At 73.0% G+C, this 57,671-nt stretch carries 32 protein-coding genes and 1 pseudogene (2 of these 33 only partly in view); 8 read left to right on the top strand and 25 right to left on the bottom strand.

The window, feature by feature from the left end:
- Positions 1-2,372, top strand: the 3' portion of a protein-coding gene (locus ACZ4SV_RS15550; protein WP_468004814.1) for an nSTAND1 domain-containing NTPase. It extends 1,633 nt beyond the left edge of the window; 2,372 of the gene's 4,005 nt are visible here — the last part of the coding sequence; the start codon falls outside the window, past its left edge; its stop codon occupies positions 2,370-2,372.
- Between the two features lie 405 nt (positions 2,373-2,777).
- Positions 2,778-3,788 carry a metallophosphoesterase family protein gene (locus tag ACZ4SV_RS15545; RefSeq protein WP_468004682.1) on the top strand — a complete coding sequence of 337 codons (1,011 nt, stop codon included), beginning with the start codon at positions 2,778-2,780 and terminating at the stop codon, positions 3,786-3,788.
- 85 nt (positions 3,789-3,873) lie between these two features.
- Here ACZ4SV_RS15545 and ACZ4SV_RS15540 read toward each other — a convergent pair whose 3' ends face one another.
- From ACZ4SV_RS15540 to ACZ4SV_RS15500, 9 genes and pseudogenes are all read right to left on the bottom strand, one after another.
- Complete coding sequence (locus tag ACZ4SV_RS15540; protein WP_468004812.1) at positions 3,874-5,184, bottom strand: ricin-type beta-trefoil lectin domain protein; 1,311 nt, start codon at positions 5,182-5,184, stop codon at positions 3,874-3,876.
- Between the two features lie 114 nt (positions 5,185-5,298).
- Positions 5,299-7,707: a ricin-type beta-trefoil lectin domain protein gene (locus ACZ4SV_RS15535; RefSeq protein WP_468004680.1), complete on the bottom strand. Its 2,409-nt coding sequence runs from the start codon at positions 7,705-7,707 to the stop codon at positions 5,299-5,301.
- A gap of 222 nt (positions 7,708-7,929) precedes the next feature.
- Positions 7,930-9,510, bottom strand: coding sequence for a glycoside hydrolase family 27 protein (locus ACZ4SV_RS15530; protein ID WP_468004678.1), 1,581 nt, complete (start codon positions 9,508-9,510; stop codon positions 7,930-7,932).
- 258 nt (positions 9,511-9,768) lie between these two features.
- Positions 9,769-11,232: pseudogene (locus ACZ4SV_RS15525) on the bottom strand (glycoside hydrolase family 10 protein); the annotation flags it as partial.
- Positions 11,233-11,550: 318 nt separating this feature from the next.
- Positions 11,551-13,293, bottom strand: coding sequence for an RICIN domain-containing protein (locus ACZ4SV_RS15520; protein ID WP_468004677.1), 1,743 nt, complete (start codon positions 13,291-13,293; stop codon positions 11,551-11,553).
- 128 nt (positions 13,294-13,421) lie between these two features.
- Positions 13,422-14,243, bottom strand: coding sequence for a carbohydrate ABC transporter permease (locus tag ACZ4SV_RS15515; protein WP_468004675.1), 822 nt, complete (start codon positions 14,241-14,243; stop codon positions 13,422-13,424).
- Positions 14,240-15,223 (bottom strand): carbohydrate ABC transporter permease, encoded by a 984-nt coding sequence (locus tag ACZ4SV_RS15510; RefSeq protein ID WP_468004673.1) that lies wholly within the window; start codon positions 15,221-15,223, stop codon positions 14,240-14,242. The genes ACZ4SV_RS15515 and ACZ4SV_RS15510 overlap by 4 nt, the downstream gene beginning before the upstream one ends.
- A 114-nt stretch (positions 15,224-15,337) precedes the next feature.
- Positions 15,338-16,585 carry a sugar ABC transporter substrate-binding protein gene (locus ACZ4SV_RS15505; RefSeq protein WP_468004671.1) on the bottom strand — a complete coding sequence of 416 codons (1,248 nt, stop codon included), beginning with the start codon at positions 16,583-16,585 and terminating at the stop codon, positions 15,338-15,340.
- A 73-nt stretch (positions 16,586-16,658) separates the two neighbouring features.
- Complete coding sequence (locus ACZ4SV_RS15500) at positions 16,659-18,632, bottom strand: glycoside hydrolase family 127 protein (protein WP_468004669.1); 1,974 nt, start codon at positions 18,630-18,632, stop codon at positions 16,659-16,661.
- A gap of 267 nt (positions 18,633-18,899) precedes the next feature.
- On the opposite strand from ACZ4SV_RS15500, the gene ACZ4SV_RS15495 reads away from it, so the two are divergent.
- On the top strand, positions 18,900-19,919 hold the full coding sequence (locus ACZ4SV_RS15495; protein WP_468004668.1) for a LacI family DNA-binding transcriptional regulator: 1,020 nt from the start codon (positions 18,900-18,902) through the stop codon (positions 19,917-19,919).
- A 375-nt stretch (positions 19,920-20,294) separates the two neighbouring features.
- Here the strand turns inward: ACZ4SV_RS15495 and ACZ4SV_RS15490 are convergent, their stop codons facing one another.
- Positions 20,295-20,762: a hypothetical protein gene (locus ACZ4SV_RS15490; RefSeq protein ID WP_468004666.1), complete on the bottom strand. Its 468-nt coding sequence runs from the start codon at positions 20,760-20,762 to the stop codon at positions 20,295-20,297.
- A 436-nt stretch (positions 20,763-21,198) separates the two neighbouring features.
- Between ACZ4SV_RS15490 and ACZ4SV_RS15485 the strand changes: the two genes are divergently transcribed.
- The 3 genes from ACZ4SV_RS15485 (at position 21,199) to ACZ4SV_RS15475 (ending at position 24,894) form a co-directional block, all read left to right on the top strand.
- On the top strand, positions 21,199-23,130 hold the full coding sequence (locus tag ACZ4SV_RS15485; protein WP_468004810.1) for an ATP-binding cassette domain-containing protein: 1,932 nt from the start codon (positions 21,199-21,201) through the stop codon (positions 23,128-23,130).
- Positions 23,131-23,185: 55 nt separating this feature from the next.
- Positions 23,186-23,740 carry an NUDIX domain-containing protein gene (locus tag ACZ4SV_RS15480; RefSeq protein WP_468004664.1) on the top strand — a complete coding sequence of 185 codons (555 nt, stop codon included), beginning with the start codon at positions 23,186-23,188 and terminating at the stop codon, positions 23,738-23,740.
- A 101-nt stretch (positions 23,741-23,841) separates the two neighbouring features.
- Positions 23,842-24,894 carry an NUDIX hydrolase gene (locus ACZ4SV_RS15475; RefSeq protein WP_468004662.1) on the top strand — a complete coding sequence of 351 codons (1,053 nt, stop codon included), beginning with the start codon at positions 23,842-23,844 and terminating at the stop codon, positions 24,892-24,894.
- Between the two features lie 551 nt (positions 24,895-25,445).
- On the opposite strand, the gene ACZ4SV_RS15470 is transcribed toward ACZ4SV_RS15475, so the two are convergent.
- Positions 25,446-25,676 carry a hypothetical protein gene (locus tag ACZ4SV_RS15470; protein WP_468004808.1) on the bottom strand — a complete coding sequence of 77 codons (231 nt, stop codon included), beginning with the start codon at positions 25,674-25,676 and terminating at the stop codon, positions 25,446-25,448.
- A gap of 217 nt (positions 25,677-25,893) precedes the next feature.
- Positions 25,894-26,217, bottom strand: coding sequence for a transposase (locus ACZ4SV_RS15465; protein WP_468004660.1), 324 nt, complete (start codon positions 26,215-26,217; stop codon positions 25,894-25,896).
- Positions 26,218-27,003: 786 nt separating this feature from the next.
- Here ACZ4SV_RS15465 and ACZ4SV_RS15460 point away from each other — a divergent pair.
- The gene (locus ACZ4SV_RS15460; RefSeq protein WP_468004658.1) at positions 27,004-27,627 is read left to right on the top strand and encodes a hypothetical protein; all 624 of its coding nucleotides are present in this window, start codon (positions 27,004-27,006) and stop codon (positions 27,625-27,627) included.
- 926 nt (positions 27,628-28,553) lie between these two features.
- Here ACZ4SV_RS15460 and ACZ4SV_RS15455 read toward each other — a convergent pair.
- The 6 genes from ACZ4SV_RS15455 to ACZ4SV_RS15430 all read right to left on the bottom strand — a co-directional run bounded on the left by ACZ4SV_RS15455 (position 28,554) and on the right by ACZ4SV_RS15430 (position 33,884).
- The gene (locus tag ACZ4SV_RS15455; protein WP_365878957.1) at positions 28,554-28,739 is read right to left on the bottom strand and encodes a 2-hydroxymuconate tautomerase; all 186 of its coding nucleotides are present in this window, start codon (positions 28,737-28,739) and stop codon (positions 28,554-28,556) included.
- A gap of 34 nt (positions 28,740-28,773) precedes the next feature.
- Positions 28,774-29,130, bottom strand: coding sequence for a hypothetical protein (locus ACZ4SV_RS15450; RefSeq protein ID WP_468004656.1), 357 nt, complete (start codon positions 29,128-29,130; stop codon positions 28,774-28,776).
- The gene (solA, locus tag ACZ4SV_RS15445; RefSeq protein WP_468004654.1) at positions 29,127-30,278 is read right to left on the bottom strand and encodes an N-methyl-L-tryptophan oxidase; all 1,152 of its coding nucleotides are present in this window, start codon (positions 30,276-30,278) and stop codon (positions 29,127-29,129) included. Before solA ends, ACZ4SV_RS15450 begins: the two co-directional genes overlap by 4 nt.
- Positions 30,279-30,286: 8 nt before the next feature.
- Positions 30,287-30,943, bottom strand: a complete 657-nt coding sequence (locus tag ACZ4SV_RS15440; protein ID WP_468004652.1) for an FMN-binding negative transcriptional regulator — start codon at positions 30,941-30,943, stop codon at positions 30,287-30,289.
- Positions 30,944-31,004: 61 nt separating this feature from the next.
- Positions 31,005-32,303, bottom strand: coding sequence for a lysine N(6)-hydroxylase/L-ornithine N(5)-oxygenase family protein (locus tag ACZ4SV_RS15435; RefSeq protein ID WP_468004650.1), 1,299 nt, complete (start codon positions 32,301-32,303; stop codon positions 31,005-31,007).
- Between the two features lie 1,065 nt (positions 32,304-33,368).
- A complete protein-coding gene (locus ACZ4SV_RS15430; protein ID WP_468004648.1) occupies positions 33,369-33,884 on the bottom strand; it encodes an EF-hand domain-containing protein in 516 nt (171 codons plus the stop codon).
- A gap of 254 nt (positions 33,885-34,138) precedes the next feature.
- On the opposite strand from ACZ4SV_RS15430, the gene ACZ4SV_RS15425 reads away from it, so the two are divergent.
- The gene (locus tag ACZ4SV_RS15425) at positions 34,139-34,801 is read left to right on the top strand and encodes an O-methyltransferase (RefSeq protein WP_468004646.1); all 663 of its coding nucleotides are present in this window, start codon (positions 34,139-34,141) and stop codon (positions 34,799-34,801) included.
- Positions 34,802-34,865: 64 nt separating this feature from the next.
- Here ACZ4SV_RS15425 and ACZ4SV_RS15420 read toward each other — a convergent pair whose 3' ends face one another.
- The 7 genes from ACZ4SV_RS15420 to ACZ4SV_RS15390 form a co-directional block, all read right to left on the bottom strand.
- Entirely contained in the window at positions 34,866-35,939 is a 1,074-nt protein-coding gene (locus ACZ4SV_RS15420) for an HAD-IIIC family phosphatase (protein WP_468004644.1), read from the bottom strand.
- A gap of 11 nt (positions 35,940-35,950) precedes the next feature.
- The gene (locus ACZ4SV_RS15415) at positions 35,951-37,075 is read right to left on the bottom strand and encodes an acyl-CoA dehydrogenase family protein (RefSeq protein WP_468004806.1); all 1,125 of its coding nucleotides are present in this window, start codon (positions 37,073-37,075) and stop codon (positions 35,951-35,953) included.
- 133 nt (positions 37,076-37,208) lie between these two features.
- Entirely contained in the window at positions 37,209-37,481 is a 273-nt protein-coding gene (locus ACZ4SV_RS15410; RefSeq protein WP_468004642.1) for an acyl carrier protein, read from the bottom strand.
- The gene (locus ACZ4SV_RS15405; protein ID WP_468004640.1) at positions 37,478-38,374 is read right to left on the bottom strand and encodes a 3-hydroxyacyl-CoA dehydrogenase family protein; all 897 of its coding nucleotides are present in this window, start codon (positions 38,372-38,374) and stop codon (positions 37,478-37,480) included. Before ACZ4SV_RS15405 ends, ACZ4SV_RS15410 begins: the two co-directional genes overlap by 4 nt.
- A gap of 26 nt (positions 38,375-38,400) precedes the next feature.
- Positions 38,401-44,544 carry an SDR family NAD(P)-dependent oxidoreductase gene (locus tag ACZ4SV_RS15400; protein WP_468004638.1) on the bottom strand — a complete coding sequence of 2,048 codons (6,144 nt, stop codon included), beginning with the start codon at positions 44,542-44,544 and terminating at the stop codon, positions 38,401-38,403.
- 25 nt (positions 44,545-44,569) lie between these two features.
- Entirely contained in the window at positions 44,570-55,171 is a 10,602-nt protein-coding gene (locus tag ACZ4SV_RS15395) for an SDR family NAD(P)-dependent oxidoreductase (RefSeq protein WP_468004636.1), read from the bottom strand.
- Positions 55,172-55,217: 46 nt separating this feature from the next.
- On the bottom strand, positions 55,218-57,671 hold the final stretch of the coding sequence (locus tag ACZ4SV_RS15390; protein ID WP_468004634.1) for an SDR family NAD(P)-dependent oxidoreductase. Its footprint extends 9,303 nt past the window's final position; only the last 2,454 of its 11,757 coding nucleotides appear in the window; the start codon falls outside the window, past its right edge; it ends in the stop codon at positions 55,218-55,220.

Here is a 57,671-nt window from a genome sequence, read left to right as displayed (position 1 = left end):
TCAACGCCTCGGAAAGCGCTCGGCGACAGGAGGCACGGCGGCGGCGCGCCTGGATCGCCACCCTGGCCGCCGTCGTGGCGTTGGCCCTGGTGGCCGCAGGCGCGGCCTGGCAGCAGAGCCGAGTCGCCGAACGCCGCCAAACGGAGGCGGCGGCCCGGCGGGCCGCCGCGGTCGCGGACAACATGCGGTACTCCGACCCGGTCACCGCCATGCGGCTCGGCCTGGCCGCCTGGCGGACCGCGCCCGGCCTCGTCGAAACGCGCTCGGCCCTGCTCGGGTCGTGGATGCAGCGCGAGGAGGACCGCTTCCGGCCCGCCGGGGCCACCTCGGACGGTGAGTTCCGGCTCGGCGCCGACGGGCGGACCCTGGTGCAGGTCGCGGTCGGCCACGTCACCACCTGGGACGTGGCCGGGCACCGCCGTACGGGCAGGTTCCGCGGACCGGGCGAGGACTGGTACGGCCTGCTGGCGGTCGGCGGGGATGCCCGGCGACTGGCGCTCGACATGGGCGGCGGGCTCGCCGTGTGGGATGTCCGGCAGGGCCGGACGGTGTGGAAACCCGGCGGCCCCCACTCCGGGACCGTGGCGGTCTTCGACAAGGCCGGCCGTTCGCTCCTGCTGGCCGACGAGGGGGGCGGTACGGTCGGCGGTCCCGTCACCACACGGCTGTGGGACCTGCGCACCCGCCGCACGCTGTTCCAGCGCCGGACCCCGGAGATCACCGGCGCTCGGATCAGCGACGACGACCGGTACGTCGCCCTGTGTCCCGCCTCGGGACCGGTCCAGCTCTGGCGGGTCGCGGGGCAGCGGCGGGTGCCGCTTCAGCATGCTCCCGCCGTCGGCGACGACGACCAGTGCGCCGTGGCAGTCAGCGGCGACGGGCGCCGGGTGACCTTCTCCGTGGGCCGTTCGCTGACGACGTGGGACACCGCTTCCGGCCGCCGGACCCACCAGGTCCTCGGTCACGGCTACGACGCCTTGCGCTACGGCTCCGGCGGACGGTTGCTGATCGCCTCGGGGCAGGAGGGTATCGAGGTGTGGCGGCCGGGCGCGGACGAGGCGCTCTTCGCCTACCCGACCACCGCCGACTCGAACGCCGCGGTGAGTCTCGACGCGGACAGCCGGTACGTCCGTTATTTGGTGGGCGAACAGGGCGAGGCCGGGAACGGGGTGGCGGTCCGCACGGTCCGGCTGGCAGACCTCGCCCGCCTGCCGCGGCAGGCGGGCGAGGCTCCGGCGACCTGGTACAGCCCGGACGGCCGACGGCTGCTGTCGGCGTGGCCGGCGGGCGACGGCTCACGATTCGGGTTCGCCGATCCCGACGGCGGCCGGCTGGTGCGCCGGTTGCCGGATCCCGGACGGCCCGGCACCGGGCCCGTGCGGGACGGCGAGGACGACAAGGGCGAAGAAGGCGAAGAGGGCGTCGCGTGCCTCCCGCAGGCCGCGTTCAGCGCCGACGGCGACAGCGCTGCCTACGCGTTGGTGCCCGTGGACGAGAAGGTCACCCGGCAACCGGTGGTGGTCTGGCGCGCGGACGGGAAGCCCGTCACCCTCTCACTGCGGCTGTCCCGCGACGAGGGCGTCCGGGGGATCGCGCTCACCCCCGGGGGACGCTGGCTGGTGACCTCCTCGAAGGAAGGAGGGGTGAACGGGCGGCTGGTGGTCTGGGACGCGAGGACCGGAGCCAGGCACAGGACGATCCGCGGCATCGGCGGCGGAAGTCCCGCGGTGACCGCCGACGGGCGCCGGGTCGCGGCCGGCGACGGCCGGTACGCCGACCTGTCCACCGGACGGGTGGGACGGATGCCCCTGGACGTCGACACGGGCGGCGGCCCCACCGCCGCCGGCGGGACGGCGGGCTCGGGGCCCGGCGGCAGCGTCTCCGAGCTGGCACTCAGCCGTGACGGCCGGTCCGTGGCCGTCGGTGACGGGTCGGGGCGGGTGGTCCTGCTGGACGGCACGCTGACGCGCCGACGCGGTGAGATATCCGGCCTCTTCACCAGCCACCAGCAGGACTCGGCGGAACCGGTCACCGCGCTCGCCTTCTCCGCGGATGGCACCACCTTGGCGGTGGGCGGGCTGGACGGCACCGTACGGCTGTGGGACGTCAGGTCCAACCAGGCACTCGGCACAACGCTCCCCGCGCCGGCCGGCCAAGTGCTGGGCCTGGTGTTCCGGGGTGGCGGCGCCGGGGACAGCCTGTACGTGGCGAACGACAGCGTGCCCTCACGCGCCTATCCGGTGGCGCCCGCCTCCGTCGCGGCGGCGGTGTGCGCACGGGCCGGCGGCGGCCTCTCCCGGGCGGCGTGGGCGGACTTCCTGGCCGAGGTGCCCTACCGGAGGGTGTGCGAAGAGAACCTCGGCAGCGGATGAGCGTGGCGTCCCGGAGCGGGGCCTGGTTCGATCGGGCCGGCCGTCGGCGGGGCGTGCCGGGTGCTACGGGAAACCCCGCTTGGCCAGACAGCGGCCGGCAAGGACTCCGCACGTCCAGCATGCCGGTCTGTGGCGTGACCAGTGCCCTGCAACCGTAGCCGAAGCCCTACCAGACCGTCGCCGGACCGGCGAGCGCACTGAGGTCCCTTCGGCGGACGCGCCACAACACGTGCCCGGCCATGCCGCGGCGGAGCACATCAGGCGCACCACCCGCGCCCGCGGACCGCCCGGGATGTTCGCCGGTGTTCACCTGACGGCAGTCGGAGTCGCGTAAAGGTAACGGGTCTGGACCATCGTGCAGCAGGCGCCGGCGCTCCAGCCCGTGCCGACACCGGAAGGATCCCCGTGGAACGCAGAGCTCTGATCGCCACCACAGCCGGCGCCGTCGCGCTGGGCGCGCTCGCCCCCGCACCGGCCGAAGCCCGCACCGAACGCGGTGAAGGGCCGCTGACCACCTTCAACGTCATCAGCGACATCCAGGGCGACCTCGGTGATCTGGCCACCGCGCTCGACGACATGCACGCCACCAACCCGTACAGCTCGGGGCTCGCCGTGGCCGGCGACATCACCCCGCGCGGTTACGACGCCGAGTACGCCGAGGTGCGCCGGGTCCTCGACCGAGGCCCGCATCCGCGCGAGATCGCCTGGGCCATCGGCAACCACGAGTTCTACGTCCCGAAGTGGGCCGACCCCGGCACCCTGGCCCAGGCCACCTGGCCCAACGGCGCCACCGAGGACTCGCTGTTCCGCAGTTTCCACCGGTTCGCGCAACGCGGCACGGTGTACGCGGAGACGACGTTCGCGGGCATACCCGTCCTCACGATCGGGACGGAACGCTACATGCACTACCACGACCCGAAACTGTGGGACGAGGTGTGGCTGAGCGAGGCCCAGTTCCGGTGGCTGGCGGACCGGCTGGCCCACTGGACGCGCCGGCGCAAGCCCGTCATGGTGATCACTCACCATCCGCTGCCCGACACCGTCTCCGGCACCCGCAACAAGCTCTACATGAGCGACTACCTCCAGGCCGACCGCCTGCTCTCTCTCCTCGGCCGCCACCGTGACGTGTTCCTCTTCAGCGGGCACACGCACTGGGACCTCGGCTTGTCCGACTGGTACGTGCGCCGCGTGGTGCCGGGCACCGGCAATCTCGACGGCTTCTCGGTCGTCAACACCGGTGCCGTACAGACCGGTTACACGGACAACGGGCAGGGTGGCGAGAACGCGGTCGGCGGCGCCTTCAACCAGGGCCTCCAGGTCGAGGTGCACCGCGACCGCGTGGTCCTCAAAGCCCGCGACTTCGCCGCCGGCACCTGGCTGAAGCAGGTCACGGTACCGCTGTCCACCCGGATTTGAGCGGAGCCCGGACCCACGGCGGCCGGTCCTTGAGCGCCGGCCGCCGCGGTCCCCGCCACATCAGCCCCGCGGCCGATCCCGGTTGTCAGTTCGCCAGGCGCCAGCGCTGGTTCGTTCCGCCCGTGCAGCTCCACAGCTGGGTTTTCGTTCCGTTGGCCGTCCCCTGGCCGTTGGCGTCCAGGCAGAGCCCCGATCGTGCCGCTGTGATCGTGCCGTCGGAGTTGATGTTCCATTGCTGGTCGGTCTGTCCGCCGCAGTCCCAGATCACCGCCGGGGTGCCGTTGCCCGCTGTCTGGCCGGGGGCACCCGCGCTCAGGCACTTGTTCCCGTAGACGACCAGTTGCTTCCCCGAGGTGTGACTCCACCGTTGGTTGGAGCCACCGTTGCAGTCCCACAGTTGTGCCTGCGTGCCGTTGGCCGTGGTGGAGTTGGTGATGTCGAGGCAGCGCCCCGACTGCTGGCCGACGAGCTCCTGGTCGCCGGTGGACGGTGGCGAGGCCGAGTCGAACTGTGTGAAGAACTGCCACACCGCTGCCGATGTCCAGGTGCGCCAGCCGCCGCCGGTGGAACCGTCTATGGGACCGGGGTCGTGGCCCCCGTCGAACGCGGCCCAGACGACCGGGTATCCCGGCCTGCATCCGGAGTAGGCGGTGATGAGGTGCGTCAGGCTGCCATAGGCCGGTTCGGGCGGGTTCTGCGGGGTGCAGCCGTTGTTGCGGACGAAGGTGTCGCGCAGTTCCCGTCCCGCCGAGACGGGCAGCACGTCGTCCCTGATGCCGTGCAGGCCCATGTAGGCGACGGGCTGGGTGCCGCCGGCGCATCCGCTGAGGTTCGCGCCGGAGTAGACCGCGACCGCGCGGAAGACCGTGGCCCGGGAGCAGGCGAGGGCGTACGACATCGCGGCGCCGTAGCTGAAGCCCGCGGAGAACAACCGCGTGGTGTCGACGCACAGACCTGCTTCGAGCTGGCTGACCATGGCGTCGACGAAGGCCACGTCCTGGCCGCCCGGGTTGGCCCAGCCGTTGCCGTTGCCCTGGGGGGCCACGAAGATCGTGCTGTTGTCCGCGTCCGCCAGACGCCGTAGACCGTAGTAGGACCAGTTGTACCCGTCCGTTCCGCCTGAGTCGACGTCGTTGGCCGTGCCGCCCCGCCAGTGGAAACCGAAGATCAGCCGGTAGGGGTGGTTGTTGTCGTAGGCGGCAGGGACGCGCAGTAGGTAACTGCGGGTCTGGCCGCCGCTTTGCAGGGTGTGGGTACCGCTCGTCAGCGCCGGGGCCTTGCCACAGCCGGCGCTCGCCTGGACGGTGCCGGTGGTGGGCGCGGGTGCGCCGCGGCCGCTGCTGAACGAGGTGCCCGCGGCCGACAGGACGAGGAGGAGCGCAGCCGCGATCGACATCCAGAGTGGTTTGTGTTTCATACACTCCTTCTTTCGTGGGTGGGGACGGACAGGGAACGGGGGCAGCCGGGGCGTTTCAGGTGCCGGCGCGGTAGTCGGTGGCCGTGCGCCGGGTCAGCCGTGTGTCCACCTCTGGTTGGCGCCGCCGGTGCAGGTCCACAACTGGAGCAGGGTGCCGTTGGCCGTTCCCGCGCTGGTGGCGTCCAGGCACAGGCCGGACTGGTCACCGGTGATCGTGCCGTCGGAGTGGAGCGTCCATTTCTGGTTGCCGCCGCCGTTGCAGTCCCAGATGTCCACCTTGGTCCCGGGGCTGGTGCCCTGGCCCGAGGCGTCCAGGCAGTGGCTTCCGTAGACCCGCAGTTCACCGGCCGAGGTGTTCGTCCACTGCTGGTTGGCGCCGCCGTTGCAGTCCCACAGCTCCACCTGGGTGCCGGCCGTCTGCGACTGGTTCGGCACGTCCACGCACCGGCCGGACGCGGTCCCGACGATCGTGCCCGTCGTGCCGCCGTCGTTGCCGCCGCTGCCGGGGGTGATGGACAGGTTGTCGAACTGTGCCGTCTCCCCCTGGCTGGTCGCGTAGCCGATCTGCCCGCCGGCCCAGGTGTGGTCGCTCACCGAACCGACCGTGGCGCCGTCGATGACGGCGGTGACGGTGGATCCGGCGAAGGTGAGGGCCAGGGTGTGCCAACGGTTGGTGCCCAGCGCCGTGGTCGTCCCGCGTGCCAGGGTGGAGACGCTGCCGCCGGTGTTCGAGTTCAGGATCGACCAGGCCCCGGTGTCGCTCACCCGCAGGTGGTAGGCGTTCAGTCCGCCGGTGCTGCTGTAGTCCTGGGCGTTGGCCCGGCCGATCAACTCGGCGTATCCGGGCTGTTCGAGCATGATGTCCGAGGAGAGGGTGTAGTCGCTCCAGCTCACGTCACCGAGCAGGGCGTGCGGATCGGACAGCGCGTCCCAGGTGATCGGCTTCTGCGGGCTCATCTGGCGCACGCACTTCCCGCCGCGGCCGCCGCCGCAGCCGGCCTCCTCGAAGGCGCCCTGCCAGTCCATGAGGTACCTGGCCTCGGTGCCGGTGTCATAGCTGTCGAAGGAGTCGCCGTACGGCAGTTTCAGCGTGCCCTGGGCGGGGCCGGTGGCGGTGCCCTTGCCCTGACCGGTGGTGGTGGTCAGGGTGTAGACGCGGCCGGGCTGGACGGTGAGGCTGAAGCCGCTGCCGGACGGGGTGATGTCCGTGGTGTGCGTAAAATAGTCGGCCGGGTTGGCGGAGGTGACATCGGTCGACCAGACGTGGACGGTCTTGGTGGACAGTCCCCCGGTGACGGTGAAGTTCAGCGTCTGTGCGCCGCCGGCGTCCATCGTCTCGACGACCGTGGAGTAGTCGGAGTTGTTCGTCGACTTCAGTGAGACGTAGCTGCCGTTGTTCCGGTTGCCGCCGATGTAGCCGCTGGAGGCGTCGAGGTAGTGCCATCCCGGGGCGGTGAACTGGCTGGTCTGTGCCATCACCCAGGTGTTCTTGCCGATCGTGTAGTGGCCGGACCAGGGCTGCGAGGCCAGCGCGAGACCCATGGTGGGGTACGGCAGGTTGGGTGTGACCGAGGCGACCACCGGCCAGTTGAGGTAAGCGGTCATCCGGCCGTCGATGTATCCGCGGTTGATGCCGCGCGCCATGGCCTGCGCTCCCCCGTTGTAGTCGTCCGAGCCATTCTCGCTGGCCCACAGCGCCTTGCCGGACGAGGTGGCGGCCGACGGGACCGAGCAGGTGGACTGGGACGACCGGTAGCCGCAGGGGTAGTGCGTGCCGATGACGCTCACCGCGGAGGCGAACGCCGGGTCGGCGTTGATGTCGTTGGCCACGGACCAGTCCGAGTCGGCCGCGACGATCTTGACGTTGCCGTAGCCGTTGCTGTCGAGCGCGCTGCGCAGTTGCTCGTACCAGGTGATGTTGTAGCCCCGCTCGTTCCACCCGCCGAGGTAGTCCATGCTCAGCCCGTGCTGTCTGGCGCAGCCCAGCCACGAGAGCAGGTAGCCGGTCATGTCGGTGGACCAGAAGTTCCCGCCGCCGATCCAGCCGGGTGCGCCCCAGGCGAGCCCGTACAGCTTGATGTGCGGATTGCGGGCCTTGGCCTGCTCCATCAGCCACCATTCGTAGCCCCGGTCGCAGTTCAGGTCGGACCGGGTGTGCTGGTGACTCGGCTCGGCCCCCGAGGTGGAGTTGGTGTCCCCGCCGATCTCGGCCTTGAGGATCTGCAGGGCGGCGCCGTAGCCGGGCTTGAACAGGTAGTCCAGGATCTGGTCGCGCTGGGGCTGGGGGTAGTCGATCAGGAGTCTGCTGTTGCCGCCCCCGCCGCTGATCGCGCCGACGCCGTCGAAGGTCCGGCCGCCGGACGCGCCGTCGATCGTGAGGGAGGTGGCGGCCTGGGCCGGGGCGGCGGTCGTGGCGACGATGCCGCCGGCCGTCAGGAGGAGGCCCGCGAGCACGGCCGTCACGACGCGCAGGCGTCGGAACGTCCGGCTGAATGCTGACACGATGGGGTCCTTTCGCAGGTGGGGGGTGCCGTCCCGTGCGGGAGCCGGTCACGGGGCCGGGGCTGTGCGGTACCGGTTGCCGGGCAGGGTCCCACGCGCGGGCGGAGGGCGGTCCCGCGCGTGGGCGGGGGAGGTCGTGCGCCGGGGCGGGGGGCGGTCATGCGCCGGGGCGGGGCCGGGTGCTGCCGCCCCGGCGCCCGGCGGCGCCGGGTTCCTGGGGGCTCAGCCCAGTGACCACTGCTGGTTGGACTGGCCGTTGCAGGTCCACAGTTCGACAGGGGTGCCGTCGGTGGTGGCGCCGCCGGTGACGTCCAGGCACAGGCCGGACCGGGGGTTGGTGACGGTGCCGTCCGTATGGAGGTCCCACTGCTGGTTGGCCTGGCCGTTGCAGGGCCAGATCTCCACCTTGGTCCCCGGGGTGGTCTGGTTGTCGTAGGCGTCCAGACACCTCTGATCGCTGCCGGAGTAGACGGTGAGCTGGTGGGTGGTGGAGTGCGTCCAGAGCTGGTTGGCGCCGCCGTTGCAGCTCCGGATCTGCACCTGGGTGCCGGCGGTCGTGGCCGAGCCCGGTACGTCCAGGCACTTGCCCGACCCCGACCCGTGCAGCTCACCGGTCACGCTGGTGCCGCCGCTCGTGCCGCCCGCGACCCGGTACATCACCGTGGCGTGCGCGGGCACCGAGGCGCTGATCGTGCCCGAGGTGGTCGAGGACGCCCCCGACCACAGGTCGGTCAGGGTGTAGGCGGACGCGCCGGTCTTCCCGATCGCGGCCGCGCTGGTGGTGATGGCCGCCGTCGAACCCGTCTCGTTGAACAGCGCCACCGACACGTCCCCGTTGGCGAGCGGCTTGGCCAGCACGTCCAGGCCGCCAGTGGACGACACCAGGGTGCCTTGTCGGCCCAGCGGGTCCTGGTCGACCGCGATCACCCGGGAGTTGGTGAGCGTGGACAGGGTGTCCTTGCTCGCCGAGGCGATGTCGGTGCCCGCGATCAGCGGTGCGGCCATCTCCGCCCACAGACTGAACTCGCTGCGGCTCTCGGTGGCCGTCAGCGAGCCGTTGCCGACCTCCAGCATGTCCGGGTCGTTCCAGTGGCCGGGGCCGGCGTAGGAGGCCAGTCCCGCGTTGCTGTGGAAGATGGACAGCATGCTGGAGAAGGTGGCGCTGATGTCCCCTGTGGTGCGCCAGCTGTTGCCCACGTCCGCGCCCCAGGTCCACACGTTCTCCTGGCCCCAGTTGCACAGGCTGAACAGGATGGGCCGGCCGGTGGCCGCCAGGGCGTCCCGCATCGTGGTGTACCGGGTGCGGGCGGGCGCCCCGGTGTTGTTGCAGTTGTCGTACTTCAGGTAGTCCACTCCCCACGAAGCGAACGACTGCGCGTCCGTGGTCTCGTGGCCCAGGCTGCCCGGGTACCCGGCACAGGTCGCGGTGCCCGCGTCCTCGTAGATCCCCAGTTTGAGCCCCAGCGAGTGCACGTAGTCCGCGGTGCCCTTGATGCCGTCGGGGAACTTGGCCGGGTCCGGCACCAGGCGGCCGCCGGAGTCGCGGCTGTGGGTCATCCAGCAGTCGTCGATGTTGACGTACGAATAGCCCGCCGCCTGCATGCCGTTGGTGTGCATGGCCTGGGCGGTGGACTTGATCAGCGACTCGGAGACATCGCAGCCGTACGCGTTCCAGTCGTTGAAACCCATCTGCGGTGTCAGTGCGAGCCCGTTGCCCAGCGCGGTCGCGGGCTGCGCCGTCCCGAGAGCGAGGAGGGGGGCGAACACGGCGAGCAGCACGACGGAGAACGTGAGCGCCAGCATTCTGCGTAAGGACATCCGCGGGGCCGGCGTTCGCGGTCGCCCGGTCCTCTCGGTGGTGTGGGCCATGATGCATCGACTCCTGGGGTCGGGTTCCGGGTGAACACGGGCAGGGTGGCGGGCAGGGTCGCAGCGGCCCCCGGGCCGTGCCGGTCTGCCGGAAGGCGCGCGGCGGTGGCGGCCGCCGCGCCCGGTACGGCGGCCGGTTCTCGGTATCCCGGAGCCGGCCGTGGGGAGGCGCCGGGGGCGCCGGTCACGTCACCTGAAGTTCCAGTGCTGGTTGGTGCCGCCGTTGGAGTCCCAGATCTGGACCGGGGTTCCCTTGGCACTCTGCCCCGCGGGAACTTCCAGCGCCCGGCCGGAGGCCACGTTGGTCAAGGTGTACGACCCGTCGCCGTTCCGGCTCGCCCGCCAGTGCTGGTTCGCTCCGCCGTTGGCATCCCAGATCTCCACCCGCGTGCCGTTGCCCGTCCGGCCGCCCGGCTCGTCCAGCACCCGTCCGCTGGCGACATTCGTCAGCGTGTAGGAGCCGTCACCGTTCTGGCTCGCCCGCCACTGCTGGTTCGTCCCGCCGTTGGCGTCCCAGACCTGCAAGGGCGTGCCGTTCGCCGTCTGGCCGCCCGGCACGTCCAGCGCGCGCCCCGCGGCGGCTGCGCTCAGCTCGTACACCCGGCCCGTGACGATGCCCCCGGTGTCCCCCGTACCGCCGCCCAGCGCGGACAGGGCCGCGTCGTAGGCCGGCTTCTTGTTGCCGTTGCCGTCGAACAGCAAGGGGTTGTCGCCCGAGCGCCACGAGTCGCTGTCCCGGATGCCCCAGACGGTGATGCCGGTGCAGCGGGAGACGTTCAGGCACGCCCGCACCGTGTTGGCGTAGGCCGTCGGCGGTGCCTGGGCGATGTCGAGTTCGGTGATCTGCACGTCGACGCCGAGGGCGGCGAAGTTGGCCAGCGTGCTCTGGAAGCCGGCCGGCGGGCCGCCCGTGCCGAAGTGGCTCTGGAAGCCGACACAGTCGATGGGCACCCCGCGCGACTTGAAGTCGCGCACCATGGCGTAGACGCCCTGGGTCTTGGCGTCGGTCCAGTTCTCGATGTTGTAGTCGTTGTAGCAGAGCCTGGCCGAGGGGTCGGCGGCCCGCGCGGTGCGGAACGCCTCCTCGATGAACCCGTTGCCGAGCACGTCCTGGAACACCGAGCTGCGGTGCTGGGTGGAGCCGTCGGCGAAGGCTTCGTTGACCACGTCCCAGGCGTAGATCTTGCCCTTGAAGTGGGTCATCTCGCTGGTGATGTGGTTGTTCATCACACTGCGCAGCGTGTTCGCGTCCCTGATGCCGCTGACCCAGCCGGGCAACTGGGAGTGCCACACCAGGGTGTGGCCGCGCATCCGCTGCCCGTGCGCGGCGGCGTGGCCGACGATCTGGTCGGCCGGGCCGAAGCTGAAGGTGCCGCGGGACGGTTCGATGGTGTCCCACTTCATCTCGTTCTCCGGGGTGATCATGTTGAACTCCCGGTCGAGAACGGTGGCGTACGTCGGGTCGCCGAGCCTCCCGGCGGCCACGGCCGTGCCGAAGTAGCGGCCGCTGTCGGCCGCGGCCGCGCCCAGCGTGCCGGAGGCCGCGTGGGCGGCGGGCGCCGCCGTGCCGGCCAGGGCCAGTACCGTGCCGGCGGTCAGGCCGGTGAGCAAGGTCAGTGCCTTGCGGAGACGAAGTCCCTCGTCGAGCCAGGACATCAACGATCATTCTCCTTGTGTGGGGGGGCAACGACCGCGAGACGGTGCCGCGGCGAAGTCCGGAGTTCTGATGCGTTCATGACATGCGTGCCGTGCGAGTGAAACGGTTCAGATGGGTTCGAAGTATCGAACAGAGGCCGGAGTGTCGGGCAATCTGGATACTAGGGAACCGGTGAACGGCGTCAATACCTCTCGCACGAATCGCTGACAGCTTCGAAACATTCGGTGCGTCGGATACGGAACGCCGGGAACGCGCGTCGCCGGTCGCCGCTGCCCTGCCCGTCGAGGCGGCGGCGACCGGCAGGTGCGGCCGGGCGGTCAGCGCCGGTTGAGCTTCCACAGGTGGTCGGCGGTCCCGTTGTCGTCCCATTGGATGACTTGGGCGCCGTCGGCGGTGCTCATGTTCTGGACGCCCAGGAGCAGGTTGCTGTGGTAGTTGACGATCTTGTAGTAGCCGGTGCCGTCGGACACCATCCGCCACAGGTGGTCGGGGGTGCCGTTGTCACCCCAGATCAGCGCGGTGCCGCCGTCCGAGGTGCTCTCGTCGGTGATTCCCAGCAGCAGACCACCGGCCTGGTTGCGGATCTTGTACAGGCCCGAGCCCGCGGACACCAGCGTCCAGGTCTGGGTGGCCGCGTTCCCTGCGGGGGCCTGGTCGACCAGCGTGCCCTGGGCGGTGCCGCCGTTCCGGGTGTCGAGCGCCAGACCGCTGTTCTTGTTGGTGATCTGGTAACTGCCGTCGAGAGCCGAGCCGTTGCCGCTCCCGGGGGTGATCGTGATGTGGTAGCCGTAGGTGCTGTTCGCGGTCACCGGGACCGTGAGGGAGCCGTTGCTCACGGCGTAGTCGGACTCGGCGAGGGTGCTCGGCCCGGACACGGCCACCGTGCGTCCCGGAGACGGTGTGTACTCGACCTTGACGTGGGCGGTGGACCCGAAGGCCGAGAGCGAGCCCAGTCCGTTGACGGTCACGGCGGAGTCGCCGGAACCGCCGCCGAAGACGACATCGATCTCGTTGCCGGCGCTGTTGCGGGAGGCGGCCCCGTCGATGCCTGTCTGGGCGGGCGGGGTGGTGACGAGCATGCTTCCGCTCATGTCGGCGTACCACTTGTACAGCCAGTAGGCGCCGTTGGGGCTGCCGCCCTGGCCGGTCAGCAGATCGCCCAGCGCCCCGGACTGGTTCCAGAAGGCGAGTTCGGCGTCGTGGACGCCCAGGCGCTCGAACTTGGCGAGGTAGCCCACCAGGGCACCGGGGACACCGACTTCGGAGGGGGCGGCGTACTCCTCGATCGCGATCGGCCGCGGACTGATGCCGTACTTCTTCTCCAGGGCGGTCACCGTCGCCACATCACCGGCGATCTTGGAGGACCGCGTCAGCTCGTGCCAGGCGATGATGTCCGGCACCGTGTTGGTGGCGACCGCGTTGCGCAGGAAGTTGTCCATGTCGCTGATGTTGTCCGAGAAGCTGGGACCCTGGATCGGCGTCGTGGTGTCCTTGGACCTGATCTCCCGGTAGGTCCTGGTCCAGAAGTCCTCGAAGGTGCCGTTGGCGGACAGCCAGGTGTTGTCGGACTCGTTCCAGGGCGCGTACGCGGCCAGGTTCGTGATGCCCGACGCCTTGGTCTGCGCGATCTGGTCGTCGACCACGTTCAGCCAGGTGCTCCAGCTGAACTGGTAGGGCCAGCCCGCGTAGTAGTCCGACAGCCGGTTGACCACCTTCGCTCCGGCTCTGGCCGCCTTCGGCGCCACCGTCAGGACGTCACCGGTCGGCTGCTGCCGGCCGCCCTGCGGTTTCTGCACGAAGGTGTGCGGCTTGATGGCCTGCACCAGGCTGTCAGCCGGGGCCGTGGCGTTCGCCAGACCGTACAGACTGCCCGTCGCGACGTGCGTGACCGGGCGCAGGGTCTGGTCGGCGCTGACCACGAGGGTGGTGGACGGGGACGGGGCCGCCTGGGCGGAGGGCGCCCCGGCGAACAGGGCCGAGGCCACGGCCAGTACCGCGGCTCCGAGTGCGGCGGCGCCGGTCAGTGGTCGGCCGGGTCGGTGATGCGCGAATCCACGCATGACGGATTCTCCTCCGAAGGAGTGGGAGAGGGGCATGGCGACAGCACGGAGATCCGTGCGGTCGCCCGGGGTGAGCGGCTCTGAGTCGCCGGGCACGTCATCAGGGCGGCCCGGCAGCCACCGTGGGATCAGTCCTTGACGGCGCCCGCGGTGACGCCCGCGGCCACGTAGCGCTGGGCGAGGACGAGGAGGACCGCCGCGGGCAGGGACGCGATGACGGCGGTGGCCATGATCGCGTTCCACTCCTGGTTGTTGTTGCCGATGTAGTGGTAGATGCCGAGGGTGATCGGCCGCCAGTCGCCGCCGCCGTCCAGCGTGTTGGCGAAGACGAAGTCGGACCAGGCCCACAGGAAGGCGAAGAGCGAGACCGTGACGATCGCGTTGCGGCTCACCGGCAGGACGACGGACAGGAACGTGCGCACGGTGCCGGCGCCGTCGATGCGGGCCGCGGCGACGAGTTCGCCGGGGATCCCGGACATGAAGGCCGTGCAGATCATGACGCCGAACGGCACGGCGATCGTGGAGTCGGCGATGACCAGGCCCCACCAGGAGTTCAGCAGCCCGAGGTCCAGGAAGACGCCGTAGAAGCCCATCGCCATGACGATGCCGGGGATCATCTGGGCGACCAGCAGGACGAGGCCGAGGACTCCCCCGCCGCAGGGCTTGAGCTGGGCGAGGGCGAAGCCGGCCGGGGCGGCGAGGAGCAGGGTGAGCACGACCGTGCCCAGACCGATGAGCAGGCTGGTGCCGAGGTAGGGCAACTGGTCGTTCACCACGGCCCGGTAGCCCTCGAACGTCGGGTGGAGGGGCAGCAGGTCGGGCGGGCTCTTGCGCATGTCCTGCTGTGGGGTGAGGGACACGTTGAGCATCCAGTACACCGGGAACAGCATCAGGGCGGTGAGGACGAGACCGGTGACGGTGTGACGGCGGGATCCGGTGCGTGACCTCATGATTCCTGCCTCCTCTGGACGCGGATGTACAGCAGCCCGAAGACGAGGGCGATGAGGATGAGGAGGTTGCCGACGGCGGCCCCGGGACCGAACTTCGGCAGCAGGCTGCCGAACCCGAGCCGGTAGGACCAGGTCGCGAAGGTGGCGGAGGCGTCGCCGGGACCGCCCTTCGTCATGATCCAGATCAGGTCGAACACCTTGAGGGTGTAGACGAGACCGAGCAGCAGGGTGATCGCCGACACCGGCCGCAGCAGCGGGAAGGTGATGCGGCGGAACTGCTGCCAGGCGCCGGCCCCGTCCAGGGCCGCGGCCTCGTACAGCTCACCGGGGATGTTCTGCAGGCCGCTGTAGACGATCACCAGGTTGAACGGGATGCCGATCCAGATGTTGGCGATGATCACGGAGGTCAGCGCCCAGCCCGGGGAGTCGAGCCAGTCGACCGGGGACACGCCCACCAGGTGGAGGGCGTAGTTGACGACGCCGGACTCGCTGTTGAGCAGCCACGACCAGGTCGACGCCGACACGATCAGCGGGAGCAGCCAGGGGATCAGGAAGAGGGCCCGGAGTGTGCCGGCCAGCCGGAAGTGCCGGTTGAAGAAGACGGCGAGGGCGAGCCCGGCCGCGAACTGGAAGGTGATCGACACGAAGGTGAAGATCATGGTGTGGCGCAGCGCCGGACCGAACGTGGGGTCGTCGAGGACGTTCCTGGAGTTGTCCAGCCCGGTGAAGGGCGCGTCGCCCGCCACGAACGACCGGACCGTGTAGTCGCGCAGGCTCAGGTCGAGGTTGCGGTAGAGGGGATAGACGTAGCAGGCGGCGAGGTAGAGGACCAGCGGGGCGAGGAAGGCCAGCGCGGTGAGCCGGCTCCTGCGGCGCTGCCGGCGCCGGAACGCCGGGACGTCCGTCCGCTCATCGGTTCCGGTCGCCGCCGGCTTGACCGGTGAGCGCGGTGGGTGGTGGTCGAGGCGGGCGGTGGTCATGCGAACTCCTGGGTGCGGGTGGCCTGCCCGGAGCCGTGGTGGTGTCCGGGCGGTTGCGGGTGCCGTGCGGCTCGGGGGAAAGGGCCCCGGGAGGTGTCATGAGGGCGTCGGCCGTCAGTTGCCCTTGCCGGCGGCCGTCTGCGCGGCGTCGAGGGCGTCCTCGGGGCTCTTGCTGCCGGACAGCGCGGCCTGGACGGCGGTCCACATCGGCTGCGAGACGGCCGGGTACCTGGTGCCGAGACCGCCGCTGGTACGACCGCGTGCCGCGGCCACCGCCTTCACCCACGGCCGCAGCCTGGGGTCCGACTCGACCTGTCGGGCCTGCACCGTCGCGGTGGGGGCGACGTACGTCAGGGTGGTGTCCGTGGCCAGCAGGTGGGCGGAGCTGGTCAGGCAGGTGACGATCCGCTTGCTGACGTCATAGCGCGAGGTGTCCTGCTGCGCGGGGACGGTGACGAACTCACCGCCGGTCGGCACGGGCGCCGAGCCGCCGTTCCGGCCGGGGATGGCGAGGACGCCGTAGTCGAGACCGGCCTGGTCCGCGTTGCCGAGCTGCCACGTGCCGTTCTCGCCGAAGGCGTAGTCCCCGGTGGCGAACTCCTGCCAGCTGGTGGTCTGCGTGTTCTGGAGGACGTCCTTGGGCGCGTACCCCGAGGCGACCCACTGCTTCCACAGGGACAGCGCGGCCACGCCCTGGTCCGAGTCCAGCTCGGTGAGGTCGCCGCCGGCGCCCCAGAACCAGGGCAGGAACTGGAAGCTGCCCTCTTCGGTGTTGATCGCCGAGAAGGTGATGCCCTTCTTCCCGGCCGCCTTGACCTTCTTCAGGGCTGCCGTCAGCGAGGCCCAGTCCTTGACGGAGGCGGGGTCGACGCGCGCGGCGGACAGGACCTTCTTGTTGTAGTAGAGGGCCAGCGTGTTGGCGCCGATCGGCACCCCGTAGGACGCGCCGTCGATCTCCCCCGCGCCGAGGATGTTCTTCTGCACCGGCTTGGTGTCGAGGCCGAGGTCGCTGGTCTTGTTGAGGATTCCCGCCTCCACCAGCGTGGACACGACCGGGTTGTCGACGAGCATCACGTCGGGGGCGTTGCCCTGCTGGGCGGCGAGCAGCGCCTTGTTGCCCAGGTCCGTGGTGTCCATGCCGGTGCGCTTGATGTCGGCCCCGGCCTCGCTGCCGCACTGGGTGACCAGCTTCCCCCAGGCGGAGGAGTCGTCGAACTGCGGATACGGGTCCCAGAAGGTGTACGTCCCGCCGGCCTTGCCGGACCCGGACGCCGAGGAGCCGGCGCCGCCGCAGGCGGCCAGGGAGGTGAGCGCGCCGAGGGCGGCGATGGCGGAGATCAGGCTACGGCAGGTGTCTCTCACGGTGACCTCGTCGTCTCGGGGTGTTCCCCTGCGGGCAGGAGGGGCGGGTGGAGCGGGGGGACGGCCGTGGGGTTCAGGAGGTGGGCAGCCAGACGCGCATGCTGCCGTCCTGACGGTTGGCCCACGCGTAGTAGGGGATCGCGGTCAGTTCGAGGGGTTCGCCGGCCGGCGTCGCGTCGGTGTCCCCCGCGCTCCGGTACGGCCACCAGCCGGCGTCGGGGATCCGCCGGCGGTGCCCCGCGGCCACGATGGTGGTGACTCCGCCGAGCAGGTGCGGGCGGTGTGTCACGGTGAGGGGGCGGGTGGTGTCGAGAACGATGTCGTCCAGACCGCCGCCGGGGTGGTCGGCCTGTTCCAGGCAGTACACGAGCGGCCCGCGTTCGATGGCCACGCAGCCGCGTACGGCGTCCACCCGCGGATCGGCGGCCGTGAGGCGGGGTGCCAGGCCGAGTTCGAGGACGACCTCGTCGCCGGGTGTCCAGGTGCGCTCCAGCCGCAGCCAGCCGTCGTCGGCCGGCGCGGTGGTCCGGTCGTACACGGTGTCCCCGCACCGGACGCGGAACTCGCCGCACCACTGCGGGATGCGCAGCGAGAGGGTCCAGGGCCGGTCCGCCGGGGCGTCCTCCACGGTCAGTCCGATCACGCCCTGCCAGGGGTAGTCGGTCCGGCAGCGGACGGTGACGCCGTCGGCGGTGTAGCTTCCGGTGACGTACTGGTGGATCTGCAGGCCGCCCGCGTCGCCGCTGGCGAGGTAGTGCTCCAGGGAGGCCAGCAGGCGCATCACGTTCGGCGGGCAGCAGGCGCAGCGGAACCAGCGGATGCGGCGGGCCGACTGGTCCCCGCCGGTGTCGGTGTGGCCGTCGCGGACCTGGAGCGGGTTGACGTACAGCCAGCGTTCGCCGTCCAGTGAGACGCCGGCCAGGAAGCCGTTGTAGAGGGTGCGTTCGATCAGGTCGGAGTAGCGGGCCTCGCCGGTGAGCAGGGCCATGCGCCAGCTCCACTGGACGGAGGCCGCGGCGGCGCAGGTCTCGCAGTAGGCGCGCTCGGTGGGCAGCTCGAACGGGTCGCCGAAGTCCTCCTTGTCGTGGTGGGCGCCCAGTCCGCCGGTCAGATGCGTCTTGGTGGCGGTCATCGCCGCCCACAGCCGTTCGGCGGCGGCGCGCAGTTCGGCGTCCCCGGTCTCGGCCGCGAGGTCGGTCGCGGCGGCCAGCAGGTACAACTGGCGTACGGCGTGCCCTTCGACGTCGGTGGCCTCGCGCAGCGGCACGCGGTCCTGGCAGTACGCCTCCCCGCCGAGCAGGCCGTGACCGAAGCGGTCGACGAAGTAGCCGGCCAGGTTCAGATAGCGGCGTTCACCGGTCTCCCGGTACAGCTCCACCAGGGCGGTCTCCACCTCGGGGTGGCCGTCGACGCCGTCGCGGGGTCTTCCGCTGTCCGCGGGGCCGAAGACGCTGTCGATGTGGTCGGCGAACCTGACGGCCACGCCGAGGAGTTCGGGCCGTCCGGTGGCCCGGTGGTGGGCCACGGCGGCCTGGATCAGATGGCCGGCGCAGTACAGCTCGTGGCCCCAGCGCAGGTCCCGGTACCGCTCGCCGCCTGCGCGCAACTGGAACCACGTGTTGAGGTAACCGTCGGGCTGCTGCGCGGCCGCGACGAGGGAGACGATCCGCTCCACGTCGGCCGCGAGCGGGCCGTGGTCCTCGGGCGTCCCCTGGGCGAGCTGCCAAGCCGCCGCCTCCAGCCATTTGTAGACGTCCGAGTCCACGAACGGGTAGGCGCCCTGGAACCCGCCCTCCGCGGTGCCCGCCGCCACCCGCAGGTTGTCCAGGTTCCCCGCCGACTCCAGCAGGCCGGGGCCCAGGGGGATGGAGGTGTGCGAGTTCACCTGCCGCCGGGTGCCCCAGAAGCCGGCGCCGACCTCGGCGGTGGCGGGCACCAGCGCGGTCTTGGCGCCCGGGCCGAGGCGGACCGGGCCCACGGGGGCGCGTCCCGCTCCGGACGGGGCCGGGGAGGCGGAGGCGGGCACGGCGGAACCTGGGCGGGGCATGGCTCTCCCGAAGAGGTAGAGGGGAAAACAGGGAAAACGGGTACAGTCCGGCGCACGTCGGAGTCATGCGTCCCGGGAGCGGCTGGACGGTGCTCCACTCCTCGGACTCGTCTGGGAAAACGTTTTCTGCCGGAAACGTAGGGAGCCTGCGCACGTGGGTCAAGGGGGTGCGGCGGGTTTTTTCCGGCCTGCTGTCAGGAGCTGGCCAGGAACCGGGAGGGATGCCAGGATGGGCATCGCCGACGTCGCCTAGGAAAAGGATTGCGCGTGACCGCCGTTTCAGGGTCTCCCCCAGCCGGGCGGGCCAAGCTGGCCGATGTCGCCAAGCTGGCCGGTGTCAGTGTGGGGACGGCCTCGAAAGCGCTGAACGGCAGCGGCAGGATGCGGCCCGAGACGCGGCAGCGGGTCCTGGCCGCCGTCGAGGCCCTCGACTTCCGGCCCAACCAGCATGCGCAGAGCCTGCATACCGGCCGTAGCTGGACCGTCGGGCTGATGACGACCGACGGCATCGGCCGCTTCAGCACTCCCGTACTGCTCGGCGCCGAGGACGCGCTCGGCGCCGGGAAGATCTCCGTGCTGCTGTGCGACACCCGGGGCGACGCCATCCGCGAGCAGCACCATCTGCGCAACCTGATGGACCGCCGGGTGGACGGCATCATCGTGACCGGCCGGCGCACCGACCCCCGTCCTCCCCTGACCGGCATCGAGCCGATCCCCACGGTCTACGCGCTCTCGCCGTCCACCGACCCGGACGACATGTCCGTCGTGTCCGACGACCGCAGCGGAGCGCGGCTGGCCGTCGATCACCTGCTGGCGACGGGCCGCACCCGGATCGCGCATGTGACCGGCCCGGCACATCATGCCGCCGCCCGCGACCGCGCCCGGCACACCGTCGAGTCACTCGACCGCTCCTCGCTGGAACTCTCCACCGGCCGGGTGCACTTCGGCGAGTGGAGTGAGGCATGGGGCCGCCGCGCCGCCGCGGCGGTCCTGCGTGCCGCCCCGGACACGGACGCCTTCTTCTGCGGCAACGACCAGATCGCCAGGGGCGTCGCCGACAGCCTGCGCGAGAACGGCGTGGACGTCCCCGGCGAGGTGGCGGTCGTGGGCTACGACAACTGGGACGTCATGGCCCTGGCCTGCCGCCCGCCCCTCACCACGATCGACACGGACCTCGCGGAGATCGGCCGGCAGGCCGCGCTGCGCCTGCTGGACGCCATCGGCGGCGCGCCGGAACCGGGCGTGCGGACCGTTCCTTGCCGCCTCGTCGTCCGCGAGTCGAGCTGATCCGCCGCGGGATTGCGGGGCGAACGGCCGATTGGACGCGGCCACCGGTCAAGGCTCCGTGTGGCTGTCGCGTGGTGAGCACCGCCGAGCGTTGGTGAGCAGGGAAGGAGGCTGTGAAGTGAGCAGTGGCCGGGTGGATGATCGTCGCGTCCGGCCTGGGAGACGGCGAACGGCCGGGCCCCTGGGACGCACCCCTCCCTCACACGACCAGAGCCCCGCTGAACGCGATGAAGAACCCCTTTCCCCTCGGCGTGTTCACCGCCGCCCGCCTCGCCCCGGGCCGCTCCGCAGGCTCACGTTGTGCACATCGTCGGCGTGCACGTTGGGAATGCACTGGCTCTTGTCGATCGCCGTCGTATCCCGCGCCCTTTTCCGCTAAATCTGATGGACCCAGGCCACCACGAACACTGCTCCGCCCCCACACGCCAGCAGCGCGGTAGGCAGTCCCCATACACCGATGCGCTCACCGCGTATGAACCGGGCGCCAAGCCGATCGTGTAAACCAGCGATGGACCAGAGCAGGGCGAGAGCCGTGACCGCGATGGGCAAGCCGATCGCGAAATGCGCCAGCCACGCGCCGGCGCGCGTCGGCCCGCCCCAGGAGGTGTCATAGGGGCCGCCGTCGACCAGCCCGTACAGCACCCCACGGGCGATGAAGAGACACTCAATGCCAACGGCGACGAGTGACAGCGCGCCGAGACCGATTCCCAGTACGGCGTGCGCCAGTCTGCGGTAGGGCCGTGAGCGGTGGCCTGCCAGCGTCACATAGATCTGGACCACACTGGTGGGCAGTAGCACTGCCGCACGTCCGATGTCCGTAGCGACCGGTTTGATCGATGTCATGCCTCGACGCTATGGCGCTGATCGCGGACCGGCGTCCTGCTGTAGGGGGCGGCTATGCCCTGATGACCGGGTCGGGGTTCCCCTACGGCATCCGTTCCCTGGAGACGCTTACAGGTCGGCGGCTGAGCTGCGGCCGCGATGCCTGAGCATCGGCGTTTCGGCCAATCCCCGCCGGACGCGTGCTCTTGCGCGGCAAGGGTCGGTGCAGGGCACACCTTCGGACAACCGCTCCATTCCGGCGTGCGCAACCCGTCCGAAAGCGCACGTGTTCGAAAACGGGGTGGCGTCGTTGAACACGCCGACACCATCACCACGCGCTCTGGGAGGGAACACATTGACGCCAGTCGAACCAGACAGCGACGAGGCCGCGAAGTCACCGAAGGCCGCAGCTCCAGCCGGTATCTCGGACGCCGAGCGCGAACTGTACGGAGGCCGGCTGCGCTACGACCAGTCCTACGTCCGGCACGCGGGACCGCTGACCCGGCTGGGTTTCGGGTCCATGGCGGCCGCGCTGCCCCGCATGGTGGGCATGGTGCTGCGCACCGGCTGGGAGACGGACCGGCGGGCCCTGACGGGGGTCGTGGTCGCTCAGCTCGGGCAAGGCGTGACGGCCGGGTGGGGACTGGTGGCCGTCAACAGCGTCCTCACCGAGCTGTTCGCCGACGGTCCGACCGCGGACAAACTCCGCGACACATTGCCGTCGCTGGCGGCGCTCGCCGTCGCGGCGGTGGCGACCGCGGTGCTGTCGGCGTGGTCGACCGCCATGTCCGGCCGGCTGGAGCCGCAGGTCGAACGGGCGGTCTCCGCCCGGTACTACACGGCCGTCACCGGTGTGGAGGTGGAGGCCACCGAACGGCCGGAGGTCCAGCGCGTCCTGGAGGCGGGGAAGTTCGGCACGGACTCCGCCCGCAGCATGCTCCGGCTCTCGGTGGGCGTGGGCAGTGTGGTGATCGGCATGGCGGCGGCAGCCATCGTGCTGGCGTCGCTGCACTGGGCGCTGCTGCCGATGCTGCTGGCCATCGCCCTGCCCAAGGGGTGGGGTGCGGTGCGCTCCGCCCGCCGTGACTACATCTCCCGCCTGAACTGGGTCGACCACCGCAGGGCGATCGCCTCCCTGCTGGCCTATCTGACCCGCCCGCACGCCGCGGGCGAGATCCGCGTACACGCCGCCGGCACCAAGCTGCTGTCCAGCTACGAGGAGATGTCGCGGCAGACGGAGGCGGAGCAGCGCCGCCTGGCCCGGGCGCAGGCTTCCACGGATCTGGTCGCCGGCGGCTTCGCGGGGCTGGCGTCGCTGGCCTGCTACGGGGTGCTGTGGTGGCTGCTGGCCGGCGGTGGCCTGCCGCTGGCCGTCGGCGGTACGGCGGTGATCGCCATCCGCACCTCGACGGCGCGGCTCACATCGCTGGTGCAGCAGGTCAACCGGCTGTACGAGGAGCTGCTGTTCCTCACCGACACCGAGGACGCCATCAAGGTGGCAGGCGAGAACGCCATCCCTTCCTCCGGCACCCCGCTGCCCTCACCGGCGCGGGAGGTGCGGACGGAGGCGGTGTCGTTCACCTACCCGGGAGCCGACGGTCCCTCCCTGCGGTCCGTGAGCGTGCGGGTGCCCCGGGGGAAGGTGACGGCCCTGGTCGGCGCGAACGGTTCGGGCAAGACCACCCTGACCAAGGTGTTGGCCGGGCTGCTGCTGCCCACTGAGGGGAACGTGTGGTGGGAGGGCGAGTCCGGTGAGCGGGTCGAACTCCGCGATGCCGACCGCGCTCAAGTCTTCGGCACCGTGGGGCTGCTGGCCCAGGACTTCCCGCGCTGGGAGATGACCGCGGCCGCGAACGTGGCCATCGGGGTGGGTGACCGCCCCCGGGACATGGACCGCGTCCGCGAGGCCGCCGAGGACGCGGGCGTACTCGGCCTGATCGAGGGCCTGCCGCACGGCTGGGACTCGATCGTGTTCAAGGGGTACGAGCGCGGCGTCCAGCTCTCGGGCGGGCAGTGGCAGAAGCTGGGAACCGCTCGGACCCGGTATCGGCGGGCGCCGTTCCTGCTCGTCGACGAGCCGACCTCGGCCCTCGATCCCCACGCGGAAATCGCCGCGTTCCGGGGACTGTGGTCGCTGGCGGAGGAGGGGCACGCGGTCGTGCTCGTCACCCACCGGCTGGCCGCGACCATGAAAGCCGACCACATCTACGTACTCGATCAGGGGCGCGTCGTCGAAGACGGCACGCACGAGGGACTGATGGCCCGCGAAGACGGCCTGTACCAGGCCATGTTCACCGCCCAGGCCGCCCAGTACGGGCTCGCGCCCGCGGCCGGCACGATTCCCGGCCCCCGCGGCACCCAGCCGTCCGACCACGAGCCGACTAGCTGACCCACCAGCGCGACCTCCGCAACCCGGCCCTTAGGTAGAAGGCGAGACGACGCGCATGCCACCCAGCTCCTCCGCAAGCCGTAAGGCCGTCGAGGCGCACCTCGGCCGCCATCACGTCATTTGCAGCGCCGTCGTCATCGACCGCCGGCGCCGGGTCCTGCACATCCGGCACCGGACCCCCGGCCTCGTGCTCACCCCCGGCGGTCACATCGAGCCCGGGGACCGCAGGCTGCTCGCCGCGGCGTTGCGCGAGGTGGCGGAGGAGGTCGTGACCGCGCCAGGGGCCCCCTGGCAGCCGGCCGCGCTGTACGCCGCCACGCATCCCGAGTCCGGCGTCGGCCTGCTCCGTCCGCTGCTCGAAGGCGCGGGCAAGAGCGTCCTCGCCGTACCGGACTCGTATGTGACCACCAGCGTCGATGTCACCCCCTGGGCCGGCACGAAGTGGGCGGCGGTCCGCGCGCACCGCGGCGAGGTCGCGCGCGATCGGGCTCTGCCCGGCATCCTCGCCCGTCTTCCCGAAGCCGACCGCACTCAGATCATCCAGACCGAGCACTTCACCCGTCTCACCCCGGGCCCGGCGAAGGACGACTCAGCACATCTGACCATCTGACCCTTGTCGTGCTCGCGCCTTTCACCGTGCGCGAGCAAACACCCACCGATCGGAGAGAGATGACGACGACTTCCGCGCGCGACGAACGTTCCAGTGTGGCCATGACCGAGGAGGCATACGGGGCACTGCGCGCCTCGGCGGCCCTGTGGGCCGGCACCTCCGTGCTGATCACCAACCAGCACGGTCGGATCCTGCTCCAGCGCGTCAGCTACCGGTCCACCCGACTGCTGTCCGGCGGCGCCGTCGACAAGGGCGAGTCCCCCGCCCAGGGTGCCGCCCGCGAGCTGGAAGAGGAACTCGGCGTCACGGCGACCGTCACCCACGGGCTGGCTGTCGACTGGGTCTCCCCCGCCGGCCGCACAACGTCCCCGGCCATGAAGTTCCCCGGCGAGCTCCTGCACGTCTTCGACGGCGGCATCTGGGACGAGGACCAGATCGCGGCGATCCGGACCGCACCGGGCGAGATCGAGGACATCGAGTTCGCCGAACCCGCTGACCTGCCCGCTCTGATGTCGCCGGGCGACGCGCGCCGCGCCCTGTCCGCACTCCGCGCCCGCATCAACGGCGCCGGACCCGTGTTCCTGGAGGACGGGCTCCCGCTCTCCCCCACCGTCCTCGACCGGGTCGGCGTCCTGCGGACCGCCCGAGCCCGTCACCACCTGCCCTTTCATCCCCTCTCCCAGCCCGGCGACTTGACGGTCCGCCAGTCCTGGGTCTGGGCCTTCGCCCCGGACGGGCGAGTCCTCGTCCTCCTTGACCCCGACACCGGTGCGGCCTGCCTGCCCGGCGGCACACCGGAACCCGAGGACGATGGGGACCCCACGGCGACTGCCGTCCGCGAGACCCGTGAGGAGGCTGCCGCCGAGTTCGCCGGCGTCCGGTACCTCGGGTACCTGTCCGACCCCGACGATCCCTGCGCGCGCGTACGTTACGCCGCCGTCCTCACGTGCCTCGGCCCGGCCCCGGTCGATCCGGCCATCGGCCGCATCTACGTCCGGATCCTGGCCACCCCGGAGCAGGCCCTGGAACTCTTCGACTGGGGGCCATCCGCGGCCCGGCAGCTTGAGGCGGTCCACCAGGCCCGCGTCCTTCTCGGCATCCCCAAGGCCGCTCACCAGCCCGTCACCGAACTCGTCGGCTCTGTCTCCTGGTAGCGCTCCTGCTCGCAGCGGATGGATAACCTGTTGACCGCGACCCCCTAGGCAGTACGCGCGGGCTCGGTCTGCCCGGCCGCAGCGAACCTCTCAACGGCCGTCCGGTTCACCTTCCGTCCGCGGACGGGGAAGGGGCGGCGCAGCCGCGGCATGGGGCGGACGGCGGCGCGGCGGGCGGGCGGGCGGGCGGGCCGGTCTATCCATCGGCTTCCGTTGGCCTGCCACTGTGGGCCGGTCACCGGGCTGGTCGTTCATCGATATCCTTCCGGTATGTCATCGCCCATACCGCCCGCTCACGGCGTCCCTTCCAGTAGTTCTGTGGCCGCAGCACCGGGTCGTCGGTCCAGGTCTTCGCTGGCCGCTGCTCTCGTGGCGGGGGTGGTTCTGGGTGCCGGCGGCGTCGGTATCGCCTGGGCGCTCATCGGAGATAACGGCTCCGCCAGTGACGGAGCCGCCGGTGACGCCCAGCGCGCCTGCGTCGCCCTCCAGGGCTTCGACGAGTCGGCCGACATGGATGACGAGGCGACTAGGGTCTGTTGTGAAAGTGCTGGTCACAGCCACTCGTTGATGGCTGCGACCAGCACGCTCGCTTCGTAGCGGACGGCGAGTTTGTCGTACCGGGTGGCGACGGCCCGGTGGCGCTTGAGCCGGTTGATCCCGCACTCGACCGCGTGCCGCTGCTTGTAGTCGTCCATGTCGAACTTCGGCGGCCGTCCGCCACGCGATCCGCGCCTGAGACGGTTGCGGACCCGGTCTGCCGGCACCGGGATGGTGGCCTTGATCCCGCGTCTGCGCAGGTAGGAGCGATTGCCGCGTGAGTCGTACGCCTTGTCGGCCCTGCCCGGTCCGGGCGCTTGCGCGGCCTTCCGAGCCCCAGCCTCGGCACCCGGATGGCTTCCAGGACCGGCTCGAACTGCGGAGAGTCGCCCCGCTGCCCGGCCGTGATCACGACGGACAAGGGCTTTTACCCTTGCTCGACCGCGAGGTGGACCTTGCTGGTCAGTCCGCCGCGGGAGCGTCCGAGGCCGTGGTCGGCCGGCTCGACGAAGATCCCGCCGGGCGGCTCCTTCTGGAGGTCCCCCTTTTCGCCGCTCCGGCGGCGTGCTGGTGGGCCCGGCAGACGGTGGAGTCGACATTGATGTCCCAGGTGATCAGCCCCTTCGCATCGGCCTCGGCCTGGAGCCGGGTGAGGATCCTCGCCCAGGTGCCGTCCCGCTGCCAGCGCCGGAACAGGTCATAGACCCGGTCCCACGGCCCGTAACGTTCGGGCACGTCCCGCCAGGGAGCACCGGTCCGGGTCCGCCACCGTATGCCGTCTATCACAGGAGGGGACTCCGCACCCTCAGTTACGCCTGCTTGAGGGGAGGTCTGTGTCGTCCAAGGCGCCCCGAGCCGTGGACGTGAAGCTGCCGAGGCGTTCGGAGGCCGTGGTCACCTCGACGGCGTGACGCTCCACGTAGTCGACATCGCGATCCGGGGCATCGCCGACCAGCGCTCGTGCAGCCATCTTCAGAGCGCTGCGGGACTCGTTGGCCGGGCAGTCGACCGGGCGAGCCCACCGGTATCAAAGCCGGTCTCGTTCGGCGCGGTACGACGGCCAGGCCCACGGCGTGAGCCGGACAGGCAAGCGCCAGTGCGGGGAGCGCGACGTAGGCCTCGAAGTGTGCCCCGCGATACGCAGGTGGGTCGCGGCGGCGATGTTCCCGGGCCTGCCGTTGGTCAGGACAGGAGGCACCGTATCGATGGCGCGGGCGTGCTGCCGGGCAGTCGCCGACGGCGGCCAAAGGTGCCGACAGGCGTGGGGTGACCGGATCACTTATGGTGGGAGGCGGTGAGCGGGAGGCTCACCCTCTCGGGGCCATCTGGTCCGCAGTCCCGGAGAACACTTCGACCCGTGGGGCCGTGAGTACGCCGGCCACGTCATCTGTTCCCATCCTGTTCCCAGCGCATCCCGCTGGCCGCTCCTGTTCTGACCGACCACCGGAACCGATCACGCCGTCCGGCTCCACCCGATCCGTCCGCGGTACCCGGCCAGATTCCGCCGCCGGGCGCCGTCCGGACGGCCGGCGGGAGCCCGGGTCCACCGGCGAATCGAGAAACGGAGGGACCATGGCAGCATTCCGCGTGACTCTGAAAGCCGCGTTGTGCACGGCCGTCACCTTGCTGATGGCCGTCATCTGGACGCAACCGGCGAACGCGTGGACCTGGGCCAGGGCGGTGACCGTGTACAACGGTTCCGGCCTGTGCGTCCGAGGAGACGCGGGAATCGACCACTCGCGACCCGGCACGCTGTCCGGCAACCTCGCGTACTCCGACACCTACGCGCTCACCCAAGGGTGCGGGACCGGTCTGCCCCGGCCCGACGGCTGGGCCGCCACGCGAGCCACCGTCTACCGGTGGAACGGCTCCGCCTGGGCGGTGTGCCGCGCCAGCGACTGGAAGTACGGCGCCACGGGCCAGGCGGGAGGCGAGTTCCCCGGACCCTATGGGCCGGAGATGGTCTACAACTGGGGCGGCTGGCAGGCCTGCGGAGAGGGCTACTACGGGACCCTCGCCTCGGCCTACGTCTGGGACGGCTCCGCATGGCGCGGCGGCGGCGTCTGGTCGGGCTACGAGTACGCCTCGCCCGCCGGGTTCCACGGTGGCCGGCCGAAGGCGCCCGAGAAGGCTCCCGCGCGGCACGTCGCCAAGCCGCCCTCCGTCCACCCGCCGATGCACCAGCACACTCACTGACCGTCTCTCGCGAGTCGGGAGCTGGGGTTCATCCCCAGCCGCAGTCCAGGGGCCGGTTCCGGAGGTGTCCGAGACCGGCCCTCGGCTCATGCTCGGGGACCGGCCCGCTCAGTCGTCGGGGCGGCCGCGGAACAAGTCGGCGGCGGGCGCCCCGTGTCCGGCGTTCCCTCCCCAGGGCGCGCCCGGAGTCGTGGGGCGCGCGCTTTGCGGGCAGGCGGCAGTGATCTTCATGTTCCGTCAGGGGAAGGGGGCGTCACCTCGTGACCATGCCCGCACGCCGCATACGACCACGCGCCGGCCGCCGGTCGTTCGACCTACGCGCGACCGCCCTGTTCTTCGTGCTTCTCGCTCTTGCCGTGTGTGTCCTCGGTTTCGCCGTCCGTAGGAGTGGGAGGCGCCCGCGCCGAGCGTCGCGTCCGCCGGTGACCGGCACCTCGCCGACGCCCGTCTATCAGCTGCCGCCGCGTCCAACACCTGCGGCCGTCCCGGCTTGACACCCCTCGGCAACAGAGGCTCAAGCCGGGCCCACTGGTCGTTCGTCAGATCCCCACGTCCCACAGGACGTGATCATCAACGAACAAGATCCACTTTTGCGACAGACCCTAGGACCGTTGCCCTCAACCGGCTTGCCGGCGCCGTCGTACTGTCCGCTGCGGCGGCGGCCGGTGAGCGTGAGTACAAGCCCTTGGCCGATGCGCTCCAGCGGGTGCAGAACCAGCAGGTGCGCTTCGCCGACTTCGCTGAACCCGGGCCCCGCAAGGATCTGCAAGCGGCCCGGTCCTTGTGCGCCCGTCTCTGACGGACACCCGGGGCCCCGCCGAGCCGTCGCGGTAACAAGCGTGCGCGGACGACGATGACGTCCGGGAGCAGTCACCCGCCTCAAGCAGGTCCGCGCGATCGCCATCGCTTCGGCGGACTCGCCGGTCCTAGCGGCGGGAGTACATGGTCCCGCCGAGCGCCCAGTTCTCGCGTTCGACCTCCTCGATGATCACCCAGACGTCCTCCTCCTTGGCGTCGCAGGTGCGCACGATCGCCTCGGTCACCTCCTTGACGAGGGCTTCCTTCTGGTCGGAGGTGCGACCGGGGAACATCTGCACGCGGATCATGGGCATGGGGTTCTCCTCAAGGGGGTTGGGGATCGGTGGGTCAGCTGAGCGGAGCGACAAGGTGGGGCTGGCCGGGCTCGACGATCCATTCGACGCGGCCCGCGGCGTGCGCCTGCTCGATCGCCTCCCGCGCGTCCGCCTGCTGGTCGGCGCACCGCACGGGGACGGTCACGAGCAGCCGGCCGGCGTCGCGACCGGCCGGGAAGCGCAGCGTCGAGGTGTCGACGCCCGCGGCGCCGCCGAGCAGCCGGCCGCGGTCCGCGGCCGGTCCGTCGGCGAACGGCGCGAGCACGCGCTCGAACAGCTCCGCCAGGACGCCTCGTCGGGACTCGGCCTGACGCGTGCCGGTGACGGCGACGGTCAGGCCCCGGTGCACGGTGCGGCCCGCGCCGGTCACGCGTGCGCGTCGGTCAGGCGGCGCGGGTCGAACAGCGAGATGTCGTGGGTGCTGGCGCCCTCGGTGGCCAGCTGCGCGATCACCTCGCCGAGCGCGGGGGCGAACTTGAAGGCGTGGCCCGAGGTGCCGGCGGCGACGGTGATCCGGTCGCTCTGGGCCGACGGGCCGATGATGAAGCCCAGGTCGGGCGAGTTGTCGTACATGCAGACGCGGCTGCGCAGGTAGCGGCCGGGCAGCGCCGGGATCCGCTTGGCCAGGAACTCCCGCACGGCGTCGACGTCCTGCGTGCTGACGTGGCGGTCGAGGGAGTCCGGGTCCGCGAGTTCGCCACCGCTGTGGATGCCGGCCTTGACGCCGCCGGAGGGGCCGTCGACGGCCGGGTGGCCGTAGCCGACCGTGCCGCTCTCGCCCTCCCAGATCCAGTACGGCTGACGGCCGGGGTAGAAGTCCTCGGCCCGCGAGACCGGGTCGAACCAGAGCATCACCTTCCGCAGGACCTTGATGTGCGGCCGGAGTTCGGGGAGCAGTTGCGGGGCCCAGGCGCCGGCCGCGACCACCAGGCGGTCGGCCTCGTACACGCCGGTCTCCGTGCGCACCCGCACACCGCTGCCGGTGTCCGAGAAGTCCAGCACCTTCTCGTCGAACCGCAGGTCGGCGCCGTGCTCGCGGGCGAGATCGAGGTGTGCGGTGACGACCTGCTCGGGACGTACGTAACCCGAGGACGGGTCCCACACGGCGACGTCGCCCGGCCCGGGGTTGAACTCCGGGAAGCGCGCGCGGATCTCGTCGCTCTGCAGGTACTCGAACTCCAGGCCCGCCTCCCGGGCCGAGGTGAGCGCGGCGGGCACGAGCGCGCCGCCGGCCGGGCCGACGCAGATCCCGCCGGTACGGTGGAACAGCGTCTCGCCGCGGATCTCGCCGAGCTCGTCCCAGAGGTCGTAGGCGCGGTCGAGCAGCGGGACGTACCCGGCGCCCATGAAGTACGCCTTCCAGACCCCGCGGCTCTCGCCGTGGCTCGCGCCGCGCGCGTGCGCGGGCCCGAACCGGTCGATGCCGATCACCCGGCTGCCGCGCGCGGCCAGGTGGTAGGCCGCGGCGCTGCCGAGCCCACCCAGGCCGACTATGAGGACATCAGCGGTTTCGGTCACGCTCTCTCTCACTCTCCGGTGGTGGCGGTCGGGGCGGCGGTCCTCATCAGGTCACTGACCTCCCGGCGCAGCCCGACCGGGCTGGCGGCGAAGTGCGCGACCACCTTGTCCCTGGTGTGGTCGGCCTGTTCCTGGCTGAGCTTGAGCATCGTGTCGACCGACTCGACGGTGAAGCGGAAGGCGCCGACGCCGTCGACGATCTTGTCGAAGTAGTCGAGCGACGGGCCCGGGTCCCAGCCGAGGCCGTGCTTGGCCTCGAAGGCCGCCACCGTCCAGCGCACCACGTCGAGCGCGTCCTCCCGGGCGGGCATCGGGTGGATGCGGCCCTGGACGTGGGTGGTGGCGAAGTTCCAGGTGGGGGCGGCCGGGGTCCGCTCGTAGACGGCGGCGGAGACGTAGGCGTTCGGGCCCTGGAAGACCAGGGTCGCGTGCTGCCCCTCGTACAGCGTCTCCCAGTGCGGGTTGGCCCGGTTGAGGTGGCCGTAGAGCGTGACGCCGCTCAGCGACTCGATGTCCTCGGGCTCGGTGGCCGGCGGGAAGATCACGGGCAGGTGCGTGGCGAACGGCACCGCGGGTCCGTTGGTCAGCAGCAGGGCCAGCGGGTACTCGCGGATCAGCCGGACGGCTTCGGTGTCCGGGGACTGGTAGACCTTCGGAACGAACATCTCGTGCGTCTCCTTTCTCCTGGGCGCCCGTCCGGCCTCCCGGAAGCCTCCGGGAGGCCGGTCATCGAGCGGGCGCGGTGAGGACCTGGGAGGGACCCCCGGCCGTCACGGCGGCGAGGATCTCGCCGGCGCGCACCGCGGTGACCGAGAGCAGCGTCGAGGCCAGGCCGTGGGTGTGCTCCGTCGGGCCTTGCAGGTAGATCCCGGCGCGGATCCGGTCGGTGGTGACGAGCCGGTAGTCGCGGTCGAGGTGCGGGCGGGACTGATCGTCCAGTTTGAGCTGGTCGGCCAGCGAGCCGAGCAGGGTGAGCGGATCGGCCGGGCGGTATCCGGTGCCGAACACGACGGCGTCCGTCTCGAACTCGGTCAGCTCCCCGGTGGGCAGGTGCTCCACGACCAGCCGTACCGCGTCGGCCTCCTGCGACAGCGAGGCGAGCCGGCTGACGTTCATCATGACCAGCCGCGGCTGGGTGCCCTGCACCTGCTCCCGGTAGGACCGCGCGTACAGGTCCTGGATCAGTTCGAGGTCCACGACCGCGTAGTTGGTGTTGCGGTGGTAGTCGACCAGCCGGCGGCGGACGTGCTCGGGCGCCACGTAGTACGCGTCGACGGCGTCGGGGTCGAAGATCTGGTTCGCGAACGGGGAGTCGTCCGACGGACTGTACCCGTAGCGCTCGAACACGGCCCGCACCACGGCCTCCGGGAACCTCCCGTGCAGGTACGCCACCGCCTCGGCGGCGCTCTGCCCGGCACCGACGACGGTGAGGCTGCGCGGCGCGACGGACTCGAACTCCGGCAACCGGTGCAGCAGTTCCGAGGTGTGCCAGACCCGGTCCGACCGCTCGACGCCGTCCGGCAGCCAGGGCTGCAGACCGGCGGCGATCACCACGTTGCGGGTACGGTGCACCTCCTCGGCCCCGTCGCGGTGCACCACGACGTCGAGCAGGTCGACGGTCCCATCCGGGCCGGGCACCGGGCGGATGTCCACCACCTGCGCGCCGTAGCGCACCAGGTGCCCGACCCGCTCGGCGCACCACGCGAGGTAGTCGTGGAACTCGGTGCGCAGCGGGAACAGCGACTTCTGGTTGATGAACGCGGCGAGCCGGCCCCGGTCCCGCAGGTAGCACAGGTAGCTGTGCGGGCTGGCCGGATTCCGCATGGTGACCAGATCCTTGAGGAACGACACCTGCATCGTCGCCTCGTCCAGCAGCATTCCGGTATGCCAGCCGAAGGCCGGCTGCCGCTCCAGGAACAACGCGTCGCACCCGGCCGTCTCGCCCGCTTCGTCCAGCGCGAGCGCGACGGCCAGATTTGACGGTCCGAATCCGACGCCGATCAGGTCGAGCACCGCTTCCGGCATGGTGGGGCTCCTCTGACGAAGTGGGGAACGGGTTGCGTCCCGACGTGCGCGATGCCCCCGTGGACTGTGGTGCAGCCGGGACGGGACCGTATTCATCCTTGATCGGGCCGTCCCGCTCAAACAAGCAGCGCTGTCGGCGATGGCCCGATCACGTTCCGCTTTGGCCGGTTCGAACCCGAGCCCGACTGGCTTTGTCGCCCATCAGATTGCTTGTCCGCAAAGAAGGCTGAGAATCGGTCATGTACGTCCGGGGGCCAGGGTCTTTCGGCCAGACGGCGCCTGCTGGTCATGCCCGGGCCGAAGTCGATTTCCTGCGGCTTTCCAGGGGTTCGGCCGCGCCACCCGCGCCCCCGGAACACCCGCTTCGTAGTGATCCGGCCACCTCAGAGATCACGGCAGATACGTGCGGGCACGGAGAGAAGCTCGTACGTCAAGACAGACGCCGCCGACGTCCAACCGTGGCCTTTCGCACGGGCGTAAGCGTATGCGAGGCATTTGTCGATTACGTCCCGGCTGATACCGAAGAGCGTCCTGGTCTCGTACTGGACCTGTTGGACCACGCGTGTCCTGAACGCGTGACGGGACGCATCGTAAGAGATCGGCGGAGCCTTCGCTGCCGAGGGGGCGTAGGGTCTCGTTCTTCGTTCGGCGCAGCTGGTCGTCGAGCGCCGGCAGAGCCTGCTGCCGGTGCTCGGCGTTCACCTTGTCGGTGTGCCAGGACCAGTACCACAACGCGCCGAGTACGGTGCCGAGCACGACGATCAGCACGACCAGGACGGTCAGACAGCCGATGGTCATCCCACGCTCCAGCCGCGCCCGCCATGACCACCCGATCACGCCCGTGAACCCGGCTCGTGACGGGAGCGTAGCCTGTCGTCCCCGCGCCCTTCGGGTGGAACGATTCGAGGCTGCGGCAGATGTTCTGCCCCGGCTTGGGGATGCCGGGGCCTGGGTTGGCGGGGTCTACGGTGACACACGCGTGAGAGACCGTGGCACCGCCCGGGCGCCGGTCGTCGGCGTCCGGGCGGGAGGGCCGGGGTCGGACCGGGCCGCTCGGGTGTGGTGTCAGCGGGAGTCTCCGAAGATGAACCCGCTGAGGTACGCGTGGAGTTCGTCCTTCGAGAGGTCGCCGCTGCCGTCCGTGTCGAGTTGCTCGAAGGTGCCCTCAATGCGGTCCTGGGACACTCCCCATGCGCGGTGGTAGCGCTCGAACTCGCTCTTCGAGACCTTGCCGTCACCGTCGGTGTCGAACAGCGTGAAGAGCTGTTCGGCGAAGGGTGCCAGGATGTGCTGGACGGCTGCCGGCTCGGCGGAGGCGTAGTAGTCGACGTACTCCTTGCGGCTGACCTTGTCGCCGGCGCCCAGGCCGAGGTCTCCCTGGAGACCCTGCCAGAGATCGGTGCTCACCTCCCGGAAGCTCTCGTGCTGCGGCGAGCCGGCGGCGAAGCCGAACCGGCCGGCCAGCCGTTCGGCCAGCGACTCGATGTCCGCGAGGCTCAGCTCGCCGCTACCGTCGAGGTCTATCAGATCGAAGGCCTTGCTCACCCTGCTGCGCTGGCTTTCCGTCTGCTCGGTGCCCATTTCCCGTCCCCACCTTTTCATCGCTCCCGGCGTATCATTCGACTGAAGAGTAGACACGCCGACAAACGCGGTTCAATGGTCGGAACGGGCGCATATCAAGACGGCCGGATCGGACGTGCGATCCGGTACGGTCCGTTGACCGTGTTCTTTTAGTCGATGATGGCCTGTTTCGGCTTCGCGGCACGGTATTCGCTGTTACGGTCGTGCACGGGCTGTCCATTCAGCGCACCGCCCAGAGAAGGGGGTTTTCCTTCATGGCTCATCAGATCGGTTCGACCGACGTCCTCCTCGCGTATGTCAGAGACGTGTCCCTGCGTGACGACGAGATACTGAGAGGGCTGCGGGACGAGACCGCGCATCTGCCTGGCGGTACGACCATGCAGGTGATGGCGGAGGAGGGTCAGTTGCTGGCCCTTCTCGTCGGCCTCACCGGAGCCCGGTCGGTGCTGGAGATCGGCACCTTCACCGGTTACAGCACGCTGTGCATGGCCCGCGCACTGCCTTCCGGCGGTGAAATCGTGACCTGCGACATCACCGAACGATGGCCCGAAATAGGCTCCCCGTACTGGAAGCGGGACGGTGTCGAGGACCGGATCCGGCCGCGTATCGGAGACGCCTCGGACATCCTGGACGAGTTGCTGACGGAGCGGGGCGCCGGAGCGTTCGACCTGGTATTCATCGACGCCGACAAAACCGGCTACCCAACCTATTACGAGAAGTCGCTCGTGCTTACCAGGAGCGGCGGTCTTCTGGTCATCGACAACACGCTCTTCTTCGGTCGCGTCGCGGACCCGGAATACGACGATCCCGACACCGTGGCCATTCGTGAACTCAATGCGGCGCTCGCCTCGGACGAGCGGGTGGACATCTCCCTGCTGCCGATGGCGGACGGCATCACTCTGGCCCGCAAGCGCTGAGCGGTGCCACGAGCGGGGCGGCCTCGGCGCGTGGGGCGCGCGCACCGAGGCCGTCCCGCCGGGGTCAGACCAGTCGGACGGCGTTCACCTTGATCGTCGTCGACGCCGGGCGCGGCTCGGGCCGTAGATGGAGGCGCTGCAGGTCGTCGGTGGCCGCCCGTGGGAGTGCGGCGGCGCACGAGCAGGTGCCGTCGTCCTGGAAGCCCGCGAAACGGTAGGCGATCTCCATCATGCGGTTGCGCTCGGTGGGCCGGAAGTCGGCCACCAGATGGGTGTCCGCGCGGGCCGCCTCGTCGATGAGCCAGTTGAGGATCGTCGCACCCGCTCCGAACGACACCACGCGGCACGAGGTGGCGAGGAGTTTGAGGTGCCAGACGTCCGGCCGGCGCTCCAGGAGCAGTACGCCGACCGCGCCGTGCGGGCCGAAGCGGTCCGTGAGCGTGACCACGAGGATCTCGTGACCGGGATCGGTGAGCAGCCGGCGCAGGTGGGCGTCCGAGTAGTGCACCCCGGTGGCGTTCATCTGGCTGGTGCGCAGGGTGAGTTCCTCCACCCGGGACAGTTCCTCGCCGGTGGCGCGGACGATGCGCAGGTCCAGTTCCAGGGAGCGCAGGAACTCCTCGTCCGGGCCGGTCGCCTCGGCCCGGGCGGCCTCGCGCCGGAAGCCCGCCTGGTACATCTGGCGCCGCCGCGCGGAGTCGACCGTCCGCAGGCGCGGGGTGAACTCCGGGCGGCCGGGCAGGGTCACGGCGGCCTCGGCGTCGTAGCAGCGCACCTCGGGCAGGTGGTAGGCGACCTCGGCCCGCTCGGTGGGCTGGTCGTCGATGAACGCGATCGTGCCCAGGGCGAAGCCGAGGGTGTCGGCGATCCGGCGTACGGCGGCCGACTTGGGCCCCCAGCCGATCTCCGGCAGTACGAAGTACTCGGCGACACCGAGTTTCTCCAGGCGGGCCCACGCCGTCTGGTGGTCGTTCTTGCTGGCGACGGACTGGAGGATGCCGCGGGCGTCCAGATCCACGACGACCTCGCGGATCGCGTCCGGCAGCGTCACCTCCCCGTCCTCCAGGAGGGTTCCCCGCCACAGGGTGTTGTCGAGGTCCCAGACGAGGCATTTCAGCACGGGGGCGGTGGTCGTCACTGCGGTTCCCTTCACGCGGCGCTCCCGAGGACGTGCCGGGCCAGCATCAGCTGGCACATCTCGTTGCTGCCCTCGATGATCTCCATCAGCTTGGCGTCCCGGTGGGCGCGGGCCACCGGGTGCCCGTCCTGTGCTCCGGCGGAGGCCAGGACCTGCACGGCGGTGGCCGCGCCCCGGGCCGCGTTGCCCGCGCTGACGTGCTTGGCCAGGACCGTGGCCACGACCTGTTCCGGTGAGCCCTCGTCCCAGCAGCGCGAGGCGTGCTCGCACACCCGGGTGGCGGTCTGCTCGGCGGCGAACAGCTCGGCGAGATGGCGGGCGACGAGCTGGTGATCGCCGAGCCGGGCGCCGAACTGCTCGCGGGTGGCGGCGTGCCGGGCGGCGGCCGTCAGACAGCCGCGCAGGATACCCACGCACCCCCAGGCCACGGACATGCGGCCGTAGGCGAGGGCGGTGGTCACCAGCAGCGACAGCGGCAGCGCCGAGCCACCGAGTATGTGCGTGGCCGGGACCCGTACCGCGTCGAGCGCGATGTCGGCGTGCCCGGCCGCGCGGCAGCCCAGTGGGTCCGCGATGCGTGTGACGCGGACGCCGGGGGTGTCCGCGGGGACGACGACGGCCACCGCCTCGCCCCCGCCGGCCGGCCCCGCGTCGCCGCCTTCGTACCGGCCGAACAGGACGAGGAGGTCGGCGTAGTGGGCGGCGGTCACCCAGACCTTGTGTCCGTCGAGGACGACCGTGTCGCCGTCGCGGCGCACCCGGGTCGTCATGGCGGACAGGTCGCTTCCGGCGCCGCGTTCGCTGAACCCGGCCGCCGCGAGGGCGCCGCCGGTGAGCCGGGGCAGGAACGCCGTACGCTGCTCGGCGGTGCCCAGGCGCTCGATGGTCCAGGCGGCCATGCCCTGCGAGGTCAGCACGGACCGCAGCGAGCTGCACAGGCTGCCGACGTGCGCGGTGAACGCGCCGCCGGCCGCGCTGGTCAGGCCCCGGCCGCCGTGCGCGGCCGGCACCTGGGCGCAGAGCCACCCGGCGGCGCCCAGGTCGCGCAGCAGGCCGACGGGGAGCAGTCCCGCGCGGTCCCAGCCGTCGGCGGCTCCGGCCGCCAGGGCGGTGACGGCGGCGGCCGCCTCCTCCACGGAGTCTGCCTCCGCCACGGAGACCGCCTCGGCCGCGGAACTCCTCTCCCCCGCGGGCACCGCCTCGGCCGCGGAGACCCTCTCCCCCGCGGACTCCGCCTCCGCCGAGGTGAGTGTGCCGGTCGGTGACTGCTCAGGCACCGGCTTCTCCGGCGGCCGCCGTCCGGAGGCGTTCCACGAGCCCCGTCATCGACGCGACCGTACGGAAGTTCTCCAGCCGCAGATCGGCGCCGCGGACGGAGACGCCGAAGGACTTCTCCAGATGCACGACGAGTTCCATGGCGAACAGGGAGGAGAGCCCGCCGGAGGCGAAGAGGTCGGCGTCGGTCTCCCAGGTCCGCTTGGTGCGGGCCTCCAGGAAGCGCAGGATCTCCTTCTCGGTGGCCTCGTTGTCGAACGTGTTCATCGGTTCTCCTCCTGGTACGCGTAGAAGCCGCGACCGGTCTTGCGGCCGAGTTCGCCCAGCCGGACCTTCTCGAGCAGCAGGTCGCAGGGGCGGCAGCCCTCGTCCCCGGTGCGCTGGTGCAGCACCCGGAGCGAGTCCACCAAGTTGTCGATGCCGATCAGGTCGGCGGTGCGCAGCGGGCCGCTGGGGTGGCCGAGACAGCCCTCCATCAGGGCGTCGACGGCCTCGGCCGTCGCGGTGCCCTCCTGCACGACCCGGGCCGCGTCGTTGATCATCGGGTGCAGGAGGCGGCTGGTGACGAAGCCGGGGGCGTCCCGCACGACGATCTGGTCCCGGGCCAGGGCGGTGAGCAGGGCGCCGACCGCGGCCATCGTCCCCTCGCCGGTCCGGGCCCCTCGTATCACTTCGACGGTCGGGATCAGGTAGGGCGGGTTCATGAAGTGCGTGCCGACGACGTCCTCGGCGCGCTCCGCGTGTCCGGCGAGTTCGTCGATGGGGATGGAGGAGGTATTGGAGATCAGCGGCGTGCCGGGGCGCACCCGGGCGGATACGTCGGCGAGCGCCTTGGCCTTGAGTTCGGTGACCTCGGTGACGGCCTCGATGACGGCGGTGACGTCGCCGACGCCCTCGGTGGTGGTGGCCGCCTCCAGGGCGCCGGTGGCGGCGGCGGCCGGGAGCCGGCCCAGGAGTTGCGCGGTGCGCAGCTCGCGGTCGATGTCGTCGCGGGCCCGGTCGAGCCGTTCCCCGTCGGTGTCGACGAGGAGGACCGGTATGCCGTGTCCGAGGGCGAGGGCGGTGACGCCCACTCCCATGACTCCGGCGCCGAGGACGGCGATCCGGTGGGGTCCGGCGGGAGGGTGCGGATCGGGGGTGCTGTGCGGCGCTGGTGTCATGCGCCTCTCCTGGGTGCTGGTGGACGTCAGGGTGTGGTGGTGGTGCCTGGGGCGGTGAGGACGGTGCCGAGCCAGTCGGCGACGGCCCGGGCCGTGGTGCCGACGTGCTGCTCCATGAGGGAGAAGTGGTCGCCGGGCACGTCCACGACGCTCTGCGCGGTCGGCCAGGTGGCGCGCCAGTCGCCCGCGCCGGGGTCCGGGGTGCCGAGGGGTTCGCGGGCGCGGACGAGGAGGGTGGGCGCCCGGACGGCGGGCGGGGTCCAGGTGTCGAGGAGGCGGAAGTAGCGGCCCATGGCGGTGAGCCGGGTGTCGTCCATGGGGGCGGCCCGTTGCTCGCGGGTGAACATGCCGTCGATGAGGACGTCGTTGAACTGGGTCATCCCTTCGTTGTCCGAGAGGTAGGTGTCGAGCAGGACCACCGCGGCCGGGCCGGCGCCCAGCTCTTCCAGGCGGGCCGCGACGCCGTGGGCGAGGGTGCCGCCGGAGGAGGAGCCCAGCAGGACGAGGGGGCGCTCGCCGAGTTCCGCGCGCAGGGTCCGTGCCTGGAAGTCGAGGAGCGCGGACATCGCGGCCGGGACCGGTTCGCCCGGCAGGAAGCCGGGGGCCGCGAGGGCGCTGACGCCGTAGCGGTCGCGGAACCGTGCGGCGAAGCGCGCGTACTGGTGGGGGCCGCCCAGCGCGACGACGGAGCCGAAGCAGACCAGGTGCGGGGTGCTGTCGTCGCCGCCCAGGCGCAGCAGCCCGGGCTTGGCGTCGGCGGCCAGGAGTTCGGCTCCGGTGCGGAAGTCGGGGCGCAGGGCGGCGGCGTGCTTCAGCAGCGCGATGCCCTCGTCGACCCGGCCGGTCTCGCACGCCTGCCGGAACAGGGTGCTGACCGGGCCGGTGGCCGCGGGTTGCCCGGTCACCGGCCCGTCGTCGTCCGGGGCCGGTTCGGCCAGTCCGGCGCGCAGTACGTCGGCGAGGCGGGCCGGGGTGCCGCTGTCGAGGACCGCGGTGGGGCGCAGCCGCAGTCCGGTGCGGGCGGCGAGCCGGTTGCGCAGCTCGACCGCGGTCAGCGAGTCGAAGCCGACGGAGAGGAACGCGTCCTGCGCGCCGAGCGCCTCGGCGGTGGTGTGGCCGAGCACCTCGGCGGCCTCGTCCAGGACGACGCCGAGGAGGATGGGTCCGTGCTGGTCCGCGCCGGCGGCGGCGAGGCGCTGCCGCAGCGACGTGCCGTCGGTCTCGGTCCGGGGCGCGGCCGGGGCCTTGACGAGGGAGCGCAGGAGCGGCGGCACCGGCCGGCCCCGGTAGGCGGCGAGGTCGAGGTGGACGGGGACGAGCACGGGCCCGTCGGACGCGGAGAGGGCGAGGGCGCCGTCGAACAGCGCCATGCCGTCCGCCGCCGACAGGCCGCGCACGCCGCCGCGGGCCATGCGCCGCAGGTCGGTGTCGGACAGGCCGGTGGTCAGGCCGCTGCGTGGCTCCCACAGACCCCAGGCCAGTGAGGTGGCGGGCAGGCCGAGTCGGTGCCGTGCGGTCATCAGGGCGTCGAGGGCGGCGTTGGCCGCGGCGTACGTGGACTGGCCGGGGCTGCCGAGGACTCCCGCGGCCGAGGAGTAGACGACGAACGCCGTCAGGTCCGCGTCCCGGGTGAGGGTGTGCAGATGGTGGGCCCCGTCCACCTTGGGCCGCAGCACGGCGCTCAGCCGCTCGGGGGTCTGTGCCTGGAGCAGGCCGTCGTCGAGGACGCCCGCGGTGTGGACGACGGCGCGCAGCGGGTGTTCCGCGGGTATCCCGGCCAGGGCGCGGGCGACGGCCGCGCGGTCCGCCACGTCACAGGCGGCGACGGTCACTTCGGCGCCCGACTGATGTAGCTCCTCGGCCAGTTCCGCCGTACCGGGACGGCGGGCGCCGCCGCGGCCGAGCAGCAGCAGGTGGCGTACGCCGTGCCGGGTGACGAGGTGCCGGGCGAGGATGCCCGCGAGGACACCGCCCCCGCCGGTCAGCAGAACGGTGCCGTCCGGGTCGAACGCCGCCTCGCCGCGCCCGGCGGACGGCGCGGCACGGACGAGCCTCGGTGCGTACAGCTCGCCGTTCCTGAGCGCGAGCTGGTGTTCACCGGCGGCGAGTACGGCGGGCAGGGCCGCGGATGTCGCGGCCGGGTCGTCGGTGTCCAGCAGGACGAACCGGTCCGGGTGTTCGAGCTGGGCCGAGCGCAGCAGGCCCCAGACGGCGGCGGACGCGGCGTCCACGGGCTCGGTGCCGGGTCCGGCGGCGCCCCGGGTGAGGACGACCAGCGGGACGGCGGGGGACGCGGGGTCCGCGAGCCAGGCCCGCAGGCTTTCCAGGACGGTCCCGGTGACGGCGTGCACCGCCTCGGGTGTGCCGGCTCCGGCCGGTGGCGGGCAGGGCAGGACGACCGCGTCCGGCGCGTCGGCCGCGGCGGCGAAGCCTTCCGGCAGCAGCCGGGCGTCGTGCTCCCCGAGCAGCGCCCAGCGGCCGCGGGCGGGTGGCGCGGGGAGCCGCTCCGCGGGGATCCAGTCCACGCGGTACAGCGAACGGCCGGGGTCGCGCAGTCCGTCGTACGAGGCCGTGCGCAGGGTCAGCGACCCGATGTCCGCGACGAGCCGGCCGTCCTCGCCGGTGACGCGCACGCTCACCGCGTCGGTGCCGTCGGGGCGCAGGGACACGCGCAGGGTCCGTCCCGCGGCCGCGCCGAGGGTGACCCGGCTCCACGAGAACGGCAGCGGCACGCCGTCCCCGCGCGTGTCGGCGGCCCGGAGACCGGCCGACTGGAGGGCCGCGTCGAGCAGCGCGGGGTGGACGGCGAAGGCGTCCGTCAGGCCGTCGGGCAGGGTGACTTGGGCGAAGATGTCGTCGCCGCGGCTCCAGGCGGTGCGCAGGCCCCGGAAGGCGGGACCGTACTGGACGCCCCTGGCCTCCATGGCGCCGTACAGGTCGTCGACGCTCAGGGGCCGGGCGCCCTCGGGCGGCCAGACCGCGGGCCCGGCGGGTGCCGGGTGCCGGGGGCCGGGGGCGAGGTGACCGCTCGCGTGCCGGGTCCAGTCCTGGCCGGGCGCGTCCTCGGGCCGGGAGTGGAACGCGATCTCGTGCAGTCCCCGCTCGTCCGCCGGGCCCACGGTGAGGCGCAGCTGGACGCCGGTGGTCTCGTCGGGGGCGGGCAGGACCAGCGGGGCGGCGAGGGTCAGCTCCTCGACCCGGGCGGGGCCGAGGAGGCGGCCGGCGTGGGCCGCCATCTCCAGGAAGGCCACGCCGGGCAGCAGGACGGTTCCGGCGACGGCGTGGTCGGCGAGCCAGGGACGGGTGGCCGTCGAGAGCCGTCCGGTGAACAGGGTGCCGCCGCCCGGCAGGTCGACCGCCGCGCCGAGCAGGGGGTGGCCGGGGTCGCTCTGGCCGGCCGTGGCCGGGTCGCCGCCGGGGGCGGGCGCGTCGAGCCAGTAGCGCTGCCGCTGGAAGGCGTAGGTGGGCAGGTCCGCGCGGCGGGCCCCGGTCGCCTCGTACACGGGCCGCCAGTCGACCGGGAGGCCGGCCGTGTACGCCTCGCCCAGGGCGAGCAGCAGCCGTCGCCGGCCGCCCTCGTCGCGGCGCAGGGTGCCGAGCACCCGCACGTCGTCGCGGCCGGCGTCGGCCGCGGTGTCCGCGATGCCGTAGGTGAGCGTGGGGTGCGGGCTGACCTCGACGAAGGTGCGGTGGCCCGCGTCGAGCAGCCGGCGCACGGCCGCGTGGAAGCGGACGGGTTCGCGCAGGTTGCGGAACCAGTACCCGGCGGTGATGCCGTCGGCGGTCAGCCAGTCGGCGTCGACGGCGGAGAGCAGCGGCACCTCGGGGGTGCGCGGGGTGATATCGGCGAGCGCGGTGCGCAGTTCGTCCCGTACGGCGTCGACGGCGCCGGAGTGCGAGGCGTAGTCGACGGGGATGTTCCAGGCCATGAGGCCCTGCTCGGACAGGTCCGCGACGAGGTCGCGGACGGCCGCGGACGGGCCCGCGACGACGACGACCCGGGGGCCGTTGACGGCCGCGACCGACACCTGCGGGGCGTGCTCGGCCAGGAGCCGCCCGGCCTCCTGCTCCGACATCATCAAGGTGGCCATGCCGCCCCCGCCGGTGACGCCGGCCAGGGCGCGGCTGCGCAGGGCCGCCACCCGGGCGGCGTCCTCCAGGGTGAGGGCTCCGGCGACGCACGCCGCGGCGACCTCGCCCTGGCTGTGGCCCACCACCGCCGCAGGCTCCAGGCCGTGGGCGCGCCACACCGCCGCGAGGGACACCATCACGGTGAACAGCGCGGGCTGGAGGACCTCGACGCGGTCCAGGACCGGGGCGCCCGGCGCGCCGCGCAGCACCGCGCTCAGCGACCAGTCGAGGTACGGGGCGAAGGCCCGTTCGCAGTCGGCCACGCGGGCGGCGAACACCGGGGAGGTGTCGAGGAGTCCGGTCGCCATGCCGGGCCACTGGGCGCCGAGTCCGGGGAAGACGTAGACCGCCTTGCGGGCGCCGCGCGGGGCGGTGCCGGTGGCGCCGTCGGCGGGGAGTTCGCCGCGGGCCAGTGCGCCGAGGCCGTCGAGGAGTGCGGCGCGGCCGGACCCCACGACGACGGCGCGCTCGGTGAACCGGGAGCGGCCGGTGGCCAGGGAGAGTCCGATGTCGGCGGGGCGGAGCGCCGGGTCGGCCAGGACGTGGGCGTGCAGGGCGGCGGCCTGTCCGCGCAGTGCCTGTGCACTCTTGGCGGACAGCGGCCAGGCGACGGGGCCGTCGTACTCCTCGCGTTCGGCCGCCGGTTCCTCGGGGGCCTGTTCCAGGATGGCGTGGGCGTTGGTGCCGCTGGCCCCGAAGGAGGAGACCCCGGCGCGGCGCGGGCGGCCCGTGGCGGGCCACGGTGTCGCGGTGGTGAGCAGGCGGACGGCGCCTTCGGTCCAGTCGACCTGCGGGGTGGGCCGGTCGAGGTGCAGGGTGCGCGGCAGCAGGCCGTGGCGGAGCGCGAGGACCGTCTTGATGACGCCGCCGACCCCGGCGGCCGCCTGGGTGTGCGTGAGGTTGGACTTGAGGGAGCCGACCCACAGTGGCTGGTCCGGGGGTCGCTGCCGCCCGTAGGCGGCGAGCAGTGCCTGTGCCTCGATGGGGTCGCCGAGGACGGTGCCGGTGCCGTGTGCCTCGACGGCGTCGACCTCGGCCGGGGTGAGTCCGGCGCTGTCCAGGGCCTGCCGGATGACGCGTTCCTGGGCGGGGCCGTTGGGTGCGGTCAGGCCGTTGCTCGCGCCGTCCTGGTTGACGGCCGAGCCGCGGATCACGGCGAGGACCGGGTGGCCGTTGCGGCGGGCGTCGGACAGGCGCTCCAGGAGGAGCATGCCGGCGCCTTCGCCGAAGCCCGCGCCGTCGGCGGCGGCGGCGAAGGACTTGCAGCGGCCGTCCGGTGCGAGAGCGCGCTGCCTGCTGAACCCGACGTAGAAGCCGGGTGTCGCCATCACGGTGACGCCTCCCGCCAGGGCCAGGGTGGCGTCGCCCGCCCGCAGGGCCTGGCAGGCGAGGTGGAGGGCGACGAGGGAGGAGGAGCAGGCGGTGTCCAGGGTGACCGCGGGGCCCTCCAGGCCCAGGGTGTAGGCGACGCGGCCGGAGGCGACGCTGGCGATGGAGCCGGTGCCGAGGAAGCCCTCCAGTTCCTCGGGCACCTGGGCGAGGCGGGAGCCGTACTCGCTGTAGATGAGGCCCGCGTAGACGCCGGTGCGGCTGCCCTTGAGGGTGAGGGGGTCGATGCCCGCGCGCTCGACCGCCTCCCAGGAGGTCTCCAGGAGGAGACGCTGCTGGGGGTCCATGGCGAGGGCCTCGCGCGGCGAGATCCCGAAGAAGCCGGGGTCGAAGGCGCAGGCGTCGTGGAGGAAGCCGCCTTCGCGTGTGTACGAGGTTCCCGGCGCGTCCGGGTCGTCGTCGAAGACACCGTCGAGGTCCCAGCCCCGGTCGGCGGGGAAGCCGGTGACGGCGTCCCGTTCCTTGACGAGCAGTTCCCACAGGTCTTCCGGGGAGGCGACGCCGCCGGGGAAGCGGCAGCTCATCGCGACCACGGCGATCGGTTCGCGGGCACCGTCGGCCTCGGCGGCGAGTCTGCCGTTCTCCTGGCGCAGGCGCTGGTTGTCGAGGAGGGAGGCCCTCAGTGCCTCGACCACTCGGTCCGTGGACATGGTCTTCCTTTCTTCCCTCGCCGGCTCAGGCACGCTCGCCGCCGCCCAGGGCCATCCGCACGAGGGCGTCCACTTCCATCTCCTTGATGGCGCCGGGGTCGTCCGCGAGGTCCGTTCCCGTAGGTTTCGTGGTGCGGTCCGCTCCCCCGGCGTCGTTCTCGGTGAGGCGGAGCACCGCGTCCAGCAGTCCGGCCTCGCGCAGCCGCGTGACCGGGACGGCGGCGAGCCGCCGCTGGAGTTCCCGGTCGCCGTCCGGGCCGCCGGGGTCGGCGGGCCGGACGGCCGGGGCGAGGCGCGCGGTCATGTAGGCGGCCGCGGCCGCCGGGGTGGGGTGGTCGAAGACGAGGGTGGCGGGCAGGCGCAGGCCGGTGGCCGCGTTCAGGCGGTTGCGGAGGTCTACGGCGGTCAGGGAGTCGAATCCGAGGTCCTTGAACGCCTGCTCCGGGTCGATCGCTTCGCCTCCGTCGTGCCCGAGGACGTCGGCGACCCGGGCCCGTACCAGCTCCTCGATCCGCTGCCGGCGTTCCTCGGCCCCCAGGGAGGCCAGGTGTTCGCGCAGTGACGCCACTTCGGCGGCGCCCGCGGCGGCGGCGGGCCGGGCGGCGCGCACCAGGCCGCGCAGCAGGGGCGGCACGGGCCCGCGCCCGGCGCCCGCCCGCAGCCGGGCGGTGTCGAGGCGCACGGGCACGAGCAGGGCGTCGTCGAGGCGCAGCGCCGCGTCGAAGAGGGCGAGGCCCTGGGCGTCGGAGAGTGCGGCGACACCGCCGCGGGTCATCCGCCCGAGTCCGGTCCCGTCCAGGGTGCCGGTCATCTCGCTGCGCCGTTCCCACAGGCCCCAGGCGAGGGACTGGGCGGGCAGCCCGGCGGCCTGGCGGCGCTCCGCCAGGGCGTCCAGGCAGGCGTTGGCGGCCGCGTAGCCGGCCTGACCCGGGTTGCCGGCGACGCCCGCCGCGGAGGAGAAGAGGACGAACGCGGACAGCGGCAGGTCGCGGGTCGCCTCGTGCAGGGCGAGGGCCGCGTCGGCCTTGGGCCGCAGGACGCGGTCGAGGCGTTCGGGGGTGAGCGAGGTGACGACGCCGTCGTCGAGGACACCGGCGGCGTGCACGACGGCCGTCAGCGGGTGCTCGGCCGGCACGCCCGCCAGCAGCTCCGCGACGGCGGCCGGATCGGCTACGTCGCACGCCGCGAACTCCGCCTGGGCGCCCAGGGCTTGGAGGTCGGCGAGGAGCGTGGCGGCTCCGGGTGTGCCGGCTCCGCGCCGTCCGGCCAGGAGCAGGTGTCCCACTCCGTGCCGGGCCGCGAGGTGCCGGGCCACGAGTCCGCCGAGTACGCCGCCGGCGCCGGTGACCAGGACGGTGCCGTCGGGGTCCAGCGGCACGGACCGTCCGGCGGTCTCCTCCGGGGCCGGGACCCGGGTGAGGCGGGCGGCGAGCAGTTTCCCGTCACGTACGGCGAGTTGGGATTCGTCTAGGTCCAAGACGGCCGGCAGCAGGGCGGGCAGGCCGTCGGGGTCCGGGGTGTCGAGGAGGACGAGACGGCCGGGATGCTCGGACTGGGCCGAGCGCAGCAGGCCGCGTGCCGCCGCGCCCGCGGGGTCGCTCGGGCCGTCGTCGGGTCCCGTGCGGACGGCGCCGCGCGTGAGGAACACCAGGCGGGTGCCGGCGAACCGGTCGTCGGCCAGCCAGGTCTGGACGAGCGCGAGGGTGGCGCCCACGACGGCCCGTACGGCGGCCGCGTCGCCCCCGTCCAGCGCGTCGTCCCGGTCGGCCGTGACGGCCCCGTCCAGCGCGTCGTCCCCGGCGGCCGTGGCGTCCCCGACGGCCGTGGCGCACGGCATGACGACCACGTCGGGCACGGGTGCCCCGCGGTCGACGGCCGCGGCGAGGCCGGCGAGGTCCGGGTAGGTGTCGGGCAGTGGAACGCCCGGGCCGAGAGCGGCCAGGCGGCCGGGCGGTGCGGGGGCCGTGGCCGGGGCGGGCACGGGCGCCCACTCCAGGCGGTACAGGGAGTCGTCCGCCGCCGGGGCGGTGGCGGCGCGCAGGGCGTCCACGTCGACGGGCCGGACGGCGAGTCCGGTCACCGTGAGCACCGGCCGGCCGGCGGGGTCGTGCGCGGTGAGGGACGTGGTTCCGTCGGTGTCCGGGGAGAGGCGGACGCGCAGTGCGGTGGCGCCGGAGGCGTGCAGGGTCACCCCCGTCCAGGCGAACGGCAACCGCGCGGTGCCCGGCGCCGGGTCCGGGCCCCCGCTGCCCCCGGCGGCCAGCCACAGCCCGTGCAGCGCCGCGTCGAGCAGCGCGGGGTGGATGCCGAAGGCCGCGGCCCCCGCGTGCTGGTCCTCGTCCAGACGCACCTCGGTGTACAGGTCGTCGCCGTGCCGCCAGGCCGCGCGCAGCCCCCGGAAGGCGGGTCCGTAGCCGTAGCCGGCCGCGGCGAACCGCTCGTAGAGGCCGTCGACGTCGACGGGCTCGGCGTCGGCGGGAGGCCGGCTCTCCTCCTGCGCCGGTGCGCCGTCCACGGCGGCTTCGGCCAGGACGCCGGAGGCGTGCGGTGTCCACGGCGCGGCGGCCGTGGCGTCCGGCCGCGCGTGCACGTCCACGGTGCGCCGGCCGGTGCCGTCCGGGGCGCCGACCCGGACCTGGAGCCGTACGCCGCCGGTGGCGGGCAGCACCAGCGGGGCCTGGAGGGTGAGTTCCTCCAGGACGGGGCAGCCGGCCTCGTCCCCGGCGCGGACGGCGAGGTCCACGAACGCGGCGCCGGGCAGCAGGACGACGTCCGCCACGGCGTGGTCCGCGAGCCAGGGGTGGGTGCGCACCGAGATCCGTCCGCTGAGCACCGTCTCGCCGGTGTCGGCGAGTTCGACGGCCGCGCCCAGCAGGGGGTGTCCGGTCGTGCCGAGGCCCGCCGCCGTGAGGCCGCCGCCGGTGTCCGGGCCCGGCACGGCCCAGTAGGGCCGGTGCTGGAAGGCGTACGTGGGCAGGTCGACGCGGCGGGCGGCGGTGCCCGCGAACAGGGGCGCCCAGTCGACGGGGGCGCCGTGCGCCCACGCGGCGCCGAGGGACCGCAGCATGCGTTCCATGCCGCCCTCGTCGCGGCGCAGCGTGCCGAGCACGGCGGCGTCGACGCCCACCGACTCCAGCGTCTCCTCGACGGCCGGGGTGAGGACCGGGTGCGGGCTCACCTCGATGTACGTGCGGTGGCCCGCCGCGGCGAGGGCGCGGACGGCGGACTCGAAGCCCACGGTGCGCCGGAGGTTGGCGTACCAGTAGCGGGCGTCCATCGTCGCCGTGTCCAGCCAGCCGTCCGTCACCGTGGAGTACAGCGGGATGTCCGCCGCGGTGGGCTCGATGTCCGCGAGGGCGGTGGTCAGTTCGGCTTCGAGGGCTTCCATGTGGGCGGAGTGGGACGCGTAGTCGACGTCCACGCGCCGGGCTCGTACGCCGTCCGCTTCGCATGTCTCCATGAGCTGGTCCAGGGCGTCCGCGTCACCGGAGACCACCACCGCGGACGGCCCGTTGACCGCCGCCAGCGACAGCCGTCCCGTCCAGGCCGCGATCAGCTCGGCGGCCCGTGCCGACGGCAGGGCGAGCGACACCATGCCGCCGTGCCCGGCGAGCCGGGCGAGCGCGCGGCTGCGCAGGGCGACGATCTTCGCCCCGTCCCGCGGCGTCAGCGCGCCGGCCACCACTGCCGCGGCGATCTCCCCCTGGGAGTGGCCGACGACGGCGTCCGGGACGACGCCGTACGCCCGCCACAACCGCGCGAGGGACACCATCACGGCGAAGAGGACGGGCTGCACCACGTCGACCCGGTCCAGCCGGTCGCCGTCGCGTACGACGTCCAGCAGCGACCAGTCGACGTACGGGGCGAGCGCGTCCGCGCAGGTGCGCAGGGCGTCGGCGAACTCGGGTGACTCGTCGAGGAGCCTGCGGGCCATGCCGGTCCACTGCGAACCCTGGCCGGGGAACATCAGGACGGTGCGCCCGTCGGGGTCCGCGACTGCGTGGACGGCGGGGGCGGCGCCCGCGGCCCACTCCCGCAGGGCGGGCAGCAGCCGGTCGTGGCCGCCGACGAGGACGGCGCGGTGCGGGAAGGCGGTGCGTCCCGCGAGGGACAGGGCGACGTCCGCCGCGTCGGCCTGGTCCGTGCCGGACAGGTGGTGGAGCAGGCGTTCGGCCTGGGCGCGCAGGGCGTCGGCGGAGCGGGCCGACAGGCACCAGGGGACGGCCGGGGCGGTGCGGGGGCGCTCGGGCTCCGGTGCGTGGGGCTCCAGTGGATCGGGTCCCGGTGCGTCGGGATCCGGTGCGCCAAGTCCCGGTGTGTCAAGTCCCGTTGCGGCGGGTTCCAGTGCGTCGGAGCCCGGTGCGGCGGGTTCCGGCGGTTCGGGTTCCGGCGCCTGTTCCAGGATGACGTGGGCGTTGGTGCCGCTGAGCCCGAAGGAGGAGACGCCCGCGCGGCGCGGCCGGCCCGCCTCGGGCCACCGCTCGTGCTCGGTCACGAGGGCGACGTGGCCTTGGGTCCAGTCCACGTGGGTGGTGGGCCGGTCGGCGTGGAGCGTCGCCGGGACGGTGGCGTGACGCAGGGCCAGGACCGTCTTCATGACGCCCGCGACACCGGAGAGGGCCTGGGTGTGGCCGATGTTGGACTTGAGGGAGCCGATCAGGAGGGGCCGTCCCGCGGCCCGGTCCTGGCCGTAGGTGGCGAGGAGCGCCTGCGCCTCGATGGGGTCGCCCAGGGTGGTGCCGGTGCCGTGGGCCTCCACCACGTCGACGTCCGCGCCGGTCAGGCCCGCGTCGGCGAGGGCGGCGCGGATGACGCGCTGCTGGCTGGGCCCGTTGGGGGCCGAGAGGCCGTTGCTGGCGCCGTCCTGGTTGACGGCGGAGCCGCGCAGCACCGCGAGGACGGGATGGCCGGCGCGGCGGGCCTCGCTCAGCCGCTCGACGAGCAGCACTCCGGCTCCTTCGCCCATGCCCATGCCGTCGGCGCCGTCCGCGAACGCCTTGCACCGTCCGTCGGCCGCGAGACCGCGCTGCCGCGAGAAGCTGATCAGCGCGCCGGGTGTCGCCATCACCGCCACGCCGCCGACCAGGGCCAGCGAGCAGTCCCCCGCGCGCAGGGCGCGGGCCGCCAGGTGCAGGGCGACCAACGCCGACGAGCAGGCGGTGTCGACGGTGACCGCCGGGCCCTCCAGGCCGAGGGTGTAGGCGACGCGCCCGGAGACGACGCTGGGGGCGCTGCCGGTCAGCAGATGGCCCTCGCCCTCGGCGGAACGGGCCACCACGGCGCCGTAGTCGCTGTAGTTGACGCCGGTGAAGACGCCCGTACGGCTGCCGCGCAGCGCCTCCGGGTCCAGGCCCGCGCGTTCGAGGGCCTCCCAGGAGACCTCCAGCAGGAGCCGCTGCTGCGGGTCCATGGCGAGGGCCTCGCGGGGTGAGATGCCGAAGAAGGCGGCGTCGAAGTCGGCGGCGTCGTGCAGGAACCCGCCGTGCCGGGTGGTCGAGGTGCCCGGGTGCTCCGGGTCGGGGTCGTAGAGCGCGTCGAGGTCCCAGCCGCGCCCGGCGGGGAGCCCGGTGACGGCGTCGCCGCGGTCGGCGAGCAGCCGCCAGAGTTCCTCGGGCGAGGTGACGCCGCCGGGCAGGCGGCAGCCCATGGAGACGATGGCGATCGGCTCGTCGGCGGCTCCGGTGCGGGTGCCGTCCTCCTCCTTTTCCGCCGCCGTCGTCTCGTCCGCGCCGAGCAGGCGGGACTTCAGGTGGGCGGCGAGTACGGCGGCCGACGGGTGGTCGAAGACGAGGGTCGACGGCAGCCGCAGCCCGGTCGCCTTGGTGAGGCGGTTGCGGAGCTCGACCGCGGTGAGGGAGGCGAAGCCCAGCTCCTGGAACGCCTTCGCGGGCGGTACGGCGTCGGCGCGGTCGTGGCCGAGGACGGCGGCGGCGTGGCCGCGGACGAGGTCGAGCAGCAGCCGGTCCCGGTCGGCGGGGAGCCGCAGCGCGGTGAGCCGCCGCCGCAGTCCGGAGGCGGCCGGGTCGTCCGCGTCCCCGGGTCCCGCGAGGGCGCGGCGGGCTTCGGGGACGGTGCTCAGCAGCGGGCTGGGGCGGCTGGAGGTGAACACCGGGGCGAACCGCTCCCAGTCGACGTCGGCGATGGTCACGAGCGTCTCGTCGTCGTCGAGGGCCCGCTGGAGCGCGGCGAGCGCCCGCTCGGCGTCGATCCGGGGCAGGCCGTGCTCTTCGAGGTTGAAGAGGCCGGTGTCCTCGGTGGCCGGTGTGCCGCCCGCGGCCGGCGGTCCGGCCCGCCAGATGCCCCAGTCGACGGTGGTCGCGCTCAGGCCGCGGTCGCGCCGGTGCCGGGCGAGGGCGTCGAGATGGGCGTTGGCCGCGGCGTAGGCACCGTGGTCGCCGCTGCCCCAGACCCCGGCGATCGAGGAGAACAGCACGAACGCGTCGAGTTCGCGGTCCAGCAGCGCGTCGAGGTGCGCCGCACCCGCCGCCTTGGCGGCGACGACACGCTCGTACGCCGCGACGGGGACGGTGTCGAGCGGGGCGAGCGCGATGTCCGCGGCGGCGTGCACGACGGCGGTGACGGGCGTGCCGGCCGCGTCGAGTCCGGCGAGGAGCCGTGCGACCTGGTCGCGGTCGGCCAGGTCGCAGACGGGCAGCGCGAGGGTCGTGCCGGACGCGGCCAGTTCCGTGCGCAGTCCGGCCGCCGCGGGCGCGTCCTCCCCGCGCCGTCCGGGCAGGACCAGGTGGGTGGCGCCGCCGCGGGCCAGCCAGCGGGCCAGGTGCGGGCCGAGGGCGCCGGTGCCGCCGGTGAGCAGGACGGTGCCGCGGGGCTTCCAGGCGCGCGCGGCACGGGCGGGCCGGGCGGGCCGGGGGGCTCGGACGAGACGGCGGACGAAGAGGCCGTTGGGGCGGACCGCGAGCTGGTCCTCGCCGTCCGGGCCGCCGAGCGCGGCGCAGAGCCGTTCCCGGGCCCGGGCGTCGGCCGTGTCGGGCAGGTCGACCAGTCCGCCCCAGCGCTGCGGGTGTTCGAGGGCGGCGACCATGCCGGTGCCCCATACCTGCGCCTGCGCGGGCGCGGTGAGCGGATCGGCCGCGCCCGTGGAGACGGCGCCCCGGGTGGCGCACCACAGCGGCGCGGTGACCCCGAGGTCGCCGAGCGCCTGGACGAGCGCGAGGGTCAGGACGGTGCCGGTGGGCAGGCCCGGGTGGGCGGGGTGCGGGCGGTCGGCCAGACCGAGGAGGGAGAGGACCGCGGTGAGGGGACGGCCGTGGGCGGCCTCGGTGACGGTGGCGGCGAGGCGGGCGCGGTCGGCGGGGCGGCGGGTCTCGGCGGCCGGGTCGGTCTCACCGCTCTCGCGGCCCTCGGCGGCCGGGTCGGTCTCACCGCTCTCGCGGGTCTCAGCGGCCTCAACGGCCTCAACGGCATCGCGGGTCTCACCGGTCTCACCGGTCTCACCGGTCTCGCCGGTCTCGCCGGTCGCCGTGCCCCGGCCGGCGGTACCGCCGGCCGGAACCCGGGAGGGGGTGTGCGCGGTGTCCGGATGCGCCGCGTCGGCTGTCGCGACCTGTGCCGTGACCACCTCGGCCCCGTGTTCGCGCAGCGCCCGTACGGCGTCCCGCACCGTCGCGCTCTCCTCGTGTCCCTCGGGCGCCAGGACCAGCCAGGTCCCGCTGAGCGCGGGGGCCGGCGGGTCGGGGACGGGGTGCCAGGCGACGCGGTAGCGCCAGGCGTCGGACGGGTCGGTCGCGGTGCGGTGGCGGTGCCAGCTATTCAGGGCGGGGAGGATCTCGCGCAGCGGTGCGGCGTCGACGGCGAGGGCGGTGGCCGCTTCCGTCACGTCGCCGCGTTCCACCAGGTCCCAGAAGTCCGTGTCGCCGTCGGCGGGTGGCGGCGCGGCGGGCGTCAGCCAGTGGCGCCGCTGCTGGAACGGGTACGTGGGCAGGTCGACGCGGCGCGCGTCCCAGCCCTCGTACACCTTCCGCCAGTCCACCGGCACGCCGCGCGCCCACAGTCCGGCCGCGGAGGTGAGGGCGCGGCGCAGGCCGCCCTCGTCGCGGCGCAGGGTGCCGGTGACGACGGCGTCGGGGGCGCCCGCGGACTCGGCGGTGTCCTGGACGGGCACCGTCAGCACGGGGTGCGGGGACACTTCGAGGAAGACGCCGTGGCCCTGTTCGGCGAGGGCGCGGACGGCGGTGTCGAAGCGCACGGTGTGGCGCAGGTTGCGGTACCAGTACGCGGCGTCCATGCCCGTGGTGTCCAGCCACTCCCCCGTGACGGTGGAGAACAGCGGGACGCGGGCGGCGGCCGGGGTGATGCCGGAGAGGGCCGCCAGGACCTCCTGCTCGACGCTTTCGACGTGCGCGGAGTGCGAGGCGTAGTCGACGGGGACCGTACGGGCCCGGACGCCGTCCGCCGCGCACCGCTCGGTCAGTGCGGCGAGGGCCGGCGCGTCGCCGGATACCACCACGGACGCGGGGCCGTTGACGGCGGCGACCGACAGCCGCCCGGCCCAGGGCAGGATCGCTTCCTCCGCCCGCTCGCGGGACACCGCCAGGGACACCATGCCGCCGCCGCCCGCGAGCGCGGCGATGGCCCGGCTGCGCAGGGCGACGACCTTCGCCCCGTCCGCCAGGGACAGCGCCCCGGCGACCACCGCGGCGGCGATCTCCCCCTGGGAGTGCCCCACCACCGCGTCCGGCTCGACACCCCAGGACCGCCACAGGGCGGCCAGCGACACCATCGTCGCGAACAGCGCGGGCTGCACCACGTCGACCCGGTCCAGGGCGGCCGCGCCCGGTTCGCCGCGTACGGCGTCGGGCAGCGACCAGTCCACGAAGGGGGCCAGCGCGTCCGCGCAGGCGGCCATGGAGCGGGCGAACTCCGGTGCGGTGTCGAGGAGTTCCCGGCCCATGCCGGGCCACTGCGCGCCCTGTCCCGGGAAGACCATGGCGACCCGGCCGGGCCCGGGCTCGGCGAGGCCGGTGACGGCGGTCGCGGCGCCCTGCGGGTCGCGGGCCATCTGGTCGAGCGCCGCGAGGAGTTCACCGCGGTCGGCGGCCGTCACGGCGGCGCGGTGCGGGAAGGCGGTCCGGGTGGTGGCGAGCGAGTAGCCGAGGTCGGCGGGGCGTGCCTGCGGGTCCTCGGCGAGGCGCGCCCTGAGGCGTACGGCCTGGTCGCGCAGGGCGGCCGCGGTGCGTCCGGAGAGCAGGCAGGGCGCGGCCGGCGGGGTGGTGCCGGTGGGGTGCGGCGGCTCGGTCTCCGGGGCCCGTTCCAGGATGACGTGGGCGTTGGTGCCGCTCATGCCGAAGGAGGAGACGCCCGCCCGGCGCGGCCCGCCGGTCTCGGGCCACTTCCCGGCCTCGGTCAGCAGTGCGACGGCGCCCTCGCTCCAGTCGACGTGCGGGGTGGGCTCGGTGATGTGCAGGGACCGGGGCAGCAGCCCGTGGCGCAGCGCGAGGACCGTCTTGATGACGCCCGCGACCCCGGCGGCGGCCTGGGTGTGGCCGATGTTCGACTTCAGCGAGCCCAGCCACAGGGGCTGCCCGCCGCGACGGTCCCGGCCGTACGTGGCGAGCAGCGCGTCGGCCTCGATGGGGTCGCCGAGCCGGGTGCCGGTGCCGTGGGCCTCGACGGCGTCGACGTCGGCGGCGGACAGGCCCGCGTCGGCGAGCGCGTCGCGGATGACGCGCTGCTGACTGGGCCCGTTCGGCGCGGTGAGCCCGTTGCTGGCGCCGTCCTGGTTGACGGCGGAGCCGCGCAGCACGGCGAGGACCGGGTGGCCGTTGCGGTGGGCGTCGGACAGGCGTTCCAGGAGGAGCACGCCGACGCCCTCTCCCCAGCCGGTGCCGTCGGCGGACGCCGAGAACGGCTTGCAGCGGCCGTCGGCGGCCATGGCTCCCTGGCGGCTGAACTCGGTGAACACCGACGGCCGCGCCATCACGGTCACCCCGCCCGCCAGCGCGAGGGTGCACTCCCCGGCGCGCAGTGCCCGCGCCGCCTGGTGCAGGGCGACCAGGGAGGCCGAGCAGGCGGTGTCGACGGTGACGGCCGGTCCTTGGAGGCCGAGCGCGTAGGCGATGCGGCCGGACACCACGCTCATCGAGTTGCCGGTCATCAGGAAGCCCTGGACGGTCTCGGGGGCGCCGGTGCCGAGCTGGGCGTACCCCTGGTCGATGGCGGCGGCGAACACTCCGGTGCGGGTGGCGCGCAGCGACGCCGGGTCGATGCCCGCGCGTTCGACGGCTTCCCAGGCGGCCTGGAGCAGCAGCCGCTGCTGCGGGTCCATCGCGACGGCCTCGTGCGGTGACACGGCGAAGAACTCGGCGTCGAAGTCGGCGGCGCCGTCGAGGAACGCGCCCTGGCAGGGCACACCGCCCGCGCTGAGCCCCGCGGTGTCCCAGCCGCGGTCGCCGGGCACGCCGGTGACGGCGTCACGGCCCGCGGTCAGGAGGTCCCAGAGTTCCTCGGGGGTGCGGACGCCGCCGGGGAAGCGGCAGCTCATGGAGACCACCGCGATCGGCTCGCGGCTGCTGCTCTCGGCCTCGCGCAGCCGTCGGCGGGTGTCGCGCAGGTCGATGGTGACGCGGTTGAGGTAGTCGCGCAGCTTCTGCTCGTTGTGTTCGCTCACCGGGCTCCTCCGTGGTTGCGTCGGGACGGCGCGGTCTGGACGGCACTCACGAGAGGCCCATCTCCTTGTCGATCAGGTCGAAGATCTCTTCGTCGGTGGCGGACTCGACGGCTTCGGCGGAGTCCGTGCCGCCGCCGGGCTCTGTCGCCGGTTCGAGGCGGGCGAGGGCGCCGCGCAGCCGCCGGGCGAGGTCCGCGCGCCGTTGTCCGGCGTCGGTGCCCGCGCCGGCCAGTTCGGTGGCGAGCGCGTCGAGCCGGTCGAGTTCGGCGGTGCCCGGCGGCGCGGCCGGCGCGGAAGCGGCGGTGAGCCGGGCGGTGAGGTGACGGGCGAGGGTGTCGGGGGTGGGGTGGTCGAAGACCAGCGCGGCCGGCAGCCGGGTCCCGGTCGCCGCCATGAGCCGGTTGCGCAGTTCGACGCCGGTGAGCGAGTCGAAGCCGAGGTCCTTGAACGGCCGTTGCGCGCCGATCAGGTCGGTGGAGGCGTGGCCGAGGACGGCGGCCGCGTTGCCACGCACCAGGTCGAGCAGGGCGCGGTGGGCCTCGGCGGGCGGCAGCTCCGCCACCTGCTCGGCGAGCGACGGCCCGGCCGGCGCCGGGGGCGCGGCGCTCCTCCCGCGCGCGCCGCGCACCAGCCCGCTGAGCAGGGGGGGCAGGGGCGCGCCCGTGGCGGCGGTCGCGCGCAGCGCGGCCGTGTCGACCGCGGCGGCCAGTACGTGCGGCTGCGCCGCGGTCAGGGCCGCGTCGAAGAGGGCGAGGGCCGTTTCGGTGGGCAGGGCGCCGATGCCGCCCCGTGCCGTCTTGCGTACGTCGGCGTCGGTGAGGTGCGCGGTGAGCGCGCTGCGCTCCTCCCACATGCCCCAGGCGAGGGACACGGCGGGCAGTCCTTCGGCCCGGCGGTGCGCGGCCAGGGCGTCGAGCGCGGCGTTGGCGGCGGCGTAGTTGGCCTGTCCGGCGGTGCCGAGCAGGGCGGCGCCGGAGGAGAACAGGACGAAGGCGGCCAGGTCGCGGTCCCGGGTCAGCTCGTGCAGGGCAAGTGCGGCGTCCGCCTTGGGCCGCAGGACGCGTGCGAGCCGCTCGGGTGTGAGCGCGGTGACGGTGGCGTCGTCGAGGATTCCGGCGGCGTGCACGACGGCGGTGAGCGGGTGCGCGCGCGGGATGCCCGTGATCAGTGCGGCGAGCGCGTCCCGGTCGCTCACGTCACAGGCCGTGACGGTCACCTCGGCCCCGGCCTCGGTCAGTTCGCGGACGAGTCGTCCGGCGCCGGGGGCGTCCGGGCCGGAGCGTCCCGTGAGCAGCAGCCGGCGGACGCCGTGGGCGGTGACCAGGTGGCGGGCGACGAGCCCGCCGAGGGTGCCGGTGCCGCCGGTGATCAGCACGGCGCCCTCCGGGTCGAGGGGCGCGGGCAGGGTGAGGACGTTCTTGCCGATGTGCCGGGACTGGCTGAGCCTGCGGAACGCCTGTGGGGCCTGGCGCAGGTCCCAGCAGGTCAGCGGCAGCGGTGTGAGGGCACCCTGTTCGAACAGGGACAGGATCTCGGTGAGCATGGCGCCGACCCGGTCGGCTCCGGCCTCCATCAGGTCGAAGGCCCGGTAGCGGACGCCGGGGTGGTCGCGCGCCACCTCGTCGGCCTGGCGTACGTCGGTCTTGCCCAGCTCTATGAACCGGCCGCCGCGTGGCAGCAGCGTCAGGGACGCGTCGACGAACTCCCGCGCCAGGCAGTCGAGGACGACGTCCACGCCCCGGCCGCCGCTGGCGTCGAGGAAGCGGCCGGCGAAGTCGAGGGTGCGGGTGGAGGCGATGTGGTCGCCGGGCAGGCCCGAGGCCCGCAGGACGCCCTGCTTGGCGGGGCTCGCCGTCGCGTACACCTCGGCTCCGGCGTGCCGGGCGAGCTGGACGGCGGCCATGCCGACGCCGCCCGCCGCGGCGTGCACCAGGACCGACTGGCCGCGCCGCAGGCCGCCGAGGTCGAACAGGCCGTAGTAGGCGGTGAGGAAGGCGATCGGCACCGACGCGGCCCGCGCGAAGGTCCAGCCGGCCGGTATCCGGGCGAGGGTGCGCCGGTCGGCGACGGCGGTCGGCCCGAAGGCGCCGGCGAAGACCCCCATCACCCGGTCGCCCGGTGCGAGGTCGTCGACGTCCGGGCCCACCTCCAGGACGACTCCGGCGCCCTCGCTGCCGAGTCCCGCGTGGTCGGGGTCGAGTCCGAGGGAGGCCACCACGTCGTGGAAGTTGAGGCCCGCGGCCCGTACGGCGACCCGCACCCGGCCGGCGCCGAGCGGGGCGAGCGCGTCGGGCGCGGGTTCGGCCGTGAGCCCGTCGACCGTGCCGTCCCCGGACAGGGCGACCCGCCAGCCGTCCGCGCTGCCGGGGGGCGGCACCAGGGTGTCCCGGCCGGGCCCGGCGGTCAGGCGCGGTACGAGCACCTCCCCGGCGCGTACGGCGGTCTGGGGTTCGCCCGAGGCGAGCGCGGCGGGCAGGGCGGCACGCGACTGCGGGTCTCC

It is taken from the genome of Streptomyces sp. NPDC027672 (genome assembly GCF_055566335.1).
The sequence above is the reverse complement of the archived record's forward strand: the minus strand, read 5'-3'. Positions and strand labels throughout refer to the sequence as shown.

What these genes read in the sequence shown, in the direction of transcription:
- ACZ4SV_RS15540 (WP_468004812.1), bottom strand. Translation starts at nt 5,184, where the DNA reads ATGTCGATCGCGGCTGCGCTCCTCCTCGTCCTGTCGGCCGCGGGCACC.
- ACZ4SV_RS15530 (WP_468004678.1), bottom strand. Translation starts at nt 9,510, where the DNA reads ATGCTGGCGCTCACGTTCTCCGTCGTGCTGCTCGCCGTGTTCGCCCCC.
- ACZ4SV_RS15520 (WP_468004677.1), bottom strand. Translation starts at nt 13,293, where the DNA reads ATGCGTGGATTCGCGCATCACCGACCCGGCCGACCACTGACCGGCGCC.
- ACZ4SV_RS15515 (WP_468004675.1), bottom strand. Translation starts at nt 14,243, where the DNA reads ATGAGGTCACGCACCGGATCCCGCCGTCACACCGTCACCGGTCTCGTC.
- ACZ4SV_RS15510 (WP_468004673.1), bottom strand. Translation starts at nt 15,223, where the DNA reads ATGACCACCGCCCGCCTCGACCACCACCCACCGCGCTCACCGGTCAAG.
- ACZ4SV_RS15500 (WP_468004669.1), bottom strand. Translation starts at nt 18,632, where the DNA reads ATGCCCCGCCCAGGTTCCGCCGTGCCCGCCTCCGCCTCCCCGGCCCCG.
- ACZ4SV_RS15490 (WP_468004666.1), bottom strand. Translation starts at nt 20,762, where the DNA reads ATGACATCGATCAAACCGGTCGCTACGGACATCGGACGTGCGGCAGTG.
- ACZ4SV_RS15480 (WP_468004664.1), top strand. Translation starts at nt 23,186, where the DNA reads ATGCCACCCAGCTCCTCCGCAAGCCGTAAGGCCGTCGAGGCGCACCTC.
- ACZ4SV_RS15475 (WP_468004662.1), top strand. Translation starts at nt 23,842, where the DNA reads ATGACCGAGGAGGCATACGGGGCACTGCGCGCCTCGGCGGCCCTGTGG.
- ACZ4SV_RS15460 (WP_468004658.1), top strand. Translation starts at nt 27,004, where the DNA reads ATGGCAGCATTCCGCGTGACTCTGAAAGCCGCGTTGTGCACGGCCGTC.
- ACZ4SV_RS15455 (WP_365878957.1), bottom strand. Translation starts at nt 28,739, where the DNA reads ATGCCCATGATCCGCGTGCAGATGTTCCCCGGTCGCACCTCCGACCAG.
- ACZ4SV_RS15440 (WP_468004652.1), bottom strand. Translation starts at nt 30,943, where the DNA reads ATGTTCGTTCCGAAGGTCTACCAGTCCCCGGACACCGAAGCCGTCCGG.
- ACZ4SV_RS15435 (WP_468004650.1), bottom strand. Translation starts at nt 32,303, where the DNA reads ATGCCGGAAGCGGTGCTCGACCTGATCGGCGTCGGATTCGGACCGTCA.
- ACZ4SV_RS15430 (WP_468004648.1), bottom strand. Translation starts at nt 33,884, where the DNA reads ATGGGCACCGAGCAGACGGAAAGCCAGCGCAGCAGGGTGAGCAAGGCC.
- ACZ4SV_RS15425 (WP_468004646.1), top strand. Translation starts at nt 34,139, where the DNA reads ATGGCTCATCAGATCGGTTCGACCGACGTCCTCCTCGCGTATGTCAGA.
- ACZ4SV_RS15410 (WP_468004642.1), bottom strand. Translation starts at nt 37,481, where the DNA reads ATGAACACGTTCGACAACGAGGCCACCGAGAAGGAGATCCTGCGCTTC.
- ACZ4SV_RS15405 (WP_468004640.1), bottom strand. Translation starts at nt 38,374, where the DNA reads ATGACACCAGCGCCGCACAGCACCCCCGATCCGCACCCTCCCGCCGGA.
- ACZ4SV_RS15400 (WP_468004638.1), bottom strand. Translation starts at nt 44,544, where the DNA reads ATGTCCACGGACCGAGTGGTCGAGGCACTGAGGGCCTCCCTCCTCGAC.